A 57,671-nucleotide genomic window follows, 5' to 3' on the forward strand; every position below is an offset into this window, starting at 1 on the left:
GATCGCCAAGAGATAAGGGGCTTTAAGCGGCAGCTCGACTGTTTGTCCTTTTGTCCTTCTCCCGCCAGTGGCCTTTTTGTCCTTCTCCCGCAAGGCGGGAGAAGGTGGCGCGCAGCGCCGGATGAGGGGGCGGGCCAAGCCCCGCGCAGGTTGAACGACACGAAAGCTTGGCCTGTACCTTCACGCCAACCCAAACGGCAGTTGGCGTCATCAGTTGATCAAGACAGTTGCTCTCCCGGGGGAGAGGGGCTCGAGGCGCCGGGCTTGGGTCGTGCGCCGTTGATGCACGCGCTTGCCACTGCCAACGCCTGATGCTGCTTGTTGGCGCCATTTGCGTACCCTCACCCCAACCCCTCTCCCGGGGGGAGAGGGGCTTGAGGCTCCGGGCTTGGGTCGTGCGCGGTTGATGCATGCGCTTGCCGCTGCCAACGCCTGATGCTGGTTGCTGTTGCTGTTGCTGTTGCTGTTGCTGCTTGCTGTTGCTGCTTGTCTTTGTTGCTTGCTGATGCGGTTTTGCGGTGGTTCTTGCTGCGCAGTTGCAACAGTCGTCGCTCTCGCCGTATGGCCTGTTGCGCGATGGCCTGTTGCGCGACCGCTGCTGCCGCTTTGCCTCAGCGCTTGCCGAACAGGTGCTTGCGCTCTTCGTCGCTGAGCGGCTTGCCGGCGTTGGGGTTGACCTGCTCCTTGAGCGCATAGGCACGTTGGGTGGCCGGGCGCGCGGCGATGGCGTCGTGCCAGCGCTTCAGGTGCGGGAACTCGGCGTAATCGGGACGGATGTCCGCATAGACTTCGATCCACGGATAGCTGGCCATGTCGGCGATGCCGTAATCCTTGCCGGCCAGGAATGCGTGATCGGCCAGGCGCTTGTCGAGCACGCCATGCAGGCGGCGGACTTCGGCGTTGTAGCGGTCGATTGCGTAGGCGATCTTTTCGGGGGCGTAGACGCTGAAGTGGCCCATCTGACCGGTCATCGGGCCCAGCCCGCCCATCTGCCAGAACAACCATTCCAGTGCGGCGATGCGGCCGCGGGCGTCGCGCGGCAGGAAGCGGCTGGTCTTCTCGGCCAGATAGAGCAGGATCGCGCCGGACTCGAACACGCTTTGCGGCCCGCCGCCATCGGCCGGGGCATGGTCGACGATGGCCGGCATCTTGTTGTTGGGCGAAATCTGCAGGAACGCCGGCTCGAACTGCTCGCCCTTGCCGATGTTGACCGGCTTGAGGGTGTAGTCCAGCCCGGCTTCTTCCAGGAACAAGGTGACTTTGTGGCCGTTGGGCGTGGGCCAGTAGTACAGATCGATCATCGTGCGCTCCAGTTCGAGATAGGGGTGTAACGGCAGCCACAATCAGCTAAGGCCGCCTTCGGCGTGCAGGCAGGTGAGCCGGCAAGGCATCCAACGCACCTGCCAAATCCGCCGGCCTTTCGCGCAATCAAACAGCTGCGCTCGCGACATCAGTGACAACCGATGTAAGAGTGGCTCACAAACGTAACGAGCAAGCGTCAGGTAGGTGCGGACGGCGCGGAGGAGCCGGCGTGTACGCGTGATACATGCCGATTCCAATGTCCGGCCACGCCCGCCTGGCCGCAGCGCAGTCCTTTTGTGAACCGCTCTGAGTGCAGGTTGCCATCAGAGACCGATGGTACGGCCAAGCGATTGCACATGGATGCGCTGCAAACCGCCCACAGTGGAACGATGTGTGACGCCATTGGCTCGCGGCCGATGCTGCACTGCAAATTGACTTCGTTAAGCCGGCGCTAACAAATGCGCGATTGCTGATCGACTTTTTGCCTGTCCCGCTCGGGGCCGGCTTTTCCTTGCTTGGGGATGGAATCATCGTGAGAGAGCTACGCACCCTGCCGCGCACGCGGCGCTTGACGTCTGCCTTGTTGTTCGCATTGTCGACCCCGCTTGCCGCGCAGACCGCGCCTGCGCCGCAGTCGGCCTCGACCGTCCCCGGCTCCAGCCAGGCCGACCCTGCCACGCTCGACACCGTCCAGGTCAGCGGTATCCGCGGCAGCCTCACCTCGTCGATGAACGTCAAGCGCGATGCGCAAGGCATCGTCGACGGCATCGTGGCCGAGGACATCGGCAAGTTCCCCGACACCAACCTGGCCGAGTCGCTGCAGCGCATCAGCGGCGTGTCGATCGACCGCTCGCTGGGCGAAGGCTCGCGCGTCACCGTGCGCGGCGTCGGCCCGGACTTCAACCTGGTGCTGTTGAACGGCCGGCAGATGCCGGGCGCCAGCATCGAAGAATCTAACGCCTCCAACTCGCGTGCGTTCGACTTCGCCAATCTGGCGTCCGAGTCGATCTCCGGGATCGAGGTGTTCAAGACCAGCCGCGCCAGCACGCCCACCGGCGGCATCGGTGCCACCATCAACATCAAGACGGCCCGGCCGCTGGACAACCCGGGCATGCATGCCAACGTGGGCCTCAAGGGCGTGCACGATGCGTCCAACGAGAACCTGCCCGGCCGCCTGCAGGGCGATTCGCTGACGCCGGAAATCTCCGGCATCTTCAGCAACACCTCGGCCGATGGACGCTTTGGCGTGTCGCTGAGCGGCAGCTACCAGGAGCGCGACTTCGGCTACAGCCAGGTCGGCGTGCCCAACGGCTGGCGCTCGTTCCGTGGCGATTCCACCGCCTACGGCACCATTCCGCAGCCGGGTACACCGGGCTCGGAGGACATCGTCAACCGCCCCGGCCCGAACGATATCTACTCGGTGCCGCAGAACCTCAACTACCGCGTGGTCGGCGTCGAACGCCAGCGCACCAACGGCCAGCTGGTACTGCAGTACAAGCCGCTGGACAACATCACCACCACGCTGGATTACACGTATTCGGAAAACAAGATCCAGCAGCAGCGCAACGAAATGTCGGTGTGGTTCAACTACGGCCCGTCGGCCAGCGCCTGGACCAACGGTCCGGTGGCAGGTCCGATCACCTATTCGGAAATCGTCAACCCGGCCACCAGCGATCTGGCCACCGCCGGTTCCAACGCGGCCACGCGCAACCAGAACAAGTCGCTGGGCTTCAACGTGGATTGGGCGGTGAACGACCAGTTCAAGCTCAACTTCGACATCCACCGCTCCACCGCCGAAGCCGGCGCGGACAGCCCGTACGGGTCGAGCAATTCGCTCGGCGTGTCGGGTTTCTACCGCGGCACCTCGGTGGTGGATTTCAGCAAGGATTTCCCGGTATTGCAGCAGCAGCTGGGCTTCGGCCTGAACGGGCTGGACCCCTCGCGCACGCTGGTCACCGGCTCGGCGTTCCGCAACAGCTACATGAAATCCGAGATCGACCAGGCGCAGGTCAACGGCGACTTCACCTTCGAAAATTATTCGCAATTGAAGTTCGGCATCGGCAGCACCGAGGTCAAGAACCGTTCGGCGTTCTCCAACGTGCAGCGCGATACCTGGGGCGGCAACGGCACCGCGGCCGATTATCCGGACGATCTGTGGATTCCCAGTTCGTTTGCGCAGTATTTCGATGCGATCGGCGGCAGCGGCAACCCGGCGCAGTTCAACCAGCTGTTCCTGTTCGACTTCGAGCGCGCACGTCAAGCCGCCGCGCAAGCCGCGGGCGATGACGCGCTGTACCGCATCTCGCCGGTGTTCACCACCGACCGCCGCGTGACCGAAAAATCCAAGAACGCCTATCTGCAGTGGAACAACAGCTGGGACGATCTGCGCGTGCCGATCAGCCTGGCCGCCGGCGTGCGTTACGAAGAAACCAAGGTGGACGCGCAGGCGCTGGTACCGGTGGCGGTCGGCATCGATTGGGTCGCCAACAACGAGTTGCCGATCCGCCTGGCCGACTCGGCGTTCGCCGGCGGCAGCGGCAAGTACGAATACTGGCTGCCCAGCCTGGACCTGAGCTTCAAGCTCACCGAAGACCTGGTGCTGCGCGGCAGCTACGGCGAAACCATCGGCCGTCCCGGCTGGGGCGACATCCAGGGCGGTCAGACGCTCAACCAGATCGCGCGCCTGGAAGGCGGCACCGGCCAGGAAGGCAACCCCGGCTTGAAGCCGCTGCTCTCGCACAACATCGATTTCTCGCTGGAGTGGTACTACAGCGATGCCAGCTACGCTTCGGTGGGCTTCTTCCGCAAGAACATCGACAACTACATCGGCGTGACCACGCGCAACGATACCTCGCTGGGATTGAACACCCCGGTGGGCGGCGCGTACTGGAACGAAGCGCTGGGCAACGGCTGCGCCTCGGCCGACCTGACCTGTATCCGCAACTACATCTTCCGCAACCGCGGCGGCGCGCCGGGCGTGGTGCGCGGGGCCGACGATGCCAACGGCAACGCCACCGGCGTGATCAGCGGGCAGCCGGGCGATCCGGTGGCCAACTTCGCCATCACCGCGCCGGCCAACCAGCGCTCGGCCTCGCTGGACGGTTGGGAATTCAACCTGCAGCACATGTTCGGCGCCAGCGGCTTCGGCGTGTCGGCCAACTACACCAAGGTCGATTCCGGGCTGACCTACAACAACGCGGTGATCGGCGAGCAGTTCGCGCTGGAAGGCCTGAGCGATTCGGCCAACGTGGTGGGCTTCTACGACAAGGACAAGTGGCAGGTGCGTGCGGCCTACAACTGGCGCGACGAGTTCCTGGCCGCGCGTTTCGACGGCAGCGGCCAGCCCAATCCGGTCTACACCGAAGCCTATGGCCAGCTGGATCTGAGCATCGGCTACCAGTGGAACGAGAACCTGTCGCTGAGCCTGGAGGCGATCAACCTCACCGACGAGGTGCAGCGTCAGCATGGCAGGCAGAAGAACCAGATCGTCTATGCCACCCAGACCGGCCCGCGCTACATGCTGGGCCTGCGCTACAAGTTCTGGTGATGTAACCGCGGTACCGAGCGTCCCGGCAGCGCGTCTGCCGGGACGCTTGCACGACCTTCCTGCGACAGGTGCAGCACTGCATCGGCACTTGCCGCGCGAGGGGTAACTGTCCAAGCATGGGCCACGCGCCCCCGCGTGATGTGGCGACCCCCATGACCAATGCTGTGTTGTTGAACAATCTCGATCACCGCGATCTGCGGGTGATCACCGCCCATGGCGCCGCCTACGGCGATGACGTGATGTCGGCGGCGACGTTTCCGCAGGAATTCCGCCAGCTGCAGGGCCAGTACCCGATCGTGTTCCACCGCAGCGACAGCGGGCGGTTTCAGCCGCTGGCCCTGCTGGGATTGCGCCTGGGCGAAAACCTGTTTCTGGAGGGCGCGCGCTGGGATGCGCCGTATGTCCCGCTGGCGATCCAGCGCCAACCGTTCCTGATCGGCCAGCAACCGGAAGGGCCGATGGTGCACGTGGATCTGGACAGCCCGCGCATCAGCACCCAGGAAGGCGAGCTGCTGTTCCGCGAACACGGCGGCACCACCGATTTCCTGTATCACATCAGCCAATTGCTGCGCACGCTGCACGATGGGCTGGCGGCGAGCGATGCCTTCGTCGAGCGCCTGTTGCGCTACGAGTTGCTGGAACCGTTCGTGTTCGAAGCCACGCTCGACAACGGCCTGGACTGCCGGCTGGCCGGGCTGCACACCGTGCACGAAGAACGCCTGCGCGCGCTCGGCAAGACCGCGCTGCTGGACCTGCACCGGCATGGCGATCTGGAGCCGCTGTACATGGCGGTGGCCTCGGTCGCGCAATTCCGCCACCTGCTCGAACGCCTGAATCGCCGCCATGCCCGCTGAGCCGCGCGCCATCGACGAGCGCCACGGCCTGGACCCGCAGCAGCTGGATCCGGCGCTGCTGCGCTCGACCACGCCGCTGGTGTTGCGCGGGCTGGTGCGCGACTGGCCGCTAGCCCGCGCCGGTGCGCACTCCGCGCAGGCGGCCGCTGCCTACCTGCGTGGGTTCGATCGCGGCGAGGCGGTGGTGGCGCAGGTCGGGCCGCCGGAGATCGGCGGGCGGTTCTTCTATAACGCGGACATGAGCGGCTTCAACTTCCGCCCCGAGCGCGTGCCGCTGGTGGTGGTGCTGGACACCTTGTTGCGCGACCTGCACAACGCGCAGCCGCCGGCGATCTATGTCGGCTCCACCACGCTGGACACCTACCTGCCCGGGCTGCGTGCGCACAACCCGATCGCGCTGCCGCAGGCCGAGCCGCTGGCCAGCATCTGGATCGGCAACCGCACCCGCATCGCCGCGCATCAGGATCTGCCGGACAACCTGGCCTGCGTGGTCGCCGGGCGCCGCCGCTTCACGCTGTTTCCGCCCGAGCAGTTGCGCAATTTGTATATCGGCCCGCTGGATCTGACGCCGGCCGGGCAACCGGTCAGCCTGGTGGATATCGCCGCACCGGATCTGCAGCGCTTTCCGCGCTATGCGCAGGCGCTGGAGCATGCGCTGGTGGCCGAGCTGGAACCGGGCGATGCGCTGTTCATTCCCAGCATGTGGTGGCACCACGTCCAGGCGCTGGAGAGCTTCAACGTGCTGGTCAATTTCTGGTGGCGGCAAAGCCCGGCCTACATGGATTCGCCGATGAACGCGCTGATGCTGGCCTTGCTGACCATCCGCGACCTGCCGGCCGGACAACGCGCCACCTGGCAGGAGGTGTTCCGGCATTACGTGTTCGAAGCCGATGCCGACACTGCCGCGCATGTGCCCGACGCAGCGCGCGGTGTGCTGGCCCCGATGGACGACAACCGCGCCCGCAGCCTGCGTGCGCGCCTGCTGCAACGCTTGAACCGCTGAAGGACTGACCCATGTCGCACGCCGCCCCCTTGCCCCCCCAGCAGCGCCCGGTACGGCGCGTGGTCATCGCCGGTGGCGGCACCGCCGGCTGGATGGCTGCCGCGGCCTTGTCCAAGCTGCTGGGCCGGCAATTGCAGATCACCCTGGTGGAGTCGGACGAGATCGGCACGGTGGGCGTGGGCGAAGCCACCATCCCCAGCCTGGTCACCTTCCACCGGCTGCTGGAGATCGACGAGGCGACCTTCATGGCCGCCACCCAGGCCACCTTCAAGCTCGGCATCGGCTTTGAGCATTGGCGCGATGTGGACAGGCACTACATCCACTCCTTCGGTCACACCGGCACCGATCACTGGAGCGCGGGGTTTCATCATTTCTGGTTGAAGGGCCGCCAGCGCGGGGTGGCATGCGATTTCGGCGACTACTGCCTGGAACTGCGCGCCGCCCAGGAAGGACGCTTTGCGCACCTGCCCAACGGCGGCATGAATTACGCCTACCACCTGGATGCGGGACTGTATGCGCGCTTCCTGCGCCGCTTCAGCGAAGGCTTTGGCGTCAAGCGTCTCGAAGGGCGCATCGGCCAGGTCCAGACCGACCCGGACAGCGGTTATCTCACTGCGCTGACGCTGCAGGACGGCACCAACGTGGAAGGCGACCTGTTCATCGATTGCACCGGCTTTGCCGGACTGTTGATCGGCAAGACGCTGGGCGTGGGAAGCGAGGATTGGTCGCGCTGGCTGTTTGCCGACAGCGCACTGGCGGTGCAGACCGAATCGGTGGGCCCGCCGGTGACCTATACGCGGGCACGTGCCGACCAGTCGGGCTGGATGTGGCGTATTCCGCTGCAGCACCGCGTGGGCAACGGCATCGTGTATTCCAGCCGTTATACCGATCAGGACAGTGCCCGGGCGGTGCTGGAGCGCAACCTGCAGGGGCGCGCGCTGACCGAACCGCGGGCGCTGCGCTTCACGCCCAATCAGCGCCACCGCGTGTGGGAAAAGAACTGCGTGGCGTTGGGGCTGGCCAGCGGGTTTCTGGAGCCGATCGAGTCGACCAATATCCACCTGATCCAGCGCGGCATCGTCCGCTTGCTGCAGACCTTCCCGCAGGTGATCAACGCGGCCGACATCGCCGAATACAACCGCCAGGCGGCCGATGAGATCGCGCATATCCGCGATTTCGTGATCCTGCATTACCACGCCACCGATCGTCGCGACACGCCGTTCTGGCGCGACTGCGCGGCGATGGAGATTCCCGACTCGCTGCGTCACCGCATGGAGTTGTTCCGCCAGAGCGGACGCGTGTTCCACCAGGGCAACGAGTTGTTTGCGGAGAACTCCTGGGTGCAGGTGATGCTGGGCCAGGGCATCACCCCGCAGCAGCACCACCCGGTCGCCGACCTGATGGGCGATGCGGAGCTGTCCCATTTTCTGCAGGGCATCCGCCAGCGCGTGGACGCGACCGTGGCCACGTTGCCGCCGCATGCGGACTTCCTGCGTCGCCACTGCCCGGCCCCGCCGCTGCCCGACCCGGCCCCGCACATGCGCTCCGATGCGGCGCTGGCGGCCCCGGCGGGATAAATTTCGCATCCGGCTGCGGCAACCCTTGGCTTACACCGCCCCAGCAATGCTAGATTGCGGCATTGCCGTCCATTGCGGGAACAATGGCCGGCGCTCGCCGCAGCAACGTTATCTTTCGCACTCGGGGTAAGGGGGACGCATGTTGGATCTGACACAGGGCCGTATGGCACGCCGGATCGCGCCGGTCATTCTGCTGGTTGGCTTGGCTGCCTGCTCCAAGCAGGAAGACAAGGCCGCCACCACCACGCCTGCCACCGGCGCCACGCCGTCGGCGGCGGCACCGACGCCCGCCACCGCGGTGTCGCCGCAGGTGCAGTCGATGGCCGCCGACCAGTTGCGCGCATCGGCCACCAAGGCGCTGCAGGACAACCGCATGTACGCCCCGGCCGGCGACAACGCGGTGGAGTACTACCTGGCCCTGCGCGAGAAGCAGCCGCAGGACGCCACCGTCAACAGCGCGCTGACCGATCTGCTGCCGTACACGCTGATCGCCGCCGAACAAGGCATCAGCCGCGAAGAATTTCCAGAGGCGCAGCGCCTGATCGCACTGATCGAAAAGGTCGATCCCAAGGCACCGGCACTGCCGCGTCTGAAGTCGGGCCTGGAGACGGGCATGAAGACCGCCGCCAACCGCTCCGAGCAGGACGCCGAGCAGGCCAAGAAGCTGGTCGAGGACAAGGCCAAGCAAGCCGCCGAGCAGAAGCGTCTGGCCGAACAGCAGACCCGCGAAGCCGCCGCTGCCCAGCAGATTGCCGCCCAGCAGGAAGCCGCCCGCCAGCAGACCGCCGAAGCCGAGCGCCAGGCCGCTGCCCGCCGCCAGGCCGAGGCCCCTGCCCCGACCCCGGCCGCACCACGCCCGGCACCGGCCGCCGCCGCCGCGGCGCCCGCGGCGCAATCGCTGCGCCCGATCAGCACCCCAGCACCGCGCTATCCACCCGAAGCGCTGCGCGCCGGCACCTCCGGCGAAGTGCTGGTCGAGCTCACGGTCGGTACCGACGGCTCGATCACCGCCTCCCGCGTGCTGCGCGCCAACCCGCCGCGCGTGTTCGACCGCGAAGCGCTCAATGCCGTCAAGCGCTGGCGCTTCGAGCCGGTTGCCGCACCGGTCACCACCCGTCGCACACTGTCGTTCAATCCGGGCGGTTGAGTGGTGGTTGGGTAGCTGCGTGTTTTGCGTGCAGCTGAGTGAGTCCGCTGGTCGATGGCTGATGGCTGATGGCTGCTGCTGATTGATGCACTGCACTCCCGGCAACTGTCGGGCGCCCAACAAAAAGCCCGCAGCGATGCGGGCTTTTTGTTGACTAGTCATCCGTACCCTCATCCGCCCTTCGGACACCTTCTCCCGAGGGGGAAGGATTAAAGCCCCTCTCCCCTCGGGAGAGGGGTTGGGGTGAGGGTACGGCGGCAAAGTGGACGTCACGCACTGCAGAGACAAAAGCAACATTCAATTATTACGACCACTCGATTGCGACCACTCGGCAGTTCATTCTCACGGACTGCGCGTACCCTCATCCGGCGCTGCGCGCCACCTTCTCCCGGTGGGAGAAGGGACTCACCCGGAAATCGCCAACCGCTCTTGGTGATAACGACGCACTGCCGCATACCACAGCACTGCAGCCACCCCGAAGCCGGCCAGCAGATACACCGCCCAGGTCTGCGCGGTGATGGTTTCGTGGCGAATCACCTTCAGCAGCATCTGGTTCTGCGCCAGGAACGGCACCGCGAAGTGCCATAGCTGGGTCTTCAGCGGGTACGCCATCAAGGCATAGCCAGGCAGCATCGGCAGCAGCAGCAACCAGGTCATGTGCGCCTGCGCTTCCTTCATGCTTTTGGCCGCAGCGGCCAGATAGGTCAGCAGCGAGGTGCCGACAAACAGCATCGGCACCAGGATGAACAGCATCTGCAGCATCGGGACGAAGCCCACGTTGAGCTGGCGCCCCAGGTTGGACGTGGACAGCTGCGCACTCAATTTGAAGGCCAGCAAGGTCAGCAACAACGACACCATGCCGATCACGCAGGCGGCGACGATCTTGCCGCTGACAATCGCACTGCGTGGCGCCGGCGTTGCCAGCAACGGCTCGAGCGACTGGCGCTCACGCTCGCCGGCGGTGGCATCCAGGATCAACGACGCACCGCCCAGGAACGAGGTGATCACCAGCAGCACGGGCAACAGCATCGCCATCATCTGGCCGCGCTTGGCCTCGGCAGTGGCCATGTCCTGCGCGGCGATTTCCAGCGGCCGACCCACCTGCGCATCGATGCCACGCGCCAACAGACGCAACGCACCGACCTGCTGGCTGTAGCCGCTCAGCGCTGCCTGCAGGCGCATGCTGGGCACGTCGGCCTCGCGGCGGGTGCTGTCCTTGATGATTTCCACCAGCGCCGGACGGCCTTCGCGCCAATCGTCGGCATAGCTGTCGCTGATGCGCAGCGCCACGTCCACATCCTGGTTGCGGATCGCCGTGGTCAGATCGGCCGGCGCGTCCACGGCGTTGAGTCCCTGCGCGGCCAGAAACCGCACCAGGTTGGGGGCGTGTTCGCGGCCGAGTGTGGGGATGTCCAGCGGCTTGTCGATCTGCGTACGCACGCGGCTTTCGCTCAGCGCGCCCATGCCCAGGATCAGGATCGGATACAGCAATGGCGAGAGCAGCAACGCCAATGCCAGGGTGCGGCGGTCGCGCGAGATGTCGCGCAGTTCCTTGCGCAGCACCGTCCACAACGTGGCCAACAGGGAGCGCTTGCTCATGCGTGCAGTCCTTCTTCCGAGCCGATCGCCTTGACGAAGGCGTCTTCCAGGTTGTCTTCACCGGTGGCGGCGCGCAGTTCGTCGGCGCTACCGGATGCCACCACCGTGCCCTTGGCGATGATGACGATGCGGTCGCACAGTGCCGCCACCTCTTGCATGATGTGACTGGAAAAGATCACGCAGCGCCCTTCCGCGCGCAGCTGCTGCAGAAAGCCGCGCATCGCGCGCGTGGTCATCACGTCCAGGCCGTTGGTGGGCTCGTCCAGAATCACGTTGCGCGGGTCGTGCACCAGCGCACGTGCAATCGCGGTCTTGGTGCGCTGCCCCTGGCTGAACCCCTCGGTCTGGCGGTCGAGAATGTCGTCCATGTCCAGTGCGCTGGACAACACCCGCGTGCGCTCGGCGATCTGGCCGCGCGACATGCCGTGCAACTCGCCGAAGTAGGCGATGTTCTCGCGTGCGCTCAACCGCTTGTACACACCGCGTGCATCCGGCAAGACGCCGAGTGCACGGCGTACCGTGACCGGATCGTGCGCGGCGTCCACGCCATCCACGGAGACGCGCCCCTGGTCCGGCAACATCAAGGTGTAGAGCATGCGCAAGGTGGTGGTCTTGCCCGCGCCGTTGGGACCAAGCAGCCCGGTGATCTGGCCGTCCGCAGCGCTGAAACTGACCCCATCGACCGCCTTCACCAGCCCGGTCTTGGTCTTGAACGACTTGTGCAGATTCTCGACGACGATCATGCGTGCGCCTCCGTGGCGTGGTCGATGCGGCTCATGGTTCCCATCCGTTGAACGAGGTGAACGCGGGCACGTTGTTGAGATCGGCAACGCACTGCGTATCCAGCGCACCGGCGTCGGCGGTTTCCATGAACTGCGCCATCAGCTTGGGCATGCAGCCCAGTGCCATGACGCTGTGTCCCTGGCCGGGTGCAACCAGATGCCGCCCGTTTGGCAGACCCTTGAGCACGGTGTCGGCGTAGCGCGGTGGCGTGACCGGATCCAGCTGACCGGACAGCAGCAGCGCCGGAACCTGGGAACGTAGTGGCGCGGTGAAATCGGCGGCGCGCTTGCCGGTCGGCCATACCGGGCACGCGGCAAAAACGCTTTGGGGAACATCCTCGCCCAGCAGCAATGCCTGATGCTCGGGCGCTGGGTGATAACGGTCGGCATCTTCGGCACACACCACCGACCATTGCATGGGCTGATTGATCTGCATGTCCATGTGCGACAACGCCATCAACGGCGCGTAGCGACCGGCGGCGGCTTCGTCCAGTACCAGCGGGAGCAACGCAGCGCTCTGCGGTGCGTAGGAGAACGTAAAGGCCAGACCGATCACCGCGTCGGCGGTCACCCGATCGTGCTTGATGGCATTGGTGCGCAGATCGCGGTACTCCACTTCCGGCGATTCAACCTTCAGGCGATCCATAATGCCGCGCAGCTGCGTGCGCACATCGGTTGGAAAACGCGCGCGACAGGCGGGGATGGCACGGCATTGCTCCGATTGCAGAATCAATGCGTCTTCGAAGGTGCGCGCGAATTCACCACTGATCACCAGATCGCTAGGCGCAACACCATCGAGCACGATGGCCCGCGTCTGCGCGGGATAGCGTTTGGCATAGTGCTGCGCCACGCGCGTACCGTAGGACACGCCGACCAGATCGATACGTGGCACACCCAACGCAGCCCTGACAGCATCTAGATCGCCGATGGCTTCGGCCGTGGTGTAGTAACGCGGGTCGGCATGGCTCTGCAAACCTTCGGCACATTGGCGCGCGTAGGCGGTCAGTTCCTCAGGACTGGACGCCATGCCAGCCTGCAAAGGCTTGCCATCGGCTGTCTCGCACCGCAGGGGGTGAGATCCCCCGGTGCCGCGTTGATCGACCAGAAAAATGTCGCGGTTCTTGCGCACTTCGCGTAACGCAGCCGCTGCGATGGCGGCAGCCTGCGTCGCCGATTGCCCCGGACCGCCAGCGATGAAGAACACCGGATCCGGTTTGCTGCCCGCACCGGCGTCGCTTTCCAGCCAGGCGATCTTCAATGCGATCTGCCGCCCCTTCGGCGCGGCCGGATTTTCGGCCACTTGCAACTGCGCGCATTGCGCTTCGATGTTGCCCGCCGCGCTGCCGGAGCTCAGCGTGCACGGTGCAAATTGCAGGCTGCCATAACGATTGCCGGCCGCAGTGCCCTCATGCGTGTCTGTCGTATGCGGCTGTGCCACACCCGGCGTGGATGCGCCGGCATTGCCGGCCGCAGGCTGCTCTGTGCGCTGGCATCCTGCCGCCAGCAGCGCAGCCAGCACGGCGGCGGCCACATTCAGTTGTTTCAGCATGTCCATCCTCTCCTGGTGCCCATTCCCTGACGTTGCCGGCGGTCGCGTGTGACCGCCGCAACTACTGACCATCTTCGTAAAGAAACACCTGCTCGATCGGCTCGCCGAACAGACGTGCGATACGAAACGCCAACGGCAGGCTGGGATCGTATTTGCCGGTCTCCAACGCATTGACGGTTTGCCGCGACACGCCCAGCTGCTCGGCCAACTCGCCTTGCGACCAGCCGCTGGCTTCGCGCAAGGCACGGACACGACTGTTCATTGATAGCGGCGTGCATTGATGGCCTTGGTCAGGCCATAGGTGATGCACAGCACCGGAAACACCCAGATCATCGCCGCCGATGCCGGTACCGCAATCAGCTGCGCCGATTCCAGGAAGCCGGCGGTCATGTACGCCATGCTCACCAGACCCGCAGCAATGGCGATCGATTCCAGCTCGATACGACGCTGCATTTCATCCGAATCGCGCACAAAACGCGCCACGGCGCGGACCACGAACATCAGCAGCAGTGCAGGCAGCAGCGCGACCAGGACCCGGATCCAGTTGGCGTGCACGCTGGCCAGCAAATACCGCCAGCACAGCATGACCACCACGTAGGCCAGCATCGGCGGCGCAAGCTCCATGTGGTAACGGCGGACCAACGCAGGCGGTGCACTGTCGCGCAGGCTATCGCCTGCGACGTGCAGCACCAGCGCCACCAGCAGACCACCCACGCCGCAGCCGATCAGCAGCCCCTGGGTGTAGTCGCTTACCTGCCACGGAAGCCAGCGCCGCAAGGCGCCCAGCAATATGAGGACAACACTGCCGACCGGCAGTACGCGCAATGCCGCTGTCCTGGCGCTCATCGTGCATCCGCCGGCAGCGTGGATGGCTGCGCGTGGATCACTGCGCACTGCACGGCAGCACAAGCGGATTCCTCAAGCGTCGCAGCACGGCAAGACGCTGCCTGCACCGGCGACATGTTTGCGCTGTTGTTCACCGCACACCCCGTGTCAAGTTCCCTTGACATGCAGAGTGCGCGCAGATCTGCGGCGTGTCAAGCGTCCTTTACAACGTTCCGGGGGCGGATGGATGCAGTGATCCACCACCTCTACGGAGATCTGCCGGACACCCAAGCGGTGGCGCGGTACGGATAAGACGCGTGTGTGCAGCACACGTCCTGCGGCCCGTCCATGTACCGCCTGCAGGTTGCCACTGCTGTACCAGGAAGGTGTCGATTGCGTGCGCATCGCGTGCTGGCAACGCGCTATTGGCCAAATCGTTGGCGAACGCGGTCTGAGCCATTGGAATGAGCGACGTGCAGCATCCCGCATCGCGGCAAGCGACAAACTGCAGGCGATGGGACATTGGGGGGAAATGCAGGTTTTGCGGACATGCAAAGCAGCCCGGACGAATGGAACAAGCATCCCATTCGTCCGAACCGAACCTTGCGCCATGCGATCAAAGCTTCACGAAGTTCTGTGCAGACAGCGAGCCGAAAGGCAGCGATGCAAGCGGGCCGCCCACATCCAGCGATCCGAGGTCGACCGGCGCAAAGCCCATCGCGTCGATGAGCGCGTGGACCTCGGTCTTGGCGGCAGCGTCATCACCGGAATAGAACAGCACCCGCTTGCCACCGGCGACTTGGGGTTCGGCCAGGACATTGACGTCGAGGTGATTGAATGCCTTGACCACCCTCGCCCCTGGCACGAACTGCTTGAATACCTCGCTCGAGTGCTTGCCCGCCAGATCCACGGCCTTGATGCCGTAGGCCGCCAATGGATTGCTCGGGTCGTTGGCGTCCGGAGAAGCGGGATCGATGAACTCCACCGGGTTGGTACCATCGATCACGATGCGTCCATTCCACGCCGGCAGGGCGCGCATGACGTTTTCGGCGTCGACCCAGCGCACCGCCGCAATCACGATGTCGGCGCTCGCCGCTTCGGCAGCGGTGACCGCAGTAATCGAGGGGCCGAGCTCATCGACCAGCGCCGCGAGCGAAGCCGGTCCGCGGCTGTTCGCAATCGAGGCTGCAATCCCTTTCTTGGCGAGTGCACGTGCGACGTTGGCGCCAAGCGCGCCAGAACCAATAATGCCGATGCTCATGATCTATATCCTGTTGACGTGATTGAAGTGAGGGGTTGTAGAAGTGAGTGAGGTTGCCAGCACCCCAAACTCCTGGCAGCTCTGATGTCGCGTTGCTTCGGTGAAATGCATATGTGTCGTCGACCTATCGACATTTAAGGCCAAACAATTACCAAACCAGGGGAATCGAGAAGTTTCCCAGCCGAGCCACGTCGCGGGCCACGTCTGCGATGGTGGTTTTTCCAAGCTCGCCTTCCAGTGCTTTGCGAGCTCGGGTCAATGTCGGTTCAAGCGCGGCCAGGATGTTGCCCCCCACCGCACAGTTCTCGCAGGGCGGCGTCCGATGGACCGAAAACAGCTCCGTGTCCTCCACAGCCGCATAGACGTCCAACAGTTTGATCTGTTTCGCCGGCTTGGCCAGCATCGCGCCACCACCGGCGCCAAGTTGCGAGCGCGTCAACCCTGCCTCGCTGAGGCGTGACAGCAGCCCACGGATGACCACCGCACCGGTATTGGCCGAATACGCCAGATCGTCCGAACGCATCGGCGTGCCGTCGCCCACTGCAAGCGCAGTGAGGATGTGGGTGGCGACGGCGAAGCGGCTGCTGGTGGGCATGTCCTGGAGTCGATATAGTGAATGTGTGTAACACACACTAATACACTTTTTTGGAGGTGTCCAGCTTTTTTGTTTCCGCTCCTCCGGCCGCCATTCGACGCACCGATCGCCCACGCTCCGCTATTGCGCGGGGTCCGTTGCGACCTGCCGACCCCTGGCGCAATGCTTCAGAGGCTCAATCATCCAGCGACCTGCAGGCCCCGGTGGGAACTCAGGCGATAGATCGCCGAGATGGGCATCTGATGCCCTCCGACCGGCGTGGCCTCGCCCTGGCGGCGCCTTTCTCATCGGCGACCCGCAGACGATGCGCGAGAAGATTCTCGCTGCAAACGCGGTGCTCGGTGGCATTGCGCGCCTTACCGTCCAGATGAGCTCGGCCATGCTGCAGACGGAGGCAATGCAACGTTCGATCGTGTTGCTGGGCACCGGGGTGGCGCCTGCCGTCAAGGCCGTCCTTGCTCAACCGCGGATGTAGGCGTATGTGGCTTGTCGCAAGGCTTCTCGCTCGATGAGCAAGTCCACGAATGCGCGCACCTTGGACGGGCGATACCGCGCCGCAGGAAATACCGCATGGATGCCTCCGGAAGGCAGGCACCAATGCGGAAGCACCTCAATCAGACGCCCTGCGGCGAGGTCGTTGGCGACCACATAGTCGGGAAGCACGGAGAGCCCGGCGCCCTGACACACCGCTTCGCGCACAGCCATCGTGGCATCGAGAAAAATGGATGCCTGCACGTGCACCGTCTGGGCGTGCTGCTGGTCCGACGCGAAGGTCCAGCGCAAATGATCATGCAACGCAGTGTTGGCGACGAAGCGTAACGCGATGATGTCGGCCGGGCTCTGGAGCGTTGCAAGCTCTGCTGCCATGGATGAGGAGGCGACAAGCAGCTGGCGGAAGGAGCCGATTTTTCGCGCTTGTTCGCTTGTTTCGGCCAGCCATCCGACACGGATGGCAACCTCGATATTCCTGGACATCAGATCCAGCGTCTGGTCGCTGAGCACGGCATCTACCTTGCACGCGGGGTAGCGCCTGGTGAATGCAGCGATCGCAGGCACGACCACTCCCACGCCATAGTCGAACGGTGCGGTAAGCCGCAACACGCCCGATGGCTCGGCAGATCGGTCGGCCAGGCCGTCAAACGCGTGCTCTGCCTGGCGCAGGATCAATGCACAGCGCTCGTAGAACTCCTGCCCCACCTCGGTGGCTTGCACTTTCCGCGTGGTACGCACCAGTAGAGAGGTTCGAAACTCGTGTTCCAGTCGGGCGACCTGTTGGCTCACGACCGCCTTGGTGATGCCCAGGCGCTCGGCCGCCACAGTGAACGAGCCGGTTTCCACCACGGCGACGAAGTAAGCCAGACGGCGAAGATTGCCGAGGTCGCCTGGCCTGTCTCCCGATTGATTGAATGCCTTTAACATACGACGTATTTACTATGTATGTATCTATCGATCAATCACCGATCTCTAGGATGTGCCTGACAGTCACAAGGAATGCCCATGAACACCACCTTGCATTATCTGTTCGACCCGTTATGCGGCTGGTGCTATGGCGCAGCGGCGACCATGTCCGCGCTGGCCGCCGAGCCCGGCATCGCGATCGAACTTCAGCCTTCCGGCTTGTTCGCCGGTACGGGTGCGCGGGCGATGGACGAGCAATTCGCCAGCTTTGCCTGGGCCAACGATCAACGCATTGCACAGCTGACCGGGCAGCGCTTCACCGAGCGTTATCGCCAGGAGGTTCTCGGCGATCGCCAGCAGTGCTTCGACAGTGGTGCAGCCACATTGGCGCTGACCGCTGTGTCCCTGGTAGCACCGGCACGGCAACTGAAGACGCTGACGGCCATTCAGCAGGCCCGCTACGTGGCTGGAAAGGACGTGACCACCACCGCCGGGCTGGTCAGGCTTCTGGAAGAACTGCACCTTGCGGACGCCGCCACGCGGCTGGCGCAGGCGGATGCACAGCTTCTGTCCGCGAATCGAACGCGCATTGAAGGTACGCAAGCGCTGATGCGTGAGTTCGGCGCCCAGGGCGTACCGACGTTCATCGCTGAATCCGGCGGGAAGCGATGGCTGATAGACGCACATGCCGCCTACACCGATCCAGGTGCATTCAAACGTCAACTTCAGGCCGCTTGAACACAACGCTTCATCTCTCCTCACAGGAACGGATCATGACGACACGCAGAGAAGTCATCAAAACCATTGCCGTGGCAGGTATCGCCTGCGCTGTCCCCTCAGTCAACAGCGCCATGGCCGCACAGGCGCCCTTGAAACTGCAGCACTTTCCCGCCGGGGAGAACGGGTTTTTCCGTGCCCCGGTCCTGATCTCCGGCAAGCGCGAAGCCGTGCTGGTCGATGGCGGCTTCACGCTCCCCGATGGCAAGGCGCTGGTTGATGCAATCAAGGCCGGCGGCAAGACGCTGACCACGATTTACGTCAGCCAAAGCGACCCGGACTATTACTTCAGCCTGGGCCCGATCAAGGCAGCATTTCCCGATGCGCGCATCATCGCGGCATCTGCCACCGTCGCGGCCATCAAGGCCAGCGTCGAGAAGAAGCTTGCGACCTGGGGGCCCCAGCTCAAGGACAACGGGCCGCAGACACTTGCAGACATCGTGATGCCGGACGCATTCGACGGCAAAGCGCTCTCGCTGGAAGGCCAATCCATCGCCATCGTCGATGCAGACGGCCTGGCCAACCGCCGTTACCTCGCGCTCAAATCGCTGGATGCGATCTTCGGTGGCGTGCTGGTGTTCTCTGGGGTGCATGTATGGACAGCCGACACACCGAGTGCCCAGGGCCGTCTGGCCTGGATCAAGACACTCGATGCGATGGCGGCCCGCAAACCGGCGGTGGTGATTCCTGGACATATGGCACCGGGCGCGGCGACCGACGCCTCGGCGATCCGCTACACGCGCGACTACCTGTTGGCATTCGAGGAAGAGCTGGGCAAGGCATCCGATAGCGCCGCGCTCATCGAGGCCATGACCAAGCGCTATCCGGGAGCCGGCATGGGCACGGCACTGCAGATCGGTGCCAAGGTCGCCAAGGGCGAGATGAAGTGGGGTTGATCCGATGAAGACCAATCTGGACATCATCCGGGCAACCTATGAAGGGTCTTCGGAAGACAACGGCAAGCACCTGTCCGCCGCGTTAGCGCCTGACGCCACCTGGACAGAGGCGGCAGGCTTCCCTTACGCAGGGACCTATACCGGTCCCGCAGACGTCTTCAAGCATGTTTTTCATCGGCTCGCGACCGAGTGGGTGGGCTACAAGGCCGAGGTCCACACGTACTTGGCCGACAGGGACCATGTCGCAGCGTTTGGGGTGTATTCCGGCACCTACGCCAAGACCGGAAAGTTCATGCGCGCAACCTTCGCGCATCTGTATCGGCTCAAGGACGGCAAGATCCAGAGCATGGAGCAGTATGTCGATAGCCTGATGGTTCATCACGCGATCGCGGGGGTCGAAGGACAGCAGGCTTAGTGCGCCATCTGCGGGCGTGTTGATGCGGGCAGTGGTCCTGACGATGTGTCGCATCGTCAGGACCATGTCCGAAAGAACAAGGCCGCGCGCAGCTGCGTCCGACGCAGCCAGAACGCATTGGTCAGGTGCTTCTCACCGGGGATGGCGATGCTGTATCGCCGGGGTGCTTACCGCTGTAGCGGAAATCGATCAGCTACGACAGGACTGCGGCAGTGGTCGCGCCACATTGCGCTCGCGCTGCCAAGCATTGTTTGCTGCAAACAGCGCCGGAACACCGTGCACTCACGCACAGGCGCACCACGCTGCCACTGCCAGCGCAGCCCCCTGCTTGCCTCATGCAACCGATGCGACCGCGAGCGAACGCGACTGCGCGCCTGCTTGCGCACGGGGCCTCCAGCTAATAGCGATGGTTAGCCCGCGCATTCCGTTATTCTTGAGTTCCCGGCGACGACCGCCCGCACACCGCCTACGCGCAGTTCTTGCGTACGCACCTAGTGCATGGGTCGTTGCACACACATCAGGAGAGACGATGCGGTTACGCACCTTGCTTGCGATGACACTGGCGTGCAGCACCGGGTTGCCGGCACTGGCGCAGGCCGCCGCACCACGGGACATTGCAGTGGATCTTTCTACCGCCGGCAAGCCGGTGGATCGTTTCGCCACGCTGTCGGTCGGCTCGGATTTTCCGGGCACGCTGATCCGCGCCGATACGCAGGCGCATCTGGTGCCTGCCGTGCAGGAATTGGGATTTCGCTATCTCCGCTTCCACGACGTCTTCCACGATGCGCTTGGCACCGTCAAGGAAGTGGACGGCAAACTGGTCTACGACTGGACCAAGCTGGACCAGTTGTACGACGCACTGCTGGCCAAGCGCATCCGTCCGTTCGTCGAGCTGGGCTTTACTCCTGGTGCGATGAAGACCTCCGAGCAGACGCTGTTCTACTGGAAGGGCAACACCTCGCATCCGGATCCGGCCAAGTGGACGCAGTTGATCGATGCGTATGTGCGGCACATCCGTGACCGCTACGGTGCCGATGAAGTACGGCAGTGGTATTTCGAGGTGTGGAACGAGCCGAACCTGAAGGACTTCTGGGAAAACGCCGACCAGCAGGCCTATTTCGATCTGTATGCCACTACTGCGCGCACGATCAAGGCGATCGATCCGCAGCTGCGCGTCGGCGGCCCGTCCACCGCCGGTGCGGACTGGGTGCCGGAGCTGCTGGCCTTCGTTGCCAAGAACACATTGCCGATCGATTTCGTCACCACCCATACCTATGGTGTGGAGGGCGGTTTTCTCGATGAAGACGGCAAGCAGGACGTCAAACTGTCCGCATCGCCGGATGCCATCGTCGGCGATGTGCGCCGTGTGCGCGCGCAGATCCAGGCCTCGCCGTTTCCGGAGCTGCCGCTGTATTTCACCGAGTGGAGCAGCAGCTACACGCCGCGCGACTTCGTCCACGACAGCTACATCAGCGCGCCCTACATCCTGACCAAGCTCAAGCAGGTGCAAGGCCTGGTGCAGGGCATGAGTTACTGGACCTATACCGATCTGTTCGAAGAACCCGGCCCGCCGCCGACGCCGTTCCATGGCGGTTTCGGGCTGATGAATCGCGAAGGCATCCGCAAGCCGGCGTGGTTTGCCTACCAGTATTTGAATGCGCTGCAGGGCCGCGAGATTCCGCTGGCCGACGCGCATGCACTTGCGGCGGTGGATGGCAAGCGCATCGCCACGCTGGTGTGGGATTGGCAGCAGCCGGTGCAGGCGGTGAGCAATACGCCGTTCTATACCAAGCTGGTCGCCGCCACCGACAGCGCGCCGTTGCATCTGCGCATGACCCAGGTACCTGCGGGCAACTACACCTTGCAGGTGCGCAAGACCGGCTACCGGCGCAACGACCCGCTGTCGCTGTACATCGACATGGGCCTGCCCAAGGCATTGAACCGGACACAGCTGACCCAGCTGCAGCAGGCCACGCGCGATACGCCCGAGCAGGACAAACGCATCCGCGTCGGCGCCGATGGCCTGGTGGAGGTCAATGTGCCGATGCGTAGCAACGATGTGGTGCTGGTGACCTTGCAGCCGCGCTGAGCGATGCGCAATCGAGGCTGTCAGCCACGCCATCGCTGTGGCTGGCAGCGCAGCGATGGATGCTGGCAGTGGCGCCAGTGTGCAGGCAATCGGTGGCGCGCCATCACGCCAGCGGCGAGGTCACTTCAGATAGGTCTTGAGGAGGGCGGCGACATCGTCGACCGCCAGCTCCCTGTCGCCCAGCACGTCCGGCGCGGCCACGTGATGCCGCAGGTGCTCGCTGAGCAGCTCGACCATCAGCCCTTGCGCCGCACCACGGAAAGCAGCGACCTGGGTCAACAGCGCGGTGCAGTCCACGTCCTGCGCCAAGGCTTTCTCCAGCCCTTCCACCTGGCCGCGGATCCTGCGCACGCGCGCCAGCAGCCTGGATTTGTCGTGGTTCAGATGTGACATTGCGCTATACCCCATGGGGGTATCTCAGATACCCTACGGGGGTATCGTAGCCAGAGCTCCCACCGATGTCGATCACGCACACCGCGCCCCACTGCGCGCAGTCGCACCGCTTTGCCGGCACCAACCCGTTGGCAGAGCGCAGCACCCGCAAGGCGGTGATCCTGACCGTGGCCATGATGGTGGTGGAAATCGTCGGCGGCTGGACGCTCAACTCCATGGCCCTGCTCGCCGATGGCTGGCATATGAGCTCGCACGCGCTTGCGCTGGGATTGGCGTTGTTCGCCTACCGCTTTGCGCGACGCCATGCCGGCGACGTACGTTTTACCTTCGGCACCTGGAAGGTCGAGGTGCTGGGGGGCTATACCAGCGCGATGCTGTTGCTGGGCGTCGCCGGCCTGATGGCCTTCCAGTCGGTGGAACGACTGTTTTCGCCCAAGCCCATTCACTATCAGGAAGCCACGGTCATTGCGGTCGTCGGCCTGCTGGTGAATCTGATCTGTGCGTGGTGGTTGCGCGACTCGCATGGGCATCATCACGGTCATGGTCATGGTCATGGTCATGGTCATGGTCATGGTGAGCATGATCATGCCCACCACCACGGTCACGCCGATCTCAATCTGCGCGCGGCGTATCTGCACGTGGTGGCCGATGCCGCCACCTCGGTGCTGGCGATCGTGGCCCTGGTCGCGGGCATGCATTGGGGCGTGAGGTGGCTGGACCCGATCATGGGAATCGTCGGCGCGGTGCTGGTCACCGTGTGGGCGTGGGGGCTGCTGCGCAGCACCGGCGGCGTGCTGCTGGATGCGGAGATGGACGCGCCGGTGGTGGCCGAAGTGAAACAGGTCATCGCCGAGCTCCCACATGCGATCGACATCGCCGACCTGCATGTCTGGCGGGTCGGAAGCGATCGCTACGCCTGTATTGTCAGCCTGCTGACCGCTGCCGACATCGATGCCGATACGGTGCGCAACGCCTTGCAGATCCACGAAGAACTGGTGCACATCACCGTCGAGCTGCAGCGCCCTGCGCTGCACGCAGCGCAGGCATAGACACCGCGTGTGCGCTACCGCATGCATGTTGCATGCGGCGCAGTTGCTGAGGGTATCGCTGCGCCGCCCGGTCTGGGTGCTCAGGCCTTCGGCGGCGTGGGGCTGACGTATTTCTCGCGACGGATCTGCGCATTCGTCAGGCCGGCAGTCTTCAGCGCCTCGACGCAGGTGTCCACCATGTCCGGGTTACCGCACAGGTAGGCGATATCGGTCTGCGCATCGGGCGCGACTTCGGGCAGATGCTGCTGCACATAACCATGCCGGACATCGGCATGCGGCGCGGCAGGCAGCTCGCGCGACAGGCACGGCACGTAGCGGAACTGCGGATGCGCATCGGCAAACGCGCGGAAGTCGTCGCCGTACAACAGCTCGGCCGGTGTGCGTGCGCCCTGCAGCAACAGCACCTGCACGCCGCGGGTGGCGATCGCCTCGGCCAGCAGCGGCAGCATCGCGCGGTACGGGGTGACGCCGGTGCCGGTGGCGATCAACACATAACGCGGGTTGGCATCGCCCGGCGGCAGGCAGAAACGGCCGTAGGGGCCGCTTGCCTGCAGCTGGTCGCCGATCTGCAGGCCTTCGAACAAGGCCGTGGCCGAGCCACCGGGCACGAAACTCACCGCGATCTCCACCGCCTCGCCCGGTCCCAGCGCATGATCGTGAATGGTCGCCAGCGAATAGCTACGCTTGGTCGGGGTGCCATCGGCGCCGTTGAAGTGGATCTGGATGAACTGCCCGGGCTGGAAATCCAGCGGCTGCCCGTCATCTCGCACGAACTGACAGTGGGCCACGGTGGGCGCAATCATGCGCCGGTCGACAAGCTTGAGGGGGAATTGAACGGGCACGAACGTATTTGGGACAGTCTGTGATCGGGGCGAACCCCCACGGGCTTCTATAATAACGGGCTGCAACTCGCTGCGCCGGCCCCCTGGCGCGAAGGACCATCTTGAATTCACCCTCTCCCAGTGCGCCCGCCCTGCGCGTGTGCGATCTGCGCAAGACCTACGACAACGGCACCCAGGCGCTCAAGGGCGTCTCGCTGGATGTGGCGCCGGGCGATTTCTTCGCCCTGCTCGGCCCCAATGGTGCTGGCAAATCCACCCTGATCGGCATCATCAGCTCGCTGGTGAACCTCTCCGGCGGGCAGGTGGAGGTGTTCGGCACCGATCTGGTCGCCCATCGCAGCGAAGCGATGCGACTGATCGGCCTGGTGCCGCAGGAAATCAACTTCAACCTGTTCGAAAAGCCCTTCGACATCCTGGTCAACTACGCCGGTTTCTACGGCATGCCGCGCAGCGAGGCCGAGGCGCTGGCCGAAGTGGAACTGCGCCGCGCGCATCTGTGGGAAAAGGCCCAGGTGATGAGCCGCACGCTGTCCGGCGGCATGAAGCGGCGGTTGATGATCGCCCGCGCCATGATGACCCAGCCGCGCCTGCTGATCCTGGACGAGCCCCCCGCCGGCGTGGACATCGAGATCCGCCGCGACATGTGGCGCGTGCTCAAGGACATCAACGCCGCCGGCACCACCATCATCCTGACCACGCATTACCTGGAAGAAGCCGAGCACCTGTGCCGCAACCTGGCCATCATCAACCACGGCCAGATCGTCACCCAGGGGCCGATGCGCGAATTGCTGGCCAAGCTCGACGTGGAAGGTTTCCTGTTCGACATCGACGGTGACCTGCCCGCCCAGCTGCCGGCGATCGAAGGCACCACGCTGACCGCCATCGACGGCCACACGCTGGATCTGGACATGCCGCGCGCGATGGACCTCAACCGCGTGTTCGCCGCGCTGGGCGATGCCGGCATCCGGGTGCGCTCGATGCGCACCAAGAGCAACCGGCTGGAAGAATTGTTCGTTCGTCTGACCGGGCCCGGCGAAACCCTCGCCGACCCGGCCCCTGCTGCAGCGGCGCCCGTGCGCCCGGCGGGTCACCCATGAGTCCTTCGGAGCCGTCGATGTCCGTCACCCCCGCCACACCCCGCCAGCGCAACTGGATTGCGCTGGGCACCATCGTGCGCCGCGAAGTGCAGCGCATCCTGCGCATCTGGGGCCAGACCCTGGTGCCGCCGGCCATCACCATGACGCTGTACTTCTTGATCTTCGGCGGGCTGATCGGCTCGCGCGTGGGCGACATGGGCGGCTACTCGTACATGCAGTTCATCGTGCCGGGCCTGGTGATGATGAGCGTGATCCAGAACAGTTACGGCAACATCTCCTCCAGCTTCTTCGGCGCCAAGTTCGGCCGGCATGTGGAAGAGCTGCTGGTCAGCCCGATGCCCAACTGGGTGATCCTGTGGGGCTACGTCTCCGGCGCGGTGCTGCGCGGGGTGATGGTCGGCGCGTTGGTGCTGATCATCGCGATGTTCTTCACCCCGGTACGCATCCCGCATCCGCTGGTCACCCTGACCACCGTGCTGCTGGGCGCAACCATCTTTTCGCTGGCCGGCTTCGTCAACGCGGTGTACGCCAAGAAGTTCGACGACGTGGCGATCGTGCCGACCTTCATCCTGACCCCGCTGACCTACCTGGGCGGCGTGTTCTATTCGGTGAAATTGCTGCCGCCGTGGGCCGAAGCGGCCACCCATGCCAACCCGATCTTCTACATGGTCAACGCGTTCCGCTACGGCCTGCTCGGCAGCTCGGACGTGCCGATCTGGGTGGCCTATGCGCTGATGCTGGGCTTTGTCGCCGTGCTCAGCGCGCTGGCGCTGTGGCTGCTGCGGCGCGGTGTCGGGCTGCGTAGCTGACGCCGGGCGCGGATTTCATTGGGAACGCCGGTGGCTGGCGGACGCGCTGACCCCCATCCGCCCTTCGGGCACCTTCCCCCGCCTGCGGGGGAAGGGCAAGACCAGATTGACTGAGGACAGATCACTTCATGCGCATGCTCATTCTCGGCGCCGGTGGCACCGGCGGTTACTTCGGCGGGCGGCTGGCGCAGGCCGGCGTGGACGTCACCTTCCTGGTGCGCGACGCGCGTGCGGCGCAGCTGCAGGCCGACGGCCTGCGCATCCGCAGCCCGCTGGGCGATGCGGATCTGCCGGTGGCGCATGTCACCGCGCAGAATTTGCCGGACTTGGTAGCGCAGCGGCCGTTCGATCTGGTGATCCTCAGCTGCAAGGCCTACGACCTGGACAGCGCGCTCGAGGCGATTGCACCGGCGGTCGGCGAGCACACCACGGTGTTGCCGATCCTCAATGGACTGCGCCATTACGCGGCGCTGGACGAACGCTTCGGTGCAGCGCGGGTACTGGGCGGGCTGTGCTTCATCAGCGCGACCAAGGGCGAGCATGGGGAGATCCTGCATCTGGGCAAGCCGGCGGCGATCACCTTCGGCGAGCGCGATGGCAGTGCAGACGCGGCACGCGTGCAGGCATTTGCCGCCGCCTGCACGCAGGCGGGCATCGACCATGTGGCCAGCACGCAGATCGCGCAGGAACAATGGATCAAGTACAGCTTCCTCACCGCGCTGGCGGCAGCCACCTGCCTGATGCGTGCGCCGGTCGGGGCGATCGTGGCCACCGACGACGGCCGTGCGCTGATCAACGGCCTGTACAACGAATGCCTGTGGGCCGCCGACGCAGCCGGCCAGTCGATTCCGGAAGCCGCGCGCGCCAAGGCATTGCAGACGCTGTTGCAGGTCGACTCGCCGTTGAAGGCCTCGATGCTGCGCGACCTGGAAGCCGGCCAGGACGTGGAAGCGGCGCAGATCGTCGGCGACATGCTCAGACGTGTGCGCGAGACCGGCCGCAATGCGCCGTTGTTGATGGCCGCACACGTGCATCTGCAGGCATATCAGGTGCTGCGCCAGGCCTGACGCGGCCAGAGGGACGGCACTGGTGGGCGGCGTGACGCGACGGCGCCCCTCATCCGCCCTTCTGGCACCTTCCCCCGCATGCGGGGGAAGGGAACGGGTGGTTCCATTGCATCGATTGCATCGCTGGATACCCCATCGCGCGACGCATGACCGCAGCACCATCAGGACACAACGCACACAGAAGCAATCCCTTCTACCGCACGCGGGAGAAGGTGGCGCGCAGCGCCGGATGAGGGTGGATACGGGCTGGGGATGCCGCATCGCGCGACGCATGACCGCAGCGCCATCACCACACAAGGCACACACGACCAATTCCTTCTCCCGCAAGCGGGAGAAGGTGGCGCGCAGCGCCGGATGAGGGTGGATGCCGGCCGGGGATGCCGCATCGCGCGACGCATGACCGCAGCGCCATCAGCACACAAGGCACACACGACCAATCCCTGCTCCCGCACGCGGGAGAAGGTGGCGCGCAGCGCCGGATGAGGGTGGATGCCGGCCGGGGATGCCGCATCGCGCGACGCATGACCGCAGCACCATCACCACACAAGGCACACGACCAATCCCTTCTCCCGCAAGCGGGAGAAGGTGGCGCGCAGCGCCGGATGAGGGTGGATGCCGGCTGGGTTGATCAGCACAAGGCCCCACCCACGTCCCCGGGCGCGTGATGGAAACTGCAACAACCAGGCATGGCCGCGCGCAGGCCTGGCGCGACCCCACTTCCCCATCCGCCCGGGTGGCTGCGTATAAGCTTGCAGTACACGACGCTCGTCATGTCGTTGCCTTCGCGCCATCACGACGCGGCGCCCACGATGCTCTGCGTCCCATCGCCCGCGTCGCCATCCATGAAGCTGCTCAGCCACCTGTTCCGTGCCGGTCACTTCGTGATCCTGGCGTTCTTCGTGCTGTGCGCGGCGGGGCTGGTGGGAATGGCCGGGTTGGAGTTGTGGCACGGCTTCACGCCGGGCGGCGACATGGTGGTGCGCGACCGCTTCAACGTGGTGCTGGAAGCCATCGGCCTGCTCACCGTGGCCTTGGTGACGCTGGAACTGGGCCAGACCATCTTCGAAGAAGAGATCCTGCGTGACGTCAAGGTCAGCGGCCCCACGCGGGTGCGGCGCTACCTGTCGCGGTTCTTCGTGGTGATCGTGATCGCGCTGGCGATCGAGACGCTGGTATCGATCTTCGAGCTGATGCACGACGACCCGGCCAAGCTGCCGTATGCCGCAGCGGTTGGCCTGTGCGCAGCGCTGCTGCTGATCGCCTGGGGGGTGTTCGTCAAACTCAATCGCAGCGCCGAGGAGCTGGAACCCGAAGCGATGGAAGAGACCAAGCGCGAAGACCGCGAGGTCGAGGAATAAGCACCTTCAGCTGCTGACGGCTGGCAGCGGCGGCACCGAGGTCGGCTTGCCGTCAGCATCCAGGGCGATCATCACGAAGTGCCCGCGTGTGCACAGCTCGCGCGCGCCGCTGAGCAGGTCTTCGGCGATCAGTTCCACTTCCACCTTGATCGAGCTGCGCCCCACCGACACCACCCGCGCGATGGTTTCCACCATCTGGCCCTGGCGGATCGGCAACTTGAAATCCACCTGGTCCGAACGCGCGGTCACCACCGCACGCCGCGCATAGCGCGAAGCGGCCAGAAACGCGGCCTTGTCCATCCACGCCAGCGCCTGGCCACCGAACAAGGTGCCCATATGATTGGTGTGGTTGGGGAACACGATCTCGGCCATGCGGGCCTCGATCGGTGCAACGGTGGTGGTGCTGGTCATGAAGGCGATACCGGAAGAAGGAAGGAAAGCCAGCCAGATCAGCTGCGCAGTGTCGGCAGGAAACTCAAGTCCATGTGGTAGCGCGCCGGGCGCTGCGGATCGACGAAGATGCGCAGCTGCTGCCCATCGACCAGGAACGGCTGCGGATCGGTCCACAGGTTATCGCTGCGATACTCGGTCAACGTGTTGTGCGTGCGGTCGTGGCGCTGGGCCAGGATACGCAACGGGTGCACGCCGTTGACCTGCAAAGACGCATTGCGTTCGACGCACACGAAGCGGGCCTCCTCCACCGTGCCATACCGGCTCAACCACGCAGCACGCCGCGCATGCCAGACGCGATAACCGAGGATGCCGCCCCCCACGCCGCCGAACGCCACGCCCAGCAACAACAAGATCCAGCGCGCCTGATCGGGCAACAGCGCCGCACCGGTCAACAATCCCAGCCCCGCCAGCAGGAAGCTCCAGGCGACGATGGTGACCGTGGTATTCACCGGGCGCCTGGCATCGACCGAGCGCCCGTCACCATCACAGGCCGCTGCGGACCGCCGCTTCCACCTGCGCCGGCGACTGGAAACCGGGCAGGCGCGCCACTTCGCTGCCGTCGCGGTACAGCGCCAGTGTTGGAGTCTGACGCAGGCCCAGGTCGCGGAAGAAATCCTCGCCCACCACTTCCAGCTTGACCTTCAACAAGGCCACACCTTCGGCGGCATCGCTGTTGGCGAACTTGTCCAGCGACATGTCGAGCATGCGACAGCCGGGGCAATTGTCCTTGTAGAAGTCCACCAGCGCGCGCGGGTGCGCGGCCAGGATCTGGGTGTAGTGCTCAGGCGACGTGACGGTAATGGTCTGCATCATGGGGATCGTGTGTGCATTGGGCCAGGACCTCGTCGGTCCAGGCGGCGATGGCCTGCGCGTCGCGCTGGCCGTGGGGCATCTGTTCGATGGTCAAACGCGGAAACGGGCTGGCGAAGAACTGTGCGATGCGATGCACCGCACCGCAAAAATAGTCCTCGCCCCACTGCGTTTCGCCTGTGCCGAACACGGCCACCTGCGGTGGCTTGCCCAGCGTTTCAACCAACTCGACGATAAAACGTTTCATCTCCGACGGCGTACGGCCACCGTTGTCGGTCCAGCTACCGAGCAGAAACAGTTCGTACTGCCCCGGCGCATGCGGCACCTGTTCCAGCCGCTGCACATCGGTCTCCAGCCAGGTCACCGTGTGCCCGGCCGCCTCACAGTGCAGCGCGACACTGCGCGCCACATCACGCGTGTTGCCGCTCAACGATGCCAGGGCCAGCAGGATGTTCATGGGGCGGGGATTTTGGCAGTCGTGATTATGGATTCGTCTAAAGCAGGGATTGGAGAGTCGAAGTGGAGATTCGCCAAAGCACATCAAGTTGCTGTTGCAAATCCCGCCTACCCACTCTCCAATCCCGGATCTTGATGATTCGTAAAGCGCATCGATGCGGCTGCGACGAATCCCAAATCCCGAATACCTAATCCCGGCTCCTCACAGATCGTCGAAGCCGTTATCCGAGTTGGTCTTCTTGTACGAGGCATTGCGCATTTCGAAGAAGTCGGTCTTGGTCTCGGTGAAGTTGTCGGCGTAGGCCTTGATCCACGGCATCACGTTGTCGTTGGCGCCTTCGTACAGCTTCTCGATGCCGAGCATGCCGGCCATCTTGTTGGCGCGGTACTTCACGTAGCGGATCATCTCGTCCACGTCGATGCCGTCGATGCCGTCCAGCACTTCGGCGGTCCACACCGTTTCCAGGTCGATCGCGTGCTCGAAGGCCTTGTGCACGTAATCGGTGAGCTGATCGCCCTGCAGCGCCTGGTTCTCGCCGATGATGGCGCGAATCAGCTCGCTGATGAACTTGGAATGGGCCAGCTCGTCGCGGTTGATGAAGCTGATGATCTTGCCGGTGCCGGTCATGCGGTTCTGGCGGACCAGATTGTAGAAATACGCAAAGCCGGAATAGAAGTTGATGCCTTCCAGGATCGAGGACTGGATCAGCGCGCGAATCAGCGTTTCGGCCGTCTTGTCGCGCATGAAGTCTTCGTAGGCGCCCATGATCGGCGCATTGCGCTTGATGATGGTCGGATGCGTGCGCGCGATCTCGAACACGCGGTTCTGGTCGGCCAGGCCGGTGATCGAGGCCAGCACGTAGCTATAGCTCTCGTTATGGATCACTTCCTGCTGGCCGATGATCGCGGCATTGGCATGCGCGGCCGGGTCGGTGATGTATTCGGCCACGTTGTAGATGAAGCGCGTCTGCGGCGAATCCAGCGTGGCCAGCAGGCCGATGATCGAGTCGTAGGCGTTCTTTTCGCGCGCCGACAGCTCGTTGTACTGGCGTGCGTCGCCCTTCATGTCCACTTCGTCGGGGATCCAGAAGTTGGTCGACAGTTCCTTGTACGCCCGATAGAAAGACGGGTACGGGATGTCGTTCCAGTTGAGGATGCCGGAGGTCTCGCCATTGATGATGGCGGTGGAGCGATTGGGGTGACGCGGCTCCAGGATCTTGATGCGTTCAAGCGGTGTTGCGGACATGTGGGTCTCTACTCGTGTTCCGGGCAGTCGCCCGCGTGTGGCGCGGGGACGGCGGCAGCAATTGTTCTGGAGAAAAGCCCCCTGAGTCAGGGGGCGCGCCGAAGGCGCGGGGTGTGGGAGCTGATGAAGCAGGGTCCACGGTTCGCAACGCGAACTGTGGGAGCGAAAGCGCGAATGCGCTTTAGCTACTGCACCACTCGCACTCACTGATATCGATATCGTTGGAACGCACGTAGTACGTGGTCTTCAGGCCTTCGCGCCAGGCGGTCATGTGCAGGTCCAGCAGCGTGCTCGCGCGGATGGTGCTGGGCACGTAGAAGTTGAAGCTGATCGACTGGTCGACGTGGCGCTGGCGACGCGCGTTCTGACGCACGCTGGCGAACTGGTCGACCTTGTAGGCGCCCTTCTCGTAGTACGGCCAGGTTTCCAGCGACAGGCCCGGAGCGGCGACCGGACGACGGAAGTCCTTCTTCTCTTCGTAATAGAACGCGCTGTAGATCGGGTCGATCGAGGCGGTGGAACCGGCGATCTGCGCGGTGCTCATGTTCGGCGCCACCGCCAGCATCCAGGCATTGCGCACGCCATTGACCGACACCTGCGCCGACAGCTCCAGCCACTGCGGGCTGTTGTAGTCACGCGCACGGAAGTACTCGCCGTTGTGCCAGTCGCTGCCGCGGAACACGCTGTAGGTGCCCTTTTCCTTGGCCAGCTCCATGCTCGCCTGGATGGTCAGGTAGTTGATGCGCTCGTACAGTTCGTCGCTGTAATCCTCCGCTTCCTTGGCGTTCCAATGGATGGCCTTCTGCGCGAGCAGATGGTGCCAGCCGAAGGTGCCCAGGCCGATGGCGCGGTACTTCTGGTTGGTGATGGTGGCCTGCGGCACCGGCAACTGGTTCAGATCGATCACGTTGTCGAGCATGCGCACCTGGATCGGGATCAGCCGCTCCAGCACGTCGGCGCCCAGCAGATCGGCCTGGTCGTCCTGCGCGATGATCGCGCGGCCAAGGTTGATCGAGGACAGATTGCAGACCACGAAGTCGCCGGCCTTCTTGGTGGTGACGATCTGATTGCCGCTGATGATCTCCTGCATCATCCGCGTCGGGCTCATGTTCTGCAGGATCTCGGTGCACAGGTTGGACGAATAGACCATGCCCTCGTGCTTGTTCGGATTCTTGCGATTGACTTCATCGCGATAGAACATGAACGGGTTACCGGTTTCCAGCTGGCTGACCATGATCCGCTTGAAGATCTCGATCGCCTTGACCGTCTTGCGCGTGATGCGCTCGTCGGCCACGACTTCTTCGTACTTGCGACGGAAGCTGCTGTTGGCGTCGCCCTTCTTCTCGTCGTAGAAATCCTGCAGGTACCAGCCCTTGATCCGCTTCACTTCGTGCGGATCGAACAGGTACCAGTCACCGCGACGCTCGACCGCTTCCATGAACAGGTCGGGGATGCACACCGAGGTGAACACGTCGTGCGCGCGCAGGCGTTGGTCGCCGTTGTTCAGGCGCAGATCCAGGAACGACTCGATGTCGCGGTGGAAGATGTCCAGGTAGACCGCGATGGCGCCCTTGCGCTGGCCCAGCTGATCCACCGACACCGCAGTGTTGTTGAGCTGCTTGATCCACGGCACCACGCCGCCGGAGGAATTGGACACGCCGCGGATCGCCGAACCGGACGAACGCACATAGCCCAGGTACGCACCGACGCCGCCGCCGTGCTTGGACACGCGCGCCACGTCGGTGTTGGAGTCGTAGATGCCCTGCAGGCTGTCGTCGACGGTGTCGATGAAGCAGCTCGACAGCTGCCCGCCGACCTTGCCGGCGTTGGCCAGGGTCGGGGTCGCCACGGTCATGTACAGGTTGGACAGCGCCCAGTAGGCCTCGCCCACCAGCTGCATGCGGCGCTCGCGGCTGCCCTTGCCGGTGCCGATCTCGTCCTGCATCAGGTACAGCGCGATGGTCAGCCAGCGCTCCTGCGGCAGCTCGAACACGCCGCGCGAGTTGTCGGTGGCCAGGTAGCGCGTAGCCAGCAGGTACAGGCCGTTGTAGGCGAACAGCTTGTCGCGCTCGGGCTCGATCATCTTGCCGGCTTCGATCAGCTCGTCCTTGGAATAGCGGCGCAGGATGTCGTTGGAATAGACATTGCGGTCGGCCAGGCTTTCCTGCAGGCCGACAAACGAGCCGTACTTCTGGCTGGCGTCATAGAAGCGGTTGCGGCTGGCGCGCTTGTACAGGCGGCGCAGATACAGGCGCGCGGCGAAGTGTTCCCACTCCGGCGTGGTCAGATCGACGCGGGCTTCGGCCTCGCGGATCAGATGGTCGACCAGGTCGTCGGCGTTGACGCTGTCCTTGCGCTCGACAAAGCCGAACACAGAGCGCTTGTAGTCGGCCACGTCCAGTTGCGGGAACTCGGCATGGATCTGGTCGATCGCGCGATCCAGGCGCTGCGCCTCGAACGGAATCTTGCGGTTGCCGGCTTCCTTGGTGATCCAGGTGGCGACGGCTTGTTCTTCGATGGTCTGTGCGTGCATTGCAATGGCTTGGCGGGGGGGCGGCACGACGTCCGACGGGTCGGTCAACTCCGGCGCGCCGCAACCGGGCGCGCTGACACTGGCGGGAACGCTGGGTGTGGCTAGGGTACCGGCGGCGATCGCGGCAAGGGTGTCGTTGGTGGTCATGCGTCCTCCATGCGTAGGCACACGAACCCGCTGGGGACGGGCTGCGGCCGGTTCCGGACTCCCTGGACAGCGATGACGGTGCGCGACGACCAGCACGCAAGACCCACGGTCTGCGGCGGCATCGCCTTCACCAGCCATCTCCTTACCGGAGATTCCACGGCCGCCACCACGCGGTGTGCTGTCGCGCAGTGGTCGGTGGCGAAACAACCGCGGCGCAACGAGACCACGCCGCCCGCTCCAGGCGACGCCCGGATGGCTGTGATCGTTCGTCGCTGCCGCCGCGGAGAGGCGTTTGATTGGCAACCTGCTGCAAATCAATGCTCTCACTGGTCCGGACGCCTTGGGCGACCAACCACCGACTGCCCCAAGATAGTGGGGTCATCAGGAGGGGTCAACACCAAATGTGGGAAAACCCCGCAAACCCTTGTGGCATAAAGCACTGTCTGACGAACGGTCGGCGCCAGGCCGCAGGACCCGCCAATTTCACTGCGCAGTCAAGGCCCAAACCGGCATTTCTGCTGGCCAGTTGGGTTCGGTTGGGCTAGCTGCCGCACATACGCTGGCCACTGGCGGTCACAGTTCTGTGCGCCTCTGGCGCTCAACAAGGGCCCGTCTGGCAGAGCCACCCAGCCTCACACCGCGCCCCAGTCCAGGCCATGCACCTGCTGGCCCGACTGCGCCGGCTGCGACTCATCCGTTCAAAGCGCCACGATGGCCTGGCGCGCAATGATGGCCTGCGCCCAACGCGTGTGGACGGCCTTCTCGACCATGCCGCCGTTGGACTTGAAGACGGCCGTGGTGGCGCCGAGTACCTCGCGCGCAGCACGCAGGTCCTCGTCGCTGACCTGCAACCCCTCCTCGATTACCGAAATCTGCATCGGATGGATCGCGGTCTTGCCGACCAGCCCCATCGCGGTATCGATGGCCAGCTCGCGCCGCAACGTCTGCGGATCGTCGAAGAAATCGTAGACCGGCGCGGTGAGCTGGAAGCCGTACGGCCGGAATGCCAGGACCAGTTGCTGAATGACCAGGCCGACCGGCGTGTCGTAGATCGTGGTGCCGCGCACCCGCTTCATTGCCAGCATGCTCAGCAGATCGTTGCCGCCGATACGCACCGCCAGCACCCGCGAACTCAGCGGGCTGCCCTGCAGGCAGGCACGGATCTCGCGCTGCCCCAGCGGATCCATCGCCTGCGGCGTCTCCAGGGTGGGCATGATGCAGAAATCGTGATCGGCCAGCTGCCGCTCGTAGGCGCCCAGCGTGTCGGTGTCGATCTTGGGCAGCACGAACCCGTGTACGCGGTCGATGTCGTGCATCGCCAGCAGTTGCCCAAGCACTTCAGCATTGCGCGGGCGAATGAACCGCAGCGGGCCGTGCGACCGTGGCGGCAAGGTCGGCAAGGTACGTCGGATGTGACTCATCGCATGCGGCAGGTCGGTGGACGACACCGCATCCTCGGTGCAGGCGATCAGCGAACGCGCCTGCGGAAACTGGCGCCCCGACAGCACTTCGGAAAGATTGTCGTTGGTCGCCGGCACGTACAGCGAGGCACCCAACCGATAGGCTTCAGACATGTCGCAGATCCTTGATGACCGCCGCCGCCTTCAATGGCAGGCTGGAAAGAATGTTTACGTCAATACCACGGGTCTGTGCCAGCCAGCGCAGATGAGCGGTATCGGCATCGTCCGGGCGCTGCAGGCAAAGCGCGCGCGGCGCGCGGCGCAGCATGGCCCTGGTGGTCTCGCCAATGCCCACTTTCAGGCAATGATCATCGTGCACCGAAAATGCCGTGCGCAACTGGCGCAGGCTATCGGTGCAACGCAATGCGGCCGCGCGACGTTGCGCCGGTTGCGCGGCGCCATCATGTACTGGCGCAGGCAGCGCAGCGGCTGCCTGGAGCAGCTGCGCAACGAACCATTGCGACATGTCACCCGCGCGCAGGTCCTGGTACAGCACGCACCCGTGGAACTGGTCGGGGGCAATGCTGGCATTGAGCACGGTACGGCTGACCAGGCCCGACACGGTGGCATTGAGAATGGCCGACGGAATCAGATAATCCTCGATTGAGCCATGGCCGGCGCTACACCCGGCAAGATCCACCAGGACAAACAGATCCGCCGCCACCTGCGTGCCCTGCGCGGCATTGAAGGCCGCCACCGAGGCATGCAATTCGGCGGTGATCGCTCCCTTGCCGGTCCAGCCGTCAACGAACACCAGCGACGCAGGATCGTGCTGCGCACACAAGTGGGCCAGCGCCACGCGGTCGATCCCGCGGCCGCGCAGGATCGAGATCGAATAATGCGGCACGTCCATGTTCCACCGGCTGGCAAACACATGCCGCAAGGCCACCCCGATCGGCGTGCCGGCACGCGCCAGCGATACCAGCACCGGCCGCGCATGCCGTTGCCGCACCGCGCTCGCCAGTTGCAGCAGGTCGCGCGCCATCGTGGGCAGATGACGCGCCACGGCACTGCGGAACAAGGCCAGATATTCCGGAGCTGGCAACTGCTCCGGCGTCAACATTTCCGAATAATGCGTGTGCCCGCCCTGGATCAGACGCTCTTTTTCCTGCAGATCCGCCATCGGCGCGACGGCGATCTGGGTCAGCAGGAAGGTCACATCACCTGGCGCATAGCTGCCAGAGAACCCGAGCGATGTCATGCGTGCGGCCCGCCAGCCAGACCGCGCACCTGCGCCCAGGCCTGCGACCCGGTGGGCACGATCGCCAGATCGCACAGCGACAGGAACGGCAGATCCGTCACGCTGTCGCCTGCCCCTACGACGAACAGCTCGCCATGCTGCTGCCGTAGCCCTGCCAGCAGATGCCGCACCGCCAGCCGCTTGTCCACGCACGGTGGCAACACCGCCAGATTGCGTCCGTTGACGTGATGGGTATATCCCGGATGCTGCTCCACCCATGGCGCGATGACCTGGTCGGAAATCCTGCGCACCGCCTGTTCGTCGCGCGAAGGCTCGCGCGCCACCAGATACGCCGGCTGCTGCGGCGCGCCGGCGATGCTGACCTCCAGCGCATCGCCGAACCGGTCCGACAAGGCCTGTTGCAGCTGCTGCAGGACCGGCAGCTGTGCCTGCATCTGGGTCTGGATCGTTGCTGCCCACACTGGGTCGATCTGCCGCTGCGCATTCACGATGGTGGCGCCATGGGCCACGATCGCGGGGCCGTGGAAAGGTAGCAGCACGCGCGCGAAAGTCTCGAGCGTGCGCGCCGTCACCGGCACCACCAGATCGGCCTGCCGCAGCCACTGTGCAAACAGGCGCTGGCGCGGCGAGGTGTAGCTCACCGCAGTGCCATCGACCAACAACGCCGCCGGCTCCAGCCCCTCTGCCTGCGGTTGCTTGCGCAACGACGAAAACAGGGTGTCGTCCAGATCGACCAAGGCTACCTGGTACATCTAGGCCACCGCCTGCATCGGCGTGGTGACCCGCTGCTCGACCAGATCCACTTCGATGGCCTGCAGTTGCTGCACCAGTCGGTCGACGCAGGCGCGCTCGCGGCTTTCGTGCACCACGATCCGTACCGCGTTCGGGGAGCGCGTCAGGTTATAGAGATAGTTGGGAATCCCCTCGCCATAGACGTCCTCCACCACGGCGATGTCGTCGATGGCGCCGGCCTGCATCAGCGGCGAGCGCGTGGTCGATTGCACCACCACCGCATGACCAAGCGCTTCCAGCGCCTGCGCCAGCCGCTGCGCCGGATACATGCATTCGCCGGTACCGATCACCAGGACCGGACGCTGATCCAGCGCCGCATGGCAAGCCTGCACCAGCACGTCCGGCAGCGCGATCGCGGCGGCCAGGCCCAGCCGGGCGGTGTAGGCGCTGACGTGCTGCCGACGGCAAGCCACCGCAGCGTAGGCCACAGGCGCCGGTGCCAGCACAGCCGCCGGATCACGCTCGAAACGGTACGTGCCGGACCACAGCGAGATGGGCGCAACCTCGGCGATGCCCGGCAGCGCGGACAGCAACGCCTGCACCCGGCCTTCGGAAAAATCGGTCAGCACCACCGGATGCACCGTACGCAGGCGCGGGCACACCGCTCGCAAGGCGATTGCCAGGTTCAGGAAGGTCCGGCCCGAGGTTGCCTCGTCATCCACCAGCACCACCGTGCTCACCCGTTCGAGCGCCGCACGCAGCTCGGGCGACTCGGGCAGATAGAGGAACTGCTGGGTGGCATGGCTATGTTCTTCCTCGAACCGCAGCACCTGCGCACCGTCGAGCGGGTAGCGGGTGGTCTGGAGCAGCATCGCCCGGCTGCCGACGCGTTGCAGGAACGCTTCGAACACCCCGTGCCCCAGCCCGGTCGCGGTTTCGGCCAGTGCCACAAACAGGACCATCTCATCGGCCGGCACAGGAATCTGCGCCGCAAGCTCGGCCTGCACCTGCGCCATCGTGGACGGCGAGGCGGGCCAATGCTTACCCAGCACCTTGGAGACGAAGACGAAGCCGCGCTTGGGATTGCGGCGCGCCCCAACGCCACAGATCTCGGTCAGCGCTCGGGTATTGCCGGGCTGGCCGGCGCAGCGAAGCGTGCCGGTAGGCAAGGTGACCTGCAACGTGCTCATGCGTCGACCGCAACCTGCGGCATCACCGTGCCAGGCAAGGGATGCGCATCAGGCAGTTCCACCGCCAGCGAGATTTCGGTCACTCGAATGCCCAGCCGCGGCACCGGAACATGCACCGGCAATTCGGGAAAGATGCAGGCGCGGTACGCAACATGCGGAAGATTGATGCCGGACATGCAGCTCATGCCGATCCCGCCGGCCGCACGCGGATTGATCTCCAGCAACATCGGCGCACCAGCGAGATCGTCCTTGAACTGCACGTTGATCAGCCCGTTGGCGCCAAAGCGCTTCACCATCGCAGTGGCGAAGCCCACCAGATCCGCGCGCATGGAAAGCTGCTGCACCTTGCTGTTGGGATCCTTCTGGCGCACCACGCACGCCAGCACCTCACCATCGCGTGCGGCGATGTCCACGCTGTACTCCACACCGGGCAGATAGCGCATCACCAGATGCGGCTCAAACGCGGGCAGGCGCTGCATGCGCTCGATCCATTCCTGCGGGCTGCAGGCATAGGTGCTCGGCTCGATCCCGTCCACCAGTCGATAGAAGCCCTTGCCGTACACCGACACGGTGGGTTTGACGCACACCACCCCATCCGCGCTCAGCTGCTCGATTGCCTCAATCGCCTCCGCCAGCGTGGTTGCATAGCGGTACTCCGGTAGCGGTACCAAGCCGTCCACTGCCGCGTAGACCCACTGCTTGTGATGCAGGTTGGGAAGGATGTCGGCAGGCGCCGCATGCACGATCTGGCAGCCCAGCGCCGCAAACTCCGCGCGGTGGCTGGTGAGCAGGCTCTGCTCGTAACCGGGCACCAGGTGGGTGATCTGCAGCTGTTGCACCACCTGGTAGCACCACTGCAGATAGTCGGCCGGGCTCAGGCCCGCAGGTTCGAGCAAGGCATGGTCGGCACGGGCAAAGCCGCGGAAGTTCTCCTGCCGATGGGAGACGCATGTCCAGATCGGCAGTGGCTCGGCCTCGCCACGAAGATGATCGATGATGCGCGCAATGGTCGCGTAGTGCCGGTTGAACCAGACGCGTGCGTGGGGAAGTGACATACGGATACTCGAAAGATCAAACGCGGCCCAGCGCATGGTGCCGACCGATAAGGACGGCACCGCAGGCGCGGCAGCCGTCCTGGATGTTTACAGCTGGATGCCTACAGCTGGCCGTTGATGACCGGCAGCATGTCGTGGAACGTCCGGCCGGAGCAGGACTCGCCGATGGCATGCAGCTTCCAGTCGTTTTCATGGCGATACAACTTGGCCATCAGCTGGGCGGTGTGATTGCCCTGGCACGACAGGTTGTAGCGTGCGACTTCCTTGTTGCCATTGGCATCCACCAGGCGACAGAACGCGTTTTCGATTTCCGCAAAACTCTGGCCGGTGAAGCTATTGACGATGAACACCAGGCTCTTGATTCCGGTCGGAATCTTGTCCAGCTGCACGACGATCTGCTCGTCGTCACCATCGCCATCGCCGGTACGGTTGTCGCCGGTATGTCGAACGCTGCCGTCACGCGAGTTCAATTGCTGGAACCAGATCTGGTCGACCAGCTGATTGGCATCGTTGAACATCAGGCACGAGGCATCCAGATCGATCGACTGGTCACGCTGGCCAAACCCGAAAAACCCCTTGGTCTTCTTTGCATCCCAACCCAGCCCCATGACCACCTTGGTCAACTGTGCGCCGGCTTCCTTGCTCAGCGAGATACGCTGTCCCTTGCTCAAACTAACGCTCATTGCAGTCTCCTTGAGTCATCACCGAGCCGCGCCCGGTGTGAAGGTGGCCGCGCGAATCTTCATTCGCGCGGCCACCGATGATCCATCTCCGTGGCCGCTGCGCCGACGCAGCTGGCCATGCCGGAATCAGCCGATATTGACGCCGTACTGTGCAGCCAGCGGACCCAGGCCACCCTTGAAGCCCTGACCAACCGCACGGAACTTCCAGTCAGTGCCATTGCGGTACAGCTCGCCGAAAATCATCGCCGTTTCGGTGGAGCCGTCTTCGGTCAGGTCGTAGCGTGCCAATTCCTTGTTGTCTGCCTTGTTGACGACGCGGATGTACGCGTTGCCCACCATGCCGAACGACTGGCGACGGCTTTCGGCTTCGTGGATGGTGACGGCAAACGACACTTTGTCGACAGCGGCGGGGACGCCGTTGAGCGAGACGGCGATCTGCTCGTCATCGCCCTCGCCAGCGCCGGAGCGGTTGTCGCCCTGGTGCACGACCGAACCGTCCGCAGAGGTCTTGTTGTTGTAGAAGATGAAGCTGCTGTCGTCCGGCACCTTGCCGTCCGGCTTGAGCAGGAATGCACTGGCATCCAGATCGAATTCGCTGCCGTCGGTGGCGCGCGGATCCCAGCCCAGGCCCACAACCACTTCGCTCAGGCCAGGTGCTTCCTTGCTGAGATTGACGTTACCGCCCTTGGAAAGACTGACGCTCATAGTGAACTCCTTAGATTTACGGGGTAAGAATCAGAACCTTGCGGTTCCTGGGAAACGCGGGTGATCGTCCACGGGCACATGGCAGCGCCCGCTGGACGAGACATACCGGCTACTTGCGGGCGGCTCTCCATTCAAAACCAAAGCCGAACCGTAGATCCATCGTGTCGTGCCCGGTGAAATAGTCCACCTGTTTGGTTGCACGAAGGGTGCCGTTGCTGTTTTCGAGCATGGCAATGGCGCACATGCCGTCGCGATTGTTCGGGCTGTCCAGGCGCGCTTCCAGCTCCGGCTGGCCCGGGGTACGGATGGTCACCACGCCATTGGCGCTGGACCAGTTGGGAGTGCCCTCGTAGATAAAGGCGAAGATCAGCACGCGCTTGATGCGCGACCACTCATCGCCATTGAGGTGCAGGAACTCGCCTTGGCCGGAACTGCCGCTGCGATCGTCGCCCATGAGTTTGACGTACGGCATCTGCGCCAGGCTACCGAAATTGCCGCCCAGCGCCTGGATGACCGTCTTGTCTCCGTCCTGCATCTCCACCATCGCGCCAAGATCCAGATCGATGGCGCGCGAAAACAGGCCGCCACCGCGACTCCAGCGCAGGTTGACCACAATCTCACCGAACTTGCCCGACGCCTTCTCCAGTGCCACCGGCTTGGATTTCTCAAGCACGATCTTGGACAGATTTACCGACGGCGGTGGCGGTAGAGGTGGCGGGGCGACGGGCACAGGCGGCGGCACACTGGCAGGCGCGGCCGTGGTCGCATCCGGATCGTCAGCCACATCCACGCCGAAATGCTTTGCCAGCGGGCCCAACCCCCCGGTAAATCCCTGCCCCACCGCACGCAGCTTCCACTGGCCGTTGCGCCGGTAGAACTCGGCCAGGATCAACGCCGTCTCTGCCATGCCGACCAACGGCGGGGCAAAGGTGCAAGCCTGACCACCACTGGCCACCTCCAGTGTCAGTTGCTGCAGCTGCGCAAAGCGCTGCGCACGCCGCATCCCCTGATCGATGGTGATCGCAACGGCCACGCGCTCGACCGCTGCCGGTAACGCAGACAGCTGCACGCTCACCCGCCGCGCTGCGGCATCGAGCATGACGGCGCCGGCCTGGAAGCTTGGCTGCCCATAGAAAACGAAGGCGCTGTCATCGATGACCTGGCCCTGGGCGTTCAGGACGAACGCACTGAGATCCAGATCCATGCCGGAAGGCACGCCAGCGATCGTGACCTGCGCGTCGAGCCGATCGCCCTCCAGGGCTATGTTCTGTCCGACCTGTAGATTCGTCACTACCCCTGTCCCTGGCTTGGCCCGTCTGCGCTATACCGTTGCATCGGCACAGCCGGTATGCAATCCGCAGGTCGAAAGAGTGACCTGCCCCGCAAGTCTAGTCAACCGCAACGACACTGCTTGCCGCGTCGGCCTGGACCAGTTGCACATGCAGCAGGCGCCCGCCCTCCGCACGCGACAGCAGCAGCTGCCGCCCCTGCGTCAGCTCCACCTTTTCCCCGATGGGGACCAGCATGCTGCCGGTCGCATCGTAGAGCTCGGGCATCGCCTCATTGACCAGATACCAGCGCTCCTCGTGCAGCACGAAGTAGCCCACGCGTCGCCGTTGCTCGAGGGCGAGCTTTTCGTTGGGCGCGAGGTGTCGATTGACATGCCAGGGAAACAGGGATTGGCCGGTGTACACCACCAAACGATGATTTTCCGGCCGAAACTGACCGGGCGTGTGCGTGGAGAAATACAGATCCAGCACCGGCAGCGCATTGGGATAGGGCGTGGCACAGAACGGACAGCGCGGCCGCGACGTATTGTCGAAGACATACCACCCCTGCTCGCACCGGACATTGGTGCATGGCTGCAGCAGATCGACGGTGCGTACCAGCGCGTTCTCCCACTCCAGGGCCTGCGGCCGCTGCTGCGGATCATGCAGCCCCGCAGTGAAGGCGCGCAGGAACAGCGGCGCCAGGTAGGGGCCGGTCAACGTATACGGCCGCGCGGTGGTATCGGCCCAGGGCAGTTCGCTGCTGCGCACATCACTCAACCGCACGCGATTGGACCCATCGTGCGGATCCTCCACAAACAGCGCCCGTTCGCCCATCGCCAGCTCTTCGTCGCGCGTGGCATCCGGGTCGTGCACCTTGCCGCCACGCAACGGATGGCGATACAACAGGTACATGTAGATCAGGGTGGCCAGCGCATGCAGGTCGGTCTGGATACACGGCAGGCAACGCTGCGGGTCGTGCTTGGGCAGGCTGGCGGTGGCGACGACCTCCGGCGCGATGAAGTCCGGCGTCCCGACCACGTCCGGCGGATATTTTCCCGGCACCACCAACCCATCGATATCGATGATGCAGGCGTTGCCACCGACCGGATCGACCAGCACGTTCTTGTAGGAGAGATCCGAATGCGCAAGCCCCGCCATATGCAGGCGGCGGACTGCGCGGGCAATCAGCAGGCAGATGCGCAGGTGGCTGGCCCAGTTCCCCAGTTCGCGCGGATCCAGATACTTGCTGCGGTTATTGGCAGAGGCAAACCACTTGCCTTCCTTCTCACGGCCGACGATCTGCAGCACATCGCCATTGCGCGAGCCATGTTCGAAAAAGAAGTGCCGTGCGTACATCGGCGCAACCAGGCCGAAGCGGCCATTCCATTCCAGGGTGCGTTGCGGCCAACAGAACATGCCGCTCCAGTACTCGCCGCCCACCTGATTGAAAATACCGTCGCGGAAACGGCCAACGATATTGGCGATCCGCTCACGCACGTTGGCATCGGGCGGCTGGCGAAAGAACAGCACCACATAACTGCCGTCCACACTGAAATAGCAGTCCTTCAGTCCGCCACTGCCACGCAGTTGGTCGTAGAACTCGACGGCGCTGCCATCGTGGGCGGTGGTCCGGATGATGGCAGCGCTCATTCCACCCGCTCCGTCTGTATCATCAACAAGGTCCGATCGTCATGCTCGCCTGGGCACCAGAAGCCGAGATAGTCCACCAGCGCATCCAGGCAGCGCGCACTGCCCTGCTCAACGTGCAGTTGCGGCGCAATATCGGTCTGCCACCAGTGCTGCCACTGCGCCGGGTCCTGCAAGGCGCGCTCGGTACCGAACTTGGGATCGGACACGCCGTCACTCATCAGGATCACCTTCGCGCCTGCAGGCAGCCATACGCAGCGCAGGCGCGCCTGCACGGCCGCCTGCGGATCGCCGGCCAACGCATCGGAAAGGAAGAACCGGGTTTGACCGGAGTATTCGCCGGCGTCGGCATGCCCGAGCAACTGCACCTGGCCGGTGGCAGCGTCGTAGGCCGCCGCGGCGCCATCGCCGATCCAGTAGTTGAGGACCAGCAGCTGCTCGCCGCAAGGCCGCACGGCGGTCAGCATCAATGTCGCGGCCAGTGCACTTTCATCGACGCCAAGCAGGGTGGCGTGCTGGACCAGGGCCTGGCTGGCCGAGACCAGGCTGGCGCAAACGGCCTGCGTCAGCCGTGGTTGCACCCTGGGCAGGACCTCGGCGTGCTGCTGCCATTGCAGCCCCTGGCCGTGCGTCCAGCATTCGATGCCATCCATGTGCGCCGCCAGCGCGGTGACGGCATGCCGCGTCAGCAGCTCCGAGCCGCGTCGCGACAGCGGCGCCGACCCGGCGCCGTCTGCAACCGCGCAGACCAGCCAGCGAGCATCTCGGTCGGTGGCAATGGCGAAATCGTCTTCGCGGAAACTGGCCGCATTTGCGTGGGACCGCCCGCGCACACTGGCGGCGACCACCTGCGCCCCGGCAATCTGCGCGTGCGCCGTTGCGGTATGCGGTTTACGCAGGCCCAAGGCTGCATCCGGCTCACGCTGTTTCCACAGCGCGCGCGGGTCGGGATTGACCAGCAAGCTGGCCACGCCGGCATGGACTGGCGCGCCCCCTGCCGCATCGACCGGCACGAACCGCGCGGCAAAATGCATTTCTTCACCGGTCGCTGTGGCTGTGCTCGGCACACCGGACAGGACGCCGTCCGCTGCGTCGAAGCGCAAGCCGCTTCCCTGCAGGCCATCGACCGCCATCAGGCGATACTGAAGCTGGGGCCGCTGCGGATCACTGACTGGCGTGGCCTGGGCGCGATATGGCGTACCCGCGGTGGCATTGGCAAATCGCCAACGCAGCGCCGTTGTTGTGGGCGCGGTGGTGGCGGGAGCCACGAAGAGCGCATCGGCCGCCACCCCAGGAGCGGACGCCGGTCCTGCAGGCGCATTCTTACCCAGCGTGATCGATTCGACCTGGGTCTGCCCGGCCTGACTCGGTACCGTTGCGGTTTGCGCCTCGGCTGTCGCGGAGGGAGCGGGCGGCGGCGTGGATGCCAATGCAGCCGCAAGCGGCGGCGCAAGGCGCAAGGCGGTGGCGTCGAGCCAATGCAGCAACTCCAGCACCGGCGCTTCCTGCAGCAGCTGCCGGAGCAGGGCCGGTTCCGGCGCAACCCCGTGCTGACGGAGGTAGCTGCCAAGCACCTCGGCCAGAGCGGCCTGCGCCTGCACGTGCGCCGGCGGCGCCGGTGGTGGCAATGGCGACATCAGCTAGCCCCGCGCACGCGAGATCTCGACCGACTCTCCATCGGCGAAACAGCCGAAGTAGGCGCGCTGCTGGCACCATGGACAGGTCTGCTTTCCTTCCCCGGCAACGCAGAACGTATTGCCGCAGGAACACATCGCAAATCCGATCCGGTTACCGCAATGCGGGCAACTTGGCGTGCCGAAGATCTGGTCCGACTCCACCGTGGCGAAGTTGGGCGCCTCTGAAGACATCTCGAAATAGCTGTTCTTGACCGGATAGCAGCCGACCAGCCGATACGTGGTGGCGCTGAGTTGCGCGCTGCCGACATCGAAGGATTGATGCATCGGCTCGTAGCGCGAGATGTACGGCAATTCGCTACGCTGGCACTTGGACACGAAGTACGCGTTGGACTCGTCGACGCGCTCCATCGGCTTGTCCAGATTGAGCTTCTTCAGAATCGACACGTCGGCGTCTGGCAGCTGCTCTTCCTTGGTCACATCACCCACGCTACGGCTACGCGCCTGTACCGATTGCGTGACCCAGGCGATGAAGCGCTGAAACGCACCGTCGCTGCTGTCATCGAGCGTCAGCACCTTGTCGGCATCGGTGAACTGGCTGAGCACTCCCAGGTCGGCATTGCGCCCGATCGAGACCGCAACCAACGAGACGCGGCTGGCGTAGTGCTGCTGCCAGCGCGACAGGGCCGGCGCGATATCGTCGGTTGGCTTGCCATCGGTGATCAGGAAGGCGATCGGCTTCCAGTCGCCCTTGCGCTCAGGGGTATTGCGGCGCACCGAGGCATCCACCTCGTCCATCAGATAGTTCATTGCCCTGCCCAGCGAGGTCCCACCGCCCGCCGGCAGGCTGGGCACGACCACGCTCGTCAGTTCGGTCAGCGGAAGCAACCGGCGCACCTGGCCGGCGAAGGCGATGATCGAAATCCACGCGGTTTCCAGCGCGTGCGGATCGGTCCGTAACGTCGCCACGATGTGCGACAGGCCTTCTTCGAGCCGATACAGGTTTTCCCCGATCATTGACTCGGAGACGTCGAGCAGGAAATAGATCGGAAGGCGACGCATCTCAGACTCCGCAACGAAGACAGCGACTCAAGAACGCGGCAACCGCGGTTACAGCACCAGCTGGATTTCGCTCGGCGGCGGCGGCAGCGCCGTGCCCTCCGGGGTTCCTTGACTCCGGCTGCCACCGCTGACCGCTGCCGACACCCACTTGAAGAAGCTGGTGAACGACGCGCTGTCCAGCGTATCCAGCGCAAACACATTGGCGGTGAACATGGACAGGTAGGTCGACTTGGCCTTGGGACCTGCCGCGCAGGCGATGATGTTGGCAAAGTTGCGCTTGCGCAGTTCGGGAATCTGCTCTTCGAACACCTGCAGATCGGTGGGACTGCCATCGGTCATCACGAACAGCAACGGCGCCCAATCGCCCTTGGCGTCTTCGCTGGAACGACGCACTTCCAGATCCACACGCTCGCAGACATGCTCCAGCGCCTTGCCGAGCATGGTGGGACCCGAATCGGGGGTCGTGATTTCCGGCAATTGCAGCTGGTCCAGCGGCGTCAGCGGCAGGATGGTCTTCACGTCCGCATCGAAGGTCATCAAGCAGATGTGCACGCTCTCCAGGGCCGATGGATCCTGCCGCAGCGATGTCACCAGGGCACGCAGCCCGACATTGACCGCAGCGATCGGCTCGCCGCGCATGGATCCGGAGGTGTCGAGGAGCAAATAGACGGGCAAACGACGCATGACTTCACCTGATAAAGGAAAGGCGGGAAAGAGGCCGGTTCATCGTGTCAGGCAGGTTGGCCAGACATGCGGCAGGCGCAGCGCGCCGCCGGCGGTGCCGGCCAGTCCGGCGTGGCGCGACGCTGTGGGCCTGGCCGCACCAGCGTCGCTCCCTGCCGAAAACAGCGAACGACAGTCGGCCAGGCTACGCGTTGTCGCCAGCCGGGTGCCGCTTACGGTAGCGGATCGAGGACCACACCGAGGCCGCGATGAAGGCCACGCCGATCAGGCCGGTCAGCACTTCCGGTACGTGGTGCACCGTGCCGATGAGCATGATGATCGCCAGCACGCCGATGGCGTAATGCGCGCCGTGCTCCAGGAACACGAATTCGTCCAGCGTGCCCTTGTGCACCAGATAGACCGTCATCGACCGCACGAACATCGCGCCGATCGCCAGGCCCAGCATGATGATCACCACGTCGCGGGTGATCGCGAACGCGCCGATGACCCCGTCGAACGAGAAAGAGGCATCCAGCACTTCCAGATACAGGAACGCGGCCACGCCCGAACGCTTGGCGACGCTGACACCGCCCTCATCCTCTTCGGACTCGAACAGCGCATCCACGCTATCGACCAGCAGATACAGCAGGATGCCGCCCATACCGGCGAACAGCACGCTCTGGAAGATGTCCTGCGGCAGGAACAGCTTGGTCCCCAACAGCACGGCGACCGCGACGATCACGGACATGGCATCGGCCTTGCCCAGCTTGCCGACCAGGCGCTCCACCGGTCCCAGCCAGTGCAGCTCGCGATCACGATCGAACAGGAAGTTGAGGAACACCAGCAGCAGGAACATGCCGCCGAAAGCCGCAATCGAAGGGTAATGATCGGTCAGCACCTGGCTGTACTTTTCCGGCTCGTTGAGCGCCAGATCGATCACCGGCATCAGGCCCATGCCGGTCGCCACCGACACGATCACGATCGGGAACACCAGTCGCATGCCGAACACGGCGATCAGGATACCGACGGTCAAAAACAGCTTTCGCCAGAATTCGCTCATGTGCTTGAGCACGCCGGCGTTGACCACCGCATTGTCGAACGACAACGACACTTCAAGCACGCTCAGCACCGCGCACAGCCACAAGGCTTGCCATATGCCCATGCTGGAGTTGTGACCCCACCAGGCGGCCGCCGCGAGACACAGCGCTGTGACGACGAAGGACATCCTAAAATCACGAAACATCGAAACTCCCGACAGGACTGAGATAGAAGCGGACCGTCACGACCCGGGGGCGTATGCCGTAGCAGCACACGTCAACAGGTGATCAGCGAAATGGAAGGAGGTGTCATCTGCGGCATCGCGTCGTTGGCTCGCCGCTCGTGACCCTGGACGGACAGGGTGGTAGCGCGGCACTGCGCCCATGCCACAGGCATTGTGTGCACCGGTGATGGTGCCACGCGTTGATCGAACATCGCTGTCGGCCATGACATCGTCCGTGAAAGTGTGGAGCCAGGCGCGCCGCGCTCCAGATCGCACGGAGTCTACGGCCATTCCCAGCCCAGCACCAGCAAGGGCCGGAGCCGCCTGCTACGGCGGAGACACCGGCAAGGTCACCGCCATTAGGGTCGCATCGTCCGGATCCGGGCGCACCCCGAAGCCCAGGCTCTGGCACATCGCCAGCATGGTGCGGTTCTCGCGCAGTACCTGGCCTTCGATCTGCTTCAAGCCCAGCCAGCGACGGCCCGGCAGCGCTATCGACCTAGCCCCATCAAGTCCTGGAGGGGGTATTGACATGGTTTCCGCCTTGCCATGACAGTCACATCCACAGGGACGATGGCGCAATGCCCGCCCTGCATCCAGGGGACAAAGGGACAGGGACATGCTGAGGAAGCATTGGCTGGCGTATGCCGGCGTGGTGGTGGTGGCACTGGGGTTTCTGCCGGAGACAGCCTCCGCCGCAGCGGTCTATATCTGTAGATCCGGCACCTCGTCGGTTTCCTCGCAAGTGCCTGTCTGGGTACGGGACTGCTGGTGGCAGGATGTTCCCGACAGCGGCGGCAATGCAGGGGTCGTGAGTTCACCGCCGACGGGTGGAGGCGCGGGAGGCGCTTATGTCACGCCTCCCGCCAACACGGCCATCGCGGGACGCGATGCCCAGATCAAGGACGCCTGCGATGTGGACCAAGGCCAGGTCACGGTGGGCGCGCCGGCCACGGTCGGCAATCCCATCGTCTTGGCCACAGGCAACAAGATCGAGAAGGAGGTCGACTTCCTCTCCGGTGGCGACATGGGATTGCAGCTGAGCCGAACCTACAACCACTACTGGACCGGCGCCGGCCTGTTCGGCAGGCAGTGGATCAGCAATTTCGACTACAAACTGTCCACCGGCACCACGGTCGACAGCTGTTATCCACGGCCCGGCGGCGGCAACTGCGGATTGAGCGGCAACGTCCTGTATGCCTGGCGCCCGGATGGGACGACGCTCAAGTTCACGCTCAACAGCGAGCTTGGCGGCATCTACGTCACCAGCGGCAACCGCGGCTGGCCCCGCATCGCCCAGCGTTCGGACGGGAAGTGGGTATTGACCGATGAGAACAATGCCACGGAGGTCTATTCCGCCTCCGGCTATGTCGAGTCGGTGACCAACCCCTACGGCATCGGCTGGACCTACAGCTACAACGGCACGTTGCCGACACGGGTGACGCATACCTCGGGACGCTATGTCGAGTTCAGCTGGAACGGCAACCAGTTGATCGCCGTGCGCGATCCGGCCGGCAATTACTACGGCTACGCCTATCATGCCAACCAGTTCGGCAGCGGCCTGCATCGGCTGGCGTCGACCTCCCAACCCGGCGATCCGGCCACCACGACGGTCTACCACTACGAGCTGTCGGCCCGTCCCGGCGCGCTCACCGGAAAATCGATCAACGGCACGCGCTATTCCACCTTCGGTTACGACAGCAATGGCTATGCCGTCAGTACCCAGCACAACGGTCTGAACAAGAACACCCTGGCCTACACGCCGGGCGCCAACGGACTGCTGACGGTGGTGTCCACCAATCCGCTCGGGAAGCAGGCCACCTATGTCTTCCAGGACGGCAAGCACAAGGAAACCACGGGGCACCCAGCACTTATTGCGCGGCGACCTATGCCGCCACCGGCTACGACAGCAACGGCAACGTGGCGTTGACCTCCGATTTCAACGGCAACGAAACCCTCTACCAGCACGATGCAGCTGGACGCCTCGTGCAGAAGATCCAAGCCAATGGCACGGCCTACGCCCGCAAAACCACCTACGCGTGGGACACCGGCAAGAACCGGATCGCCAGCATCACCGTCGGCGGAACAGCCGTAGGCAGCGAACTGCTGCAGACCCAGTACAGCTATGGCGCCGACAACCGCATCGCCCGGATCACGACCACCAACCTGTCCAGTGCCGTGCCCGCCAGCCGCACCCGGCAGCGCGTGGTCGATTACACCTACACGCAGCATGCCAACGGCATGCTGGCGAGCGTGCGCACCAATGATCCTGCCAGCGGCAGCAGCACCCAGACCTTCGACACGCTCGGCAACCTGGTAGCGGTCACCAACGCGATGGGGCATGTCACCACCTACAGCGGCCACAATGGGCTGGGACAGCCGGGCGCCGTGGTGGGTCCCAACGGCGACCGTACCGAATACGTCTACGACGCCCGTAGCCGGCTGATGCTGAATCGGCAATTCCCCAACGGCTCCACCGCGGCCGAGACGGTCTACGCCTACGACGGCTTCGGCCGGCTGTCATCGGTGACCACGCCCGATGGCATCAAGACCTTGCGCCTGTACGACAACGGCGACAACCTGAAGAAGTTGAGCCGGGCCGTCAGCGGCATCCTGCCCAACCGTGGCACGACCGAAGAGCGCACGCTGGCCTACGATCTCGCAGGCAACCCGATCAGCCTCATCGACCAGGCGATCGAGGAGCAGACCCTGTGCTTTCCCACCAGGGGAGGCGGTACGCCGCATCCGCCGCCGTGCCAATCCGGCGAAGCGCAATCGAAGGCGCTCTATCCAGTGGAGAAATATCGGGCCTACACGGACTACGACGAGCTCGGGCGCGTGCGCGCCCAGCGCGGCAACAACGGCCAGAGCGTGCAGTACAGCTACGACGGCAACGGCAATGTCGTGCGCGCGCGCGACGCCGCTGGCCGCGAGACCATGCTGTCCTACGACCGGTTGGATCGCGTGATCCAGTCGCGCGATCCGCATGGCAATACCACCTTCTTCGACTACGACGCGCTGGACCGCCCAACCCGGATCGCCGACCCGCGCAACAAGATCACCACCTACCTCTACGATGGCTTCGGCGACCTGTGGTGGCAGTCAAGTCCCGACAGTGGCGTCACCACCTTCGAGTACAGCACCTCAGGCCTGCGGACCCGGATGGTGCGTAACGACGGCGCGTCCACCAGCTACGGCTATGACGCGATGGGACGCCTGACCGCCATCACCGCGGACGGCCAGACCATGAGCTACGGCTACGACTGGTGCAGCAATGGCAAGGGGCGTCAGTGCAATGCAGATGGCCCTAACAGCATGATCCGCCATGAGTACGAACCGGATGGACGGATGCGCACCCGCCGCGAACTGACCACCGGCGGCGGCGTACAGTCCGACTACTGGACGTTCTACTACTACGATGCCCAGGGCCGTCCGAACGCCATCACCTACCCCAACGGCATCGCGGTGGGCTACGGCTACACGTCAGGCCGGCAGACCAGCATGACCGTCAACATCAACGGCAACGTCAGCAACGTGGTGACCGGCACCCAGTTCCGGCCCTTTGGCGCGATGGTGTCGTGGTTTCATGGCAATGGCCTGCCGCGGGGGTTGCTCTACGACGTGGACGGCAGATTGCTGGCCATCAGGGTGCTCAACGGCAGCACGGAGAACACCGCGCTGCAATCGCTGACCTACAGCTACGACAGCCTGAACCGGATCACACGCATCGCCAATGGCATCAACGCCAACCTGAGCCAGGACTACGCCTACGACGGACTGGATCGGCTGACCGGCGTCACCTCCGGCTCCGGCAACCAGGCCTTTTACTGGGACGCCAACGGCAACAAGACCCGGCACACCTGGACCTGGGACGAACTGGTGGGCGTAGATGCCGGCAGCAATCGCATCACCAGCATGGGGCCGCACCAATACGCCTACGATGGCCGCGGCAACCGCAGTTCCCACAGCTTCAACAGTTCAACGGCTAGCTACGGCTACGACGGGTTCAACCGGATGACCAGCGTCGGCCGCAGCGTGGCGACCTCCTTCGTGGAACCGAACTACGACGCGGTGGGCTATTCGGTGGAGACCAACCAATACGGCTACAACGCCTACAACGAACGGGCCTGGAAAGCTGCGCCCAGCTACGGCTGGTTCCGCTACGTGCATGGCCCCAGTAGTCAATTGCTGGCCGAACACAAGGATAACGGAGATGTCTGGACCAACTACCTGTGGTTCGGCGGCGAGCTAGTCGGGCTGGTGCGCAACGGCCAGCTATATCACGTCCACAACGATCACCTGGGCCGCCCGGAGATCGTGACCAACAGCAGCAAGGTCGTGGTATGGCGTTCCGAGAACTACGCCTTCGACCGGCGGGTGACCCAAGACGGCATCGGTGGGTTGAACGTCGGTTTTCCGGGGCAATACCACGACCAGGAGACAGGGCTTTGGTACAACGTGAACCGCTATTACGACCGTCGGTTGGGAAAATATACGCAGAGTGACCCGATTGGACTGGCTGGTGGGTTGAATACCTATGCATATGTAGGAGGGAATCCAGTCAATCTGATTGACCCCTTGGGCTTGCGAGCTTTAACCGATTGTGAAAAATCAGTCCTTTCGGATATTTTCCGAAATAGCATCCTGGAAAAAATAGATGTAAAGACTGGAATTCCTAGCTTCGCTCCACCAGGAACGATCGGGTTGACGGTAGGGAATAGCGTGTATTTGGCGAAAGATTCTCCCAATACATCCAGTGGCATCGTTCTCCTAGGACATGAAATTGAACATGCATCGCGTTACAACGACATAGGTGTCACAGGATTTCTTGCATCCTATTTCGGGCAATATTTACTAAATAAAGCATCTGGCATGAATGAAAATCAAGCATATCGAAATATCGATACCGAGCGTGACGCGCGAACAGTTGAGAATTACTTCAGAATTGCAACCAGTGAAGGGGTGAAATGTGGCTGCGATTAGAAAAGCTCTCTTCCTATTTCTCCTGCTCCTTTTGAGCTGCTCGGCACCCGATCCAGATAGGGATTTCTTCGTTTCTAACTATGCAAGGGGCGACGATCTCTGGCTACAGAGGCTTGATAGCTCAAGACAGATCGATATGTTCTTTGCTTCGCACAGAACCAGGCCAGCCAGTTACTATGTCGACCAGTGGATCATCGACAACAAGCCGGACTTGCTCAAGACAATGCGTGGTGAATTGGATCGCCGAGGAACTGATGAGGATGTAGAGGCTTATCTCCATATCGTTGATCGATTGCACGCCAACGGGACAATCGATGCGAAGGAGGTGAATACCTTGAACCTGGCACCTCTCTGCAAGAGAGCGCAAGCTGCCAAAGCCGTATGCGCATCGGGTTCACGTCGGTAGTGGCAAGCAACCCCTGAATAGTGCAGCGCGGATGCGCGAGACTCTCCACTCAGAGCGAGCAGGCCAGCATGCCTGCTCACCCCGCGGCCACTGGCAGCTGCACATTCATCAGTGAGGCATCCTCCGGGTCAGGCGTGACCTTGAAGCCCAGGCTCTGGCACATCGCCAGCATGGTGCGGTTCTCGCGCAGCACCTGGCCTTCGATCTGCTTCAAGCCCAGCCAGCGCGCGTACTCGATCATGATGCGCATCAGCTGCCAGCCGATGCCGTGGCCCTTGAGGTCGGAGCGGATCAGGATGCCGTACTCGCCGCGCTCGTAATCGGCGTCGGCGTGTAGGCGCACCGCGCCGAGCATGTCGCCGGTCTTGGGGTCGATCGCCACCAGCGCGATCGAGCGGGCATAGTCGAGCTGGGTCAGCCGCGCGATGAATTCATGGCTGAAATGCTTCACCGACTGGAAGAAGCGCAGCCGCAGGTCTTCGTCGGTGACACGGGCGAAGAACGCGCGGAACAGCGCATCGTCTTCCGGGCGCACCGGGCGCACCAGCGCGTGGGTGCCATCGCCGAGCGCGATCTGGCGCTCCCATTCCTTCGGATACGGGAAGATCGCAAAGCGCGGATGGCCGCGGCCTTTGTGCAGCTTGCGCGCCGGCGCCACCGCCACGCGCGCGTCCAGCGCGATCACGCCATCGCGGTCGGCCAGCAGCGGGTTGATGTCCAGCTCGGTGATTTCGGGGATGTCGGCGGCCAGCTGCGCGAGCTTGACCAACACCAGCGCCACTGCACGCTCATCGGCCGCCGGCACATCGCGGTAGGCCTTGAGGATGCGCGACACGCGCGTGCGGCCGATCAATTCGTGCGCCAGGCGCAAATCCAGCGGTGGCAAGGCCAGCTCGCGGTCGTTGATCACTTCCACCGCGGTGCCGCCGCGGCCGAACACGATCGCCGGGCCGAATACCGGGTCGTCGGCGATGCCGGCAATCAACTCGCGCGCCTTGGGCCGCAGCACGGTGGGCTGCACGATCACGCCTTCGATGAAGGCATTGGGGTGCGCGGTGCGCGCACGCGCCAGGATGCCGGTGGCCGCTTCGCGTACTGCCGCCACGCTGGACAGGTTCAGACGCACGCCATCCACATCGGACTTGTGCGCGATCTCGCCGGACAACACCTTCAAGGTGACCGTGCGCCCCATTGCCAGCAGCGGATCGGCCAGCAAGGCGGCCTCGTTGGCGGTGGCGGCCACCTGCAGCGGCACGATCGGGATGCCGTAGGCGGCCAGCAGCCGGTTGGTGGCCACCGGGTCGAGCCAGCGCCGCCCGGCGGCCAGGGCGTCGTCGACCACTGCGCGGGCGATGCCGGCATCCACCACGAAATCTTCCGGCAGGCTGGGAGGGGTCTCCATCAGCGCCGCCTGCGCCTCGCGGTAGCGCACCAGGTGGGTGAAGCCGCGCACCGCGTCCGATTCGGTGGCATAGGTGGGCACGCGCGCGGCATTGAGCGCGGCGATCGCTGCATCGTCCTGGCCCAGCCACACCGCGAATACCGGCTTTTCGCGCTGGTAGCGGTTGCGTTGATCCAGCGCGCGGGTCAGCGCCTTGGCCGCATCGGCCGAGGAGGTGAACGCGGTGGGCACGTTGACCACCAGCAGCGCATCGTTCTCCGGGTCGTCCAGCAAGGCTTCGATCGCCGCGGCATACCGCGGCCCGTCGGCATCGACGATGATGTCGACCGGATTGCTGCGCGACCAGCCCTGCGGCAGCGACTGATCCAGCCGCTCCAGCGTCTTGGCCGACAGCTCGGCCAGGGTGCCGCCGCGTAGCACCAGCTGGTCCACCGCCAGCTGCCCCACCCCGCCGCCATTGCTGAGGATGGCCAGGCGCCGGCCGGGAAAACTGCCGAGCCGGCCCAGGGTTTCGGCGGCGGCGAACAATTCGTCCAGCGCGCCCACCCGCAACAGCCCGGCACGTGCGAATGCCGCGCCATACACCGCATCCGAGCCGGCCAGCGCCTGCGCGTGGGTGTCGGCGTTGGGATTGATGCGGAACTGGCGCCCGGACTTGACCACCACCACCGGCTTGGCGCGCGCGGCGGCGCGTGCGGCCGACATGAACTTGCGCGCATCGCCGATGCGTTCGACGTAGAGCAGGATCGCGCGGGTGCGGTAGTCGGTGGCGAAGTAATCGAGCAGGTCGCCGAAATCCACATCCAGCGTGTCGCCCAGCGACACCACCGCCGAAAACCCCACCGAACGCGCCACGCCCCATTCCACCAGGGCGGCGGCAATGGCGCTGGATTCGGAAATCAGCGCCAGGTCGCCGGCCTGCGGACAGTGCGCGGCGATGCTGGCGTTGAGCCGCGCATGCGGGGCGATCACGCCCAGGCAGTGCGGGCCGAGGATGCGCATGCCCTTGGCCCGCGCGGCCGCTTCCATGCGCGCGGCCGGCGAACCGGGGCCACGGCCCAAGCCTGCGGTGAGGATGATCGCCGCGGCCACCCCACGCCGCGCGGCGATCGACACGACGCGCGGCACGATGCGCGCCGGCGCGGTGATCACCACCAGGTCCGGCACCCACGGCAGATCGGTCAGCCGCGCCACCGTGCGCACGCCGTCGATCTCGCTGTAGCGCGGGCTCACCCAGCCGATCTGCCCGGGAAACCCGGCCGCGCGCAGATTGCGCACCACCGCCCGCCCGGCCGAGCGATCGCGCGGGCTGCCGCCCACCACCGCCACGGTGCCGGGACGAAAGACCTGTTGCAGGTGATAGGTACTCATCGTGCGGGGGAGAACAATGCCATCGCGCTACGGTACACGCACTGGCGTTTCAGGACATGGCCGGACGCGAGCAGCGACTGTGCGGCGCGCTGCAGGGCGGCGCATCAAAACATACCGGACGCCACAGTTCCGGTGATGAAGGCATCCGAGCCTGACGTATGCATCCGATCGGACAACCGCACTTCGCATATCCGGCAACCGCAACCACTGCAAGGAGCATTAGTACGCCAGAGGAACAATCCAGCGCCCAAACGCCCCTTTGGACCCACGTCACACCGCAGCGGAGCACGCCATGAAGATGTGCAACACACGCCTGAGCCACCTCGTCGCCTCGGTTGTCATGGTGTCCTGCGCCAGCGCCTACGCCGCAACCGGGGGCATCCAGGAGGTGGCACAGGCGAATGCAACAGCCGATGCGCAGACCCCAGCGACGCCGGCAGTCCAGCATGCCTGGCAGACCGCTGTCGTCGCGCAGGAGCAAACGACAACCGGCTGTTTTTTAGCGAAGACTCCATCAACCGAGTGGAAGCGCGTGCCGTGTCGGCCTGCCGCCAAGGCACAACCGGTGCGCCGCCCCGCCACGGTGACGGCCTGGATGCCGACAGCGGCATCGATGCAGGCCGAGGCCATCACCGACTATGCGCTTGGGGCCAATGGCCTGATTCGTAAGGCGCAGGGCAGCTTCCCTGTGGTCAGCGGAGTGCACACGATTCGCAGTAACGGTACGACGGCATCCACCGATGAATTCAGCCTGCAACTGGACTCCGATGCCAATGCATCGACCAGCGCGTGCGCGGGTCACCCCGACTGCCATGTCTGGCAACAATTCATCTATGCCATGCACGGAGAAGGCGCGGTTTTCATGCAGTACTGGCTGATCAATTACGGCCAGGCATGCCCTGGCGGATGGTCAGGCGAAGGTTCCGGCAGCTGTTACCGCAACAGTGCCGCCATCGCAGTGCCGGCAATCGCCACCACGCGGTTGGGCAGCCTGACGTTCAGCGTTGAGGTGAGCGCGGGCGGCAGTGACACCGTCACGTTGCTGGATGGCGCGCACGCCTACCGCGTC

At 64.3% G+C, this 57,671-nt stretch carries 50 protein-coding genes and 1 other RNA gene (1 of these 51 running past the window's edge); 18 read left to right on the top strand and 33 right to left on the bottom strand.

What is annotated here, in order from left to right; translation table 11 throughout:
- Positions 1-611 precede the first annotated feature (611 nt).
- Together Y887_RS06305 and Y887_RS18715 are read right to left on the bottom strand one after the other, a co-directional pair.
- A complete protein-coding gene (locus tag Y887_RS06305) occupies positions 612-1,301 on the bottom strand; it encodes a glutathione binding-like protein (protein ID WP_046963575.1) in 690 nt (229 codons plus the stop codon).
- A gap of 172 nt (positions 1,302-1,473) precedes the next feature.
- A non-coding RNA gene (locus Y887_RS18715) (sX9 sRNA) lies at positions 1,474-1,548 on the bottom strand.
- 286 nt (positions 1,549-1,834) lie between these two features.
- On the opposite strand from Y887_RS18715, the gene Y887_RS06310 reads away from it, so the two are divergent.
- The 5 genes from Y887_RS06310 to Y887_RS06330 all read left to right on the top strand — a co-directional run bounded on the left by Y887_RS06310 (position 1,835) and on the right by Y887_RS06330 (position 9,430).
- Positions 1,835-4,849, top strand: coding sequence for a TonB-dependent receptor (locus Y887_RS06310; protein ID WP_046963576.1), 3,015 nt, complete (start codon positions 1,835-1,837; stop codon positions 4,847-4,849).
- A 152-nt stretch (positions 4,850-5,001) separates the two neighbouring features.
- Positions 5,002-5,703, top strand: coding sequence for a SapC family protein (locus tag Y887_RS06315; protein ID WP_046963531.1), 702 nt, complete (start codon positions 5,002-5,004; stop codon positions 5,701-5,703).
- Positions 5,693-6,706 (top strand): cupin-like domain-containing protein, encoded by a 1,014-nt coding sequence (locus Y887_RS06320; protein ID WP_046963532.1) that lies wholly within the window; start codon positions 5,693-5,695, stop codon positions 6,704-6,706. The genes Y887_RS06315 and Y887_RS06320 overlap by 11 nt, the downstream gene beginning before the upstream one ends.
- Positions 6,707-6,717: 11 nt before the next feature.
- Complete coding sequence (locus Y887_RS06325; RefSeq protein ID WP_046963533.1) at positions 6,718-8,283, top strand: tryptophan halogenase family protein; 1,566 nt, start codon at positions 6,718-6,720, stop codon at positions 8,281-8,283.
- A gap of 139 nt (positions 8,284-8,422) precedes the next feature.
- Positions 8,423-9,430: an energy transducer TonB gene (locus tag Y887_RS06330; RefSeq protein ID WP_046963534.1), complete on the top strand. Its 1,008-nt coding sequence runs from the start codon at positions 8,423-8,425 to the stop codon at positions 9,428-9,430.
- A gap of 405 nt (positions 9,431-9,835) precedes the next feature.
- Here the strand turns inward: Y887_RS06330 and Y887_RS06335 are convergent, their stop codons facing one another.
- The 7 genes from Y887_RS06335 to Y887_RS06365 all read right to left on the bottom strand — a co-directional run bounded on the left by Y887_RS06335 (position 9,836) and on the right by Y887_RS06365 (position 16,041).
- Positions 9,836-11,029, bottom strand: coding sequence for an ABC transporter permease (locus tag Y887_RS06335; protein WP_046963535.1), 1,194 nt, complete (start codon positions 11,027-11,029; stop codon positions 9,836-9,838).
- Positions 11,026-11,772: an ABC transporter ATP-binding protein gene (locus tag Y887_RS06340; RefSeq protein WP_046963536.1), complete on the bottom strand. Its 747-nt coding sequence runs from the start codon at positions 11,770-11,772 to the stop codon at positions 11,026-11,028. Before Y887_RS06340 ends, Y887_RS06335 begins: the two co-directional genes overlap by 4 nt.
- Positions 11,773-11,803: 31 nt before the next feature.
- Positions 11,804-13,366, bottom strand: a complete 1,563-nt coding sequence (locus Y887_RS06345) for an alpha/beta hydrolase (protein WP_046963537.1) — start codon at positions 13,364-13,366, stop codon at positions 11,804-11,806.
- A gap of 55 nt (positions 13,367-13,421) precedes the next feature.
- Positions 13,422-13,622, bottom strand: coding sequence for a helix-turn-helix transcriptional regulator (locus Y887_RS06350; protein ID WP_046963538.1), 201 nt, complete (start codon positions 13,620-13,622; stop codon positions 13,422-13,424).
- Positions 13,619-14,206, bottom strand: a complete 588-nt coding sequence (locus tag Y887_RS06355; RefSeq protein WP_046963539.1) for a hypothetical protein — start codon at positions 14,204-14,206, stop codon at positions 13,619-13,621. Before Y887_RS06355 ends, Y887_RS06350 begins: the two co-directional genes overlap by 4 nt.
- Before the next feature lie 595 nt (positions 14,207-14,801).
- Entirely contained in the window at positions 14,802-15,446 is a 645-nt protein-coding gene (locus Y887_RS06360; RefSeq protein ID WP_046963540.1) for an NADPH-dependent F420 reductase, read from the bottom strand.
- 148 nt (positions 15,447-15,594) lie between these two features.
- Positions 15,595-16,041 carry an Rrf2 family transcriptional regulator gene (locus Y887_RS06365; protein WP_046963541.1) on the bottom strand — a complete coding sequence of 149 codons (447 nt, stop codon included), beginning with the start codon at positions 16,039-16,041 and terminating at the stop codon, positions 15,595-15,597.
- Between the two features lie 304 nt (positions 16,042-16,345).
- Here Y887_RS06365 and Y887_RS18720 point away from each other — a divergent pair, with 304 nt between their 5' ends.
- Positions 16,346-16,516: a hypothetical protein gene (locus tag Y887_RS18720; RefSeq protein ID WP_211256982.1), complete on the top strand. Its 171-nt coding sequence runs from the start codon at positions 16,346-16,348 to the stop codon at positions 16,514-16,516.
- Here Y887_RS18720 and Y887_RS06370 read toward each other — a convergent pair.
- Positions 16,501-17,460: a LysR family transcriptional regulator gene (locus tag Y887_RS06370; RefSeq protein ID WP_046963542.1), complete on the bottom strand. Its 960-nt coding sequence runs from the start codon at positions 17,458-17,460 to the stop codon at positions 16,501-16,503. The two genes, Y887_RS18720 and Y887_RS06370, sit on opposite strands and share 16 nt — an antisense overlap.
- A 78-nt stretch (positions 17,461-17,538) precedes the next feature.
- Between Y887_RS06370 and Y887_RS06375 the strand changes: the two genes are divergently transcribed.
- From Y887_RS06375 to Y887_RS06390, 4 genes are all read left to right on the top strand, one after another.
- A complete protein-coding gene (locus tag Y887_RS06375; protein WP_046963543.1) occupies positions 17,539-18,177 on the top strand; it encodes a DsbA family protein in 639 nt (212 codons plus the stop codon).
- Between the two features lie 35 nt (positions 18,178-18,212).
- Positions 18,213-19,112 carry an MBL fold metallo-hydrolase gene (locus tag Y887_RS06380; protein ID WP_084725946.1) on the top strand — a complete coding sequence of 300 codons (900 nt, stop codon included), beginning with the start codon at positions 18,213-18,215 and terminating at the stop codon, positions 19,110-19,112.
- A gap of 4 nt (positions 19,113-19,116) precedes the next feature.
- Positions 19,117-19,527 carry a nuclear transport factor 2 family protein gene (locus tag Y887_RS06385; protein WP_046963545.1) on the top strand — a complete coding sequence of 137 codons (411 nt, stop codon included), beginning with the start codon at positions 19,117-19,119 and terminating at the stop codon, positions 19,525-19,527.
- Between the two features lie 529 nt (positions 19,528-20,056).
- The gene (locus Y887_RS06390) at positions 20,057-21,616 is read left to right on the top strand and encodes a GH39 family glycosyl hydrolase (protein WP_046963546.1); all 1,560 of its coding nucleotides are present in this window, start codon (positions 20,057-20,059) and stop codon (positions 21,614-21,616) included.
- A 120-nt stretch (positions 21,617-21,736) separates the two neighbouring features.
- Here the strand turns inward: Y887_RS06390 and Y887_RS06395 are convergent, their stop codons facing one another.
- Entirely contained in the window at positions 21,737-22,009 is a 273-nt protein-coding gene (locus Y887_RS06395; protein ID WP_046963547.1) for a metal/formaldehyde-sensitive transcriptional repressor, read from the bottom strand.
- Between the two features lie 65 nt (positions 22,010-22,074).
- Between Y887_RS06395 and dmeF the strand changes: the two genes are divergently transcribed.
- Positions 22,075-23,058: a CDF family Co(II)/Ni(II) efflux transporter DmeF gene (dmeF, locus tag Y887_RS06400; protein ID WP_046963548.1), complete on the top strand. Its 984-nt coding sequence runs from the start codon at positions 22,075-22,077 to the stop codon at positions 23,056-23,058.
- 80 nt (positions 23,059-23,138) lie between these two features.
- Here dmeF and Y887_RS06405 read toward each other — a convergent pair whose 3' ends face one another.
- On the bottom strand, positions 23,139-23,966 hold the full coding sequence (locus Y887_RS06405; protein ID WP_084725947.1) for a ferredoxin--NADP reductase: 828 nt from the start codon (positions 23,964-23,966) through the stop codon (positions 23,139-23,141).
- Positions 23,967-24,001: 35 nt separating this feature from the next.
- Here Y887_RS06405 and Y887_RS06410 point away from each other — a divergent pair, with 35 nt between their 5' ends.
- From Y887_RS06410 to Y887_RS06425, 4 genes are all read left to right on the top strand, one after another.
- Complete coding sequence (locus Y887_RS06410; RefSeq protein ID WP_046963550.1) at positions 24,002-24,997, top strand: ABC transporter ATP-binding protein; 996 nt, start codon at positions 24,002-24,004, stop codon at positions 24,995-24,997.
- On the top strand, positions 24,994-25,806 hold the full coding sequence (locus Y887_RS06415) for an ABC transporter permease (RefSeq protein ID WP_181113361.1): 813 nt from the start codon (positions 24,994-24,996) through the stop codon (positions 25,804-25,806). The genes Y887_RS06410 and Y887_RS06415 overlap by 4 nt, the downstream gene beginning before the upstream one ends.
- 128 nt (positions 25,807-25,934) lie before the next feature.
- On the top strand, positions 25,935-26,873 hold the full coding sequence (panE, locus tag Y887_RS06420) for a 2-dehydropantoate 2-reductase (protein WP_046963552.1): 939 nt from the start codon (positions 25,935-25,937) through the stop codon (positions 26,871-26,873).
- A gap of 842 nt (positions 26,874-27,715) precedes the next feature.
- A complete protein-coding gene (locus Y887_RS06425; protein WP_005989851.1) occupies positions 27,716-28,231 on the top strand; it encodes a hypothetical protein in 516 nt (171 codons plus the stop codon).
- Between the two features lie 6 nt (positions 28,232-28,237).
- Here the strand turns inward: Y887_RS06425 and Y887_RS06430 are convergent, their stop codons facing one another.
- The 20 genes from Y887_RS06430 to Y887_RS18730 all read right to left on the bottom strand — a co-directional run bounded on the left by Y887_RS06430 (position 28,238) and on the right by Y887_RS18730 (position 48,905).
- On the bottom strand, positions 28,238-28,642 hold the full coding sequence (locus tag Y887_RS06430; RefSeq protein ID WP_046963553.1) for an acyl-CoA thioesterase: 405 nt from the start codon (positions 28,640-28,642) through the stop codon (positions 28,238-28,240).
- 38 nt (positions 28,643-28,680) lie between these two features.
- Positions 28,681-29,133, bottom strand: a complete 453-nt coding sequence (locus tag Y887_RS06435) for a hypothetical protein (RefSeq protein ID WP_046963554.1) — start codon at positions 29,131-29,133, stop codon at positions 28,681-28,683.
- Between the two features lie 34 nt (positions 29,134-29,167).
- On the bottom strand, positions 29,168-29,494 hold the full coding sequence (locus Y887_RS06440) for a thioredoxin family protein (protein ID WP_046963555.1): 327 nt from the start codon (positions 29,492-29,494) through the stop codon (positions 29,168-29,170).
- Entirely contained in the window at positions 29,466-29,951 is a 486-nt protein-coding gene (locus tag Y887_RS06445; protein WP_046963556.1) for a flavodoxin, read from the bottom strand. The genes Y887_RS06440 and Y887_RS06445 overlap by 29 nt, the downstream gene beginning before the upstream one ends.
- Positions 29,952-30,152: 201 nt before the next feature.
- Positions 30,153-31,196, bottom strand: a complete 1,044-nt coding sequence (locus Y887_RS06450; RefSeq protein ID WP_039521116.1) for a ribonucleotide-diphosphate reductase subunit beta — start codon at positions 31,194-31,196, stop codon at positions 30,153-30,155.
- A 181-nt stretch (positions 31,197-31,377) separates the two neighbouring features.
- Positions 31,378-33,876, bottom strand: coding sequence for a ribonucleoside-diphosphate reductase subunit alpha (locus Y887_RS06455; RefSeq protein ID WP_046963557.1), 2,499 nt, complete (start codon positions 33,874-33,876; stop codon positions 31,378-31,380).
- 698 nt (positions 33,877-34,574) lie between these two features.
- Complete coding sequence (locus tag Y887_RS06460; protein ID WP_046963558.1) at positions 34,575-35,450, bottom strand: HpcH/HpaI aldolase/citrate lyase family protein; 876 nt, start codon at positions 35,448-35,450, stop codon at positions 34,575-34,577.
- On the bottom strand, positions 35,443-36,537 hold the full coding sequence (locus tag Y887_RS06465; protein ID WP_046963559.1) for a cysteine protease StiP domain-containing protein: 1,095 nt from the start codon (positions 36,535-36,537) through the stop codon (positions 35,443-35,445). Before Y887_RS06465 ends, Y887_RS06460 begins: the two co-directional genes overlap by 8 nt.
- Positions 36,534-37,289 carry an HAD family hydrolase gene (locus Y887_RS18240; RefSeq protein ID WP_052764944.1) on the bottom strand — a complete coding sequence of 252 codons (756 nt, stop codon included), beginning with the start codon at positions 37,287-37,289 and terminating at the stop codon, positions 36,534-36,536. The genes Y887_RS06465 and Y887_RS18240 overlap by 4 nt, the downstream gene beginning before the upstream one ends.
- The gene (locus Y887_RS06475) at positions 37,290-38,459 is read right to left on the bottom strand and encodes a phosphoribosyltransferase domain-containing protein (RefSeq protein WP_046963560.1); all 1,170 of its coding nucleotides are present in this window, start codon (positions 38,457-38,459) and stop codon (positions 37,290-37,292) included.
- Complete coding sequence (locus tag Y887_RS06480) at positions 38,456-39,514, bottom strand: ATP-grasp domain-containing protein (RefSeq protein WP_046963561.1); 1,059 nt, start codon at positions 39,512-39,514, stop codon at positions 38,456-38,458. Before Y887_RS06480 ends, Y887_RS06475 begins: the two co-directional genes overlap by 4 nt.
- Before the next feature lie 101 nt (positions 39,515-39,615).
- Positions 39,616-40,197 (bottom strand): TerD family protein, encoded by a 582-nt coding sequence (locus tag Y887_RS06485; protein WP_046963562.1) that lies wholly within the window; start codon positions 40,195-40,197, stop codon positions 39,616-39,618.
- Positions 40,198-40,323: 126 nt separating this feature from the next.
- Positions 40,324-40,902 (bottom strand): TerD family protein, encoded by a 579-nt coding sequence (locus tag Y887_RS06490; RefSeq protein ID WP_046963563.1) that lies wholly within the window; start codon positions 40,900-40,902, stop codon positions 40,324-40,326.
- Between the two features lie 109 nt (positions 40,903-41,011).
- Positions 41,012-42,193 (bottom strand): TerD family protein, encoded by a 1,182-nt coding sequence (locus Y887_RS06495; RefSeq protein ID WP_046963564.1) that lies wholly within the window; start codon positions 42,191-42,193, stop codon positions 41,012-41,014.
- Between the two features lie 97 nt (positions 42,194-42,290).
- Entirely contained in the window at positions 42,291-43,823 is a 1,533-nt protein-coding gene (locus Y887_RS06500; RefSeq protein ID WP_046963565.1) for a helix-hairpin-helix domain-containing protein, read from the bottom strand.
- Positions 43,820-45,457 carry a protein phosphatase 2C domain-containing protein gene (locus Y887_RS06505; protein WP_146093447.1) on the bottom strand — a complete coding sequence of 546 codons (1,638 nt, stop codon included), beginning with the start codon at positions 45,455-45,457 and terminating at the stop codon, positions 43,820-43,822. The genes Y887_RS06500 and Y887_RS06505 overlap by 4 nt, the downstream gene beginning before the upstream one ends.
- Positions 45,458-45,460: 3 nt before the next feature.
- On the bottom strand, positions 45,461-46,516 hold the full coding sequence (locus Y887_RS06510; RefSeq protein ID WP_046963567.1) for a TerY-C metal binding domain-containing protein: 1,056 nt from the start codon (positions 46,514-46,516) through the stop codon (positions 45,461-45,463).
- Positions 46,517-46,564: 48 nt separating this feature from the next.
- Positions 46,565-47,200: a vWA domain-containing protein gene (locus tag Y887_RS06515; RefSeq protein WP_046963568.1), complete on the bottom strand. Its 636-nt coding sequence runs from the start codon at positions 47,198-47,200 to the stop codon at positions 46,565-46,567.
- Positions 47,201-47,384: 184 nt separating this feature from the next.
- Positions 47,385-48,422 (bottom strand): DUF475 domain-containing protein, encoded by a 1,038-nt coding sequence (locus Y887_RS06520; protein ID WP_046963569.1) that lies wholly within the window; start codon positions 48,420-48,422, stop codon positions 47,385-47,387.
- Positions 48,423-48,767: 345 nt separating this feature from the next.
- Entirely contained in the window at positions 48,768-48,905 is a 138-nt protein-coding gene (locus Y887_RS18730; protein ID WP_162199152.1) for a hypothetical protein, read from the bottom strand.
- A 154-nt stretch (positions 48,906-49,059) separates the two neighbouring features.
- On the opposite strand from Y887_RS18730, the gene Y887_RS18245 reads away from it, so the two are divergent.
- Together Y887_RS18245 and Y887_RS18250 are read left to right on the top strand one after the other, a co-directional pair.
- Positions 49,060-50,370, top strand: coding sequence for a DUF6531 domain-containing protein (locus tag Y887_RS18245; RefSeq protein WP_052764946.1), 1,311 nt, complete (start codon positions 49,060-49,062; stop codon positions 50,368-50,370).
- Positions 50,361-53,423: an RHS repeat-associated core domain-containing protein gene (locus Y887_RS18250; RefSeq protein ID WP_052764948.1), complete on the top strand. Its 3,063-nt coding sequence runs from the start codon at positions 50,361-50,363 to the stop codon at positions 53,421-53,423. Before Y887_RS18245 ends, Y887_RS18250 begins: the two co-directional genes overlap by 10 nt.
- A gap of 482 nt (positions 53,424-53,905) precedes the next feature.
- On the opposite strand, the gene Y887_RS06535 is transcribed toward Y887_RS18250, so the two are convergent.
- Positions 53,906-56,602, bottom strand: a complete 2,697-nt coding sequence (locus tag Y887_RS06535) for a bifunctional acetate--CoA ligase family protein/GNAT family N-acetyltransferase (protein ID WP_046963570.1) — start codon at positions 56,600-56,602, stop codon at positions 53,906-53,908.
- Between the two features lie 292 nt (positions 56,603-56,894).
- Here Y887_RS06535 and Y887_RS06540 point away from each other — a divergent pair, with 292 nt between their 5' ends.
- On the top strand, positions 56,895-57,671 hold the 5' portion of the coding sequence (locus tag Y887_RS06540) for a hypothetical protein (protein WP_146093448.1). It continues 264 nt past the right edge of the window; only the first 777 of its 1,041 coding nucleotides appear in the window; it begins with the start codon at positions 56,895-56,897; the stop codon falls past the right edge of the window.

The organism is Xanthomonas pisi DSM 18956 (assembly GCF_001010415.1).
GTDB classification, from domain to species: domain Bacteria; phylum Pseudomonadota; class Gammaproteobacteria; order Xanthomonadales; family Xanthomonadaceae; genus Xanthomonas; species Xanthomonas pisi.

Coding starts and splice junctions, on each gene's coding strand:
- Y887_RS06305 (WP_046963575.1), bottom strand. CDS start 1,301: ATGATCGATCTGTACTACTGGCCCACGCCCAACGGCCACAAAGTCACC.
- Y887_RS06315 (WP_046963531.1), top strand. CDS start 5,002: ATGACCAATGCTGTGTTGTTGAACAATCTCGATCACCGCGATCTGCGG.
- Y887_RS06320 (WP_046963532.1), top strand. CDS start 5,693: ATGCCCGCTGAGCCGCGCGCCATCGACGAGCGCCACGGCCTGGACCCG.
- Y887_RS06325 (WP_046963533.1), top strand. CDS start 6,718: ATGTCGCACGCCGCCCCCTTGCCCCCCCAGCAGCGCCCGGTACGGCGC.
- Y887_RS06330 (WP_046963534.1), top strand. CDS start 8,423: ATGTTGGATCTGACACAGGGCCGTATGGCACGCCGGATCGCGCCGGTC.
- Y887_RS06335 (WP_046963535.1), bottom strand. CDS start 11,029: ATGAGCAAGCGCTCCCTGTTGGCCACGTTGTGGACGGTGCTGCGCAAG.
- Y887_RS06340 (WP_046963536.1), bottom strand. CDS start 11,772: ATGATCGTCGTCGAGAATCTGCACAAGTCGTTCAAGACCAAGACCGGG.
- Y887_RS06345 (WP_046963537.1), bottom strand. CDS start 13,366: ATGGACATGCTGAAACAACTGAATGTGGCCGCCGCCGTGCTGGCTGCG.
- Y887_RS06350 (WP_046963538.1), bottom strand. CDS start 13,622: ATGAACAGTCGTGTCCGTGCCTTGCGCGAAGCCAGCGGCTGGTCGCAA.
- Y887_RS06355 (WP_046963539.1), bottom strand. CDS start 14,206: ATGAGCGCCAGGACAGCGGCATTGCGCGTACTGCCGGTCGGCAGTGTT.
- Y887_RS06360 (WP_046963540.1), bottom strand. CDS start 15,446: ATGAGCATCGGCATTATTGGTTCTGGCGCGCTTGGCGCCAACGTCGCA.
- Y887_RS06365 (WP_046963541.1), bottom strand. CDS start 16,041: ATGCCCACCAGCAGCCGCTTCGCCGTCGCCACCCACATCCTCACTGCG.
- Y887_RS18720 (WP_211256982.1), top strand. CDS start 16,346: ATGCGCGAGAAGATTCTCGCTGCAAACGCGGTGCTCGGTGGCATTGCG.
- Y887_RS06370 (WP_046963542.1), bottom strand. CDS start 17,460: ATGTTAAAGGCATTCAATCAATCGGGAGACAGGCCAGGCGACCTCGGC.
- Y887_RS06375 (WP_046963543.1), top strand. CDS start 17,539: ATGAACACCACCTTGCATTATCTGTTCGACCCGTTATGCGGCTGGTGC.
- Y887_RS06380 (WP_084725946.1), top strand. CDS start 18,213: ATGACGACACGCAGAGAAGTCATCAAAACCATTGCCGTGGCAGGTATC.
- Y887_RS06385 (WP_046963545.1), top strand. CDS start 19,117: ATGAAGACCAATCTGGACATCATCCGGGCAACCTATGAAGGGTCTTCG.
- Y887_RS06390 (WP_046963546.1), top strand. CDS start 20,057: ATGCGGTTACGCACCTTGCTTGCGATGACACTGGCGTGCAGCACCGGG.
- Y887_RS06395 (WP_046963547.1), bottom strand. CDS start 22,009: ATGTCACATCTGAACCACGACAAATCCAGGCTGCTGGCGCGCGTGCGC.
- dmeF (WP_046963548.1), top strand. CDS start 22,075: ATGTCGATCACGCACACCGCGCCCCACTGCGCGCAGTCGCACCGCTTT.
- Y887_RS06415 (WP_181113361.1), top strand. CDS start 24,994: ATGAGTCCTTCGGAGCCGTCGATGTCCGTCACCCCCGCCACACCCCGC.
- panE (WP_046963552.1), top strand. CDS start 25,935: ATGCGCATGCTCATTCTCGGCGCCGGTGGCACCGGCGGTTACTTCGGC.
- Y887_RS06425 (WP_005989851.1), top strand. CDS start 27,716: ATGAAGCTGCTCAGCCACCTGTTCCGTGCCGGTCACTTCGTGATCCTG.
- Y887_RS06430 (WP_046963553.1), bottom strand. CDS start 28,642: ATGACCAGCACCACCACCGTTGCACCGATCGAGGCCCGCATGGCCGAG.
- Y887_RS06440 (WP_046963555.1), bottom strand. CDS start 29,494: ATGCAGACCATTACCGTCACGTCGCCTGAGCACTACACCCAGATCCTG.
- Y887_RS06445 (WP_046963556.1), bottom strand. CDS start 29,951: ATGAACATCCTGCTGGCCCTGGCATCGTTGAGCGGCAACACGCGTGAT.
- Y887_RS06450 (WP_039521116.1), bottom strand. CDS start 31,196: ATGTCCGCAACACCGCTTGAACGCATCAAGATCCTGGAGCCGCGTCAC.
- Y887_RS06455 (WP_046963557.1), bottom strand. CDS start 33,876: ATGACCACCAACGACACCCTTGCCGCGATCGCCGCCGGTACCCTAGCC.
- Y887_RS06460 (WP_046963558.1), bottom strand. CDS start 35,450: ATGTCTGAAGCCTATCGGTTGGGTGCCTCGCTGTACGTGCCGGCGACC.
- Y887_RS06465 (WP_046963559.1), bottom strand. CDS start 36,537: ATGACATCGCTCGGGTTCTCTGGCAGCTATGCGCCAGGTGATGTGACC.
- Y887_RS18240 (WP_052764944.1), bottom strand. CDS start 37,289: ATGTACCAGGTAGCCTTGGTCGATCTGGACGACACCCTGTTTTCGTCG.
- Y887_RS06475 (WP_046963560.1), bottom strand. CDS start 38,459: ATGAGCACGTTGCAGGTCACCTTGCCTACCGGCACGCTTCGCTGCGCC.
- Y887_RS06480 (WP_046963561.1), bottom strand. CDS start 39,514: ATGTCACTTCCCCACGCACGCGTCTGGTTCAACCGGCACTACGCGACC.
- Y887_RS06485 (WP_046963562.1), bottom strand. CDS start 40,197: ATGAGCGTTAGTTTGAGCAAGGGACAGCGTATCTCGCTGAGCAAGGAA.
- Y887_RS06490 (WP_046963563.1), bottom strand. CDS start 40,902: ATGAGCGTCAGTCTTTCCAAGGGCGGTAACGTCAATCTCAGCAAGGAA.
- Y887_RS06500 (WP_046963565.1), bottom strand. CDS start 43,823: ATGAGCGCTGCCATCATCCGGACCACCGCCCACGATGGCAGCGCCGTC.
- Y887_RS06505 (WP_146093447.1), bottom strand. CDS start 45,457: ATGTCGCCATTGCCACCACCGGCGCCGCCGGCGCACGTGCAGGCGCAG.
- Y887_RS06510 (WP_046963567.1), bottom strand. CDS start 46,516: ATGCGTCGCCTTCCGATCTATTTCCTGCTCGACGTCTCCGAGTCAATG.
- Y887_RS06515 (WP_046963568.1), bottom strand. CDS start 47,200: ATGCGTCGTTTGCCCGTCTATTTGCTCCTCGACACCTCCGGATCCATG.
- Y887_RS06520 (WP_046963569.1), bottom strand. CDS start 48,422: ATGTTTCGTGATTTTAGGATGTCCTTCGTCGTCACAGCGCTGTGTCTC.
- Y887_RS18245 (WP_052764946.1), top strand. CDS start 49,060: ATGCTGAGGAAGCATTGGCTGGCGTATGCCGGCGTGGTGGTGGTGGCA.
- Y887_RS06535 (WP_046963570.1), bottom strand. CDS start 56,602: ATGAGTACCTATCACCTGCAACAGGTCTTTCGTCCCGGCACCGTGGCG.